We start from the raw sequence: 57671 nt of genomic DNA on the forward strand, positions 1-57671 counted from the left end.
TTAAGTAAGTGTTTGTTTTTAAATTAATTTCTTTCGTTTTCCAAATCCGCGTGTTGGGAGTTCGAATCTCTCCACCCCTGCCATATTTAAGGCTCTAGTCGAAAGACTAGAGCCTTTTTGCGTTCTGGATTTTGATAAGTTACAGAAGGTAGCTTGGCATAAACAGCCATTACGCTTCATCATTCATCAATAGCGACATTTTTCTGTTTTCCCCTTTCCTGTTTTAAAGCGTTAACCCATTTAATTCACTGGCTACCACCAAAAATTTAAATACGATATGCACCTAATCCTAAATGGCGACTAATATAATGAGTAAGCGTCAGTAATTTAGGATTATTATGAGGTTCTTTTTTGCACTGGTTGTATTCTTTTGTTCATTTTCTCTATCAGCAACTTCGTGGGAAAAAGAGAGTCACCCTACTAAAAATTCACCCTCATCAATTGGAAGCTATGCCAATGGCTGTCTAGACGGCGCGCAGGCTTTGCCGATTAATGGTTTGGGGTATCAGATCATTCGCCCTCAAAGAGAGCGCTACTATGGCCATACAGAAGCTATTAAGTTTATTGAGAGGTTAGGTGTCACGACCAGCGAGAAACTCAATACTAATTTATTGGTCGGTGATATTTCTCTTCCTAGAGGAGGGCGCTTTTCTTCGGGTCATTCAAGTCATCAAACAGGGTTAGATATCGATATATGGTTAAGGCTAACCAGTAAGAGGTTGTCAGAGAAAGAGTTAGCGGTGCCTAAACCTGTGAGCGTTGTGGATCTTACCAACTACAAATTGCGTCAATCGAATTGGACCGATGCTCACTTTCAAGTTATTCGTTATGCGGCGAAAGACGAAAAAGTGGTGCGTATTTTTGTTCATCCAGTGATCAAGCAAACCCTTTGTGAACAAGAAGACTCTGACGCTAATGATAGAGCTTGGTTAGGCAAAATAAGACCTTGGTGGGGACACCATTCCCATTTCCACGTTCGTTTAAAGTGTCCTGAAGGCAGTTCAAACTGCATAGCTCAAGCGAGCCCTCCTAAAGGTGATGGTTGTGGGGATGAACTTGCAAGTTGGGCTCCAAAGACTGTTCCAGTTCCACCTCCTAAAAAAGTAGCGAAAACTAAGAAAAAGAAAAAAGTTAAAGTGATGCCAAGTCAGTGTTTGGCCTTGATATCGAATAAGTAATCCTGTTCATCGAGGCTTTTTACAGTGGTACTGCCACTGGTTTTCTCGACTCTAAAACTGGAGAAACATCACACTTTTGTCTAGAGTTTATAAACACGAGATTAAGAACATCGTTTGATATTGATAAAACCAATAACGATATCAGCAAAGGCGATGACGAATTTGACAAGGTTTGGTCAGGGATTGAGTGTTTTTGGGGTGAAAGATGCGGCTTATATGCAGTATACGAAATCAGAGTCTGATACCCGTCGATAGATAATTCAAGGATAAGACTATGACTATGATTTGTGCAAAGGAATTTTCAGAATGGTTAAGACATAGGTTCAACGCTGAAAGCTCGGGTATTTCTATTTCGAGAGATGACATTACCCAACTGACAGGCAGACAACGTTTAGACCCTAGCTTCGTAAATGATGTTCATTACGAATTGATGCAGTATGGAATGGCATTTGTGACCGATACCGGCAGGGAAAACTTTTATCTTGTTCCGATAGCTCAATCAATAAACTGGCGAGAACGACTCGAATATCAATTTGAAAAAGAGCTCTTCTGCAATATTTATCCAATCGAGAAATCAGGATAAAAAAAAGGTTCAACTTATGGTTAAGTTGAACCTTTCTTTTTTAGGTCAAGCCTTGAATGATAACAAACTTCTCGAGTAGCTCGTCATCAGTTTCAATATGGTTTGGGTCAGTGATTATGCATTTTGTAATCGGGCACACTGACTGACATGTTGGCTTTTCGTAGTGACCTTTACACTCTGTACATAAATCTGGATCGATCTCGAAGATACTGTCACCCATAGTGATTGCACCATTTGGGCATTCAGGATCACACATATCGCAGTTTATGCACTTGTCAGTAATTAACAGAGCCATTGTTTTCTTCTCAAGTAAGTCGCTTAAGTGAAAATTATTTGCCTGAAGCGTTACGTGTATCTTGGCCTTCGCTCAAGTTACGCATCAGTAAGCCGTACTCTAGATCTAGATCTGCTGGTACAGGAATAAATACAAAGTGACCGTTACCTTTCGCATCGTCGACCGCTTCAGATTTACGGTTTTCCATAACTTCCAGTTTGAAAACAACGTTACCTTTCGGTGTCATCATTTCTAAGCTGTCGCCTACTAGAAACTTGTTCTTCACTTCGACTTCCGCTAGGTCGCCACGGCGTTTGCCTGTGAACTCACCAACAAACTGTTGAGTATCAGAGATAGAGTAACCGTACTCGTAGTTTTGGTATGTATCGTGTGTATGGCGACGTAAGAAGCCTTCAGTGTAACCACGGTGAGCTAGGCTCTCTAAGGTACCCATTAGGCTTTCATCGAATGGCTTGCCTGCCACTGCATCGTCAATAGCTTTACGGTAAACCTGAGCAGTACGTGCACAGTAGTAGAAAGACTTAGTACGACCTTCAATTTTGAGAGAGTGAACCCCCATCTTAGTTAGGCGCTCAACGTGTTGGATTGCACGAAGGTCTTTTGAGTTCATGATGTAAGTACCATGCTCATCTTCAAACGCTGCCATTTTCTCTTCTGGCTTGTGTGATTCAGAAAGCAGAACCACTTCGTCTGTTGGTTTACCAAGACCTAGTGTGTTGTCTGGACGTTCATCTTGAACTTCAACTTCTTGAATAGCGACACCAGTTGGATTAGCTTCAACGATCTGACCGTTTTCGTCTTCTTTCGCTGCTTCTGTTTTGTACTCCCAGCGGCAAGCGTTCGTGCAAGTACCTTGGTTTGGATCGCGTTTGTTCATGTAACCAGAAAGCAGGCAACGGCCTGAGTAAGCCATGCAAAGTGCACCGTGAACAAAGATCTCTAGCTCTGTTTCTGGGCAGTGTTCGCGAATCTCTTCGATCTCTTCAAGCGATAGCTCACGAGATAGGATTACACGCTCAACGCCTTGGGTTGACCAGAACTTAACGGTCGCCCAGTTTACTGCGTTTGCTTGAACCGAAAGGTGGATTGGCATTTCAGGGAATGCTTCACGAACCATCATGATAAGACCAGGATCTGACATGATAAGCGCGTCAGGGCCCATGTCTACAACTGGCTTAAGGTCGCGAATGAATGTTTTTAACTTAGAGTTGTGCGGCTGAATGTTACATACAACATATAACTTTTTGCCTTGAGCATGAGCTTCATCGATACCGATTTGTAGGTTTTCGTGATTGAACTCGTTGTTACGAACACGAAGGCTGTAACGTGGCTGGCCTGCGTAAACTGCATCTGCGCCGTAGGCGAATGCGTAACGCATGTTCTTAAGGCTTCCTGCCGGTGATAATAGTTCAGGTACAAATGGTTTTTGTGTAGTCATTACTTCGTTCTCTAATCTGATCTCAAGTCAGGTTGATACCACCAAGTGATATCAAAGGGGCGCAAATTTTACGCTAAAATGAGTTTGGTTGATAGCCCTAAAGATAGCAATGACATTAACAAGAGGGCAGAGAGGCAGATATAAGCGAGAACTTAGTGAAAAATAAGCTCAGATACCGTTAGCACCTGAGCTTATAGTTTGACTGATTAAGCGTTAGGTTGAGTTAACCCGCCTAATGATTCAAATAGGTTTGGAAGGAAAACACTGAACTCACCACAAAGTAGAGAGAAGTCTGCATCAAAACGCGCAGCTTGATCTTCACGAGGAATATCGTCGTTTTCGTCTTTGAGCTCATCACTGAATTTTAGGCGTTTGATGCTGCCATCTTCTGCAAGAATGAACTCAATACGGTCTTGCCAGTTGATAAGAAGTTTCGTCACCATCTTGTTGGCTTCGATGTGATTTTTAATCTCATCAGCTTCTAGTTCTTGTTTCTTAACTCGAACAATACCGCCGTCTTCTTGAATAGATTTTAGCTCTGCTTCATCAAGCATAGTGATACCTTGAGGCGTATCACCTGATTTCACCCATTCTGTAAGAGTCGTTTCGATCGCTTGCTCTGGAATAGCTGGCACTACTGGCAGGCTACCCATTGTCTTACGTAGCAATGCTAATACATCTTCTGCTTTTTTGTAGCTGCTCGCATCAACCACAATGAAACCTTCTTTTGGCATGATCAGCGCGTAAGTGAAGTTGCTGCGGCTGAATGCTCGAGGAAGTAGATCAATGATGATGTCTTCTTTTAGGCTGTCTTTCTCTTTCTTTTTCAGAGGGGTACCAGACTCTGCCTCAAGCGTTTCTACTTTTGCGTTCAATGATTCTTTGATCACAGATGCGGGTAGCATTTTCTCTTCTTTCTTTGCACAAATAAGAATGCGGTTTTCTGATACGTGCGTCATCATATCGCCATGTCTACCCATTGCGTGTACCCAACCAAACTTCTGTTTGTCTTGGCTACCACAAGGAGTAAAGCGGAATTCTTCAAGTTGTTTCTCTAGCTGATCTGCGTTGAAATCAATATCACGGTTGAAGCGATAGACTAGGCAATTTTTAAACCACATAAATTTTTCTCATACCTTTTTAGAAGTGCTTCATGATATGAGATCTAATCCGATTTGTCCCTAGCTCTGTATCAAAAGTTATAAAGTGAAATGTTTGAGACAGTTATATGAAAATTTGTTTTCAAAGGTCACAAAAGTGTCATAATTAACTCAGATAATGCAATGCGTTGATTAAATACAAAGGCTATTCAATTATGTCGAGAAGGATTCTGGTCGTTGAAGATGAAGCACCTATTCGTGAGATGCTGTGTTTCGTGCTTGAACAAAAAGGCTACCAAGCAGTAGAGGCTGAAGATTACGATACAGCGGTAAACAAGCTATGTGAACCTTTCCCAGATCTAGTATTACTAGATTGGATGCTACCTGGTGGTAGCGGGATAAACTTTATCAAGCACATGAAGCGTGAAGAGTTAACTCGCAACATCCCAGTGGTGATGCTAACGGCTCGTGGCGAAGAAGAAGATAAGGTTCGTGGTTTAGAAGTGGGCGCTGATGACTACATCACCAAGCCATTTTCACCAAAAGAGCTTGTCGCTCGCCTGAAAGCGGTTATTCGCCGTGTAACGCCTACCGCACTGGAAGACGTGATTGATGTACAAGGCCTTAAGTTAGACCCTGTATCTCACCGCGTTACCGCAAGCGAAGGTCCGGTTGATATGGGACCAACAGAGTTCAAAATGTTGCACTTCTTTATGACGCACCAAGAGCGTGTGTACAGCCGAGAGCAACTGCTGAATAACGTTTGGGGCACCAACGTTTACGTTGAAGACCGTACCGTTGACGTACATATTCGACGCCTGCGTAAAGCACTTGAATCTGCAGGTCACGACAAGCTAATCCAAACGGTTCGCGGCGCGGGCTACCGTTTTTCTACAAAGGCTTAGTGTGGCTTCGCTACCCAGTTTACGGAGTCCTGAATGGTTGAAAAGTTAACCTGGAAAAAGCTGGCTTGGGAGCTGGCTTTTTTTTACGCACCTTGGGTTTTAGTTGGATGGATATTCGGCTACCTACCTTGGTTACTGCTGGCTGCTACGGTATTGCAGCTCGGCTGGCATTTACACAATCAAATGCGCTTGTCCGCATGGTTGTGGGATGAGAAGCGTCTAACGCCACCATCAGGTTCTGGGAACTGGGAATCTCTGTTCAACGGCATTTATCGTATGCAGCAGAGACAGCGTCGCAAACGTAAAGAGCTGACCAACCTAATTCGCCGTTTCAGAAACGGTGCAGAATCCCTTCCCGATGCCGTTGTGGTATTTCGTGGAGAAGGGAATATTGTTTGGTGTAACAAGCTAGCTCAGTACTTACTTGGGTTTCGCTGGCCAGACGATTCAGGGCAACCGATTTCTAACTTGATCCGCACGCCGGACTTCATCAAGTATCTTAATAAACAAGATTTTTCAGAACCGTTAGAGATGCCTTCGCCACTTAACGTGGAACGGATGCTTGAGCTTCGTATCGTGCCGTATACCGAGGGTGAACACCTGATGGTGGTACGTGATGTTACTCAGCTAAAACAGCTAGAAGGCATGCGTCGTAACTTCTTTGCTAACGTTTCTCACGAGCTACGTACTCCAATGACCGTACTTCAGGGTTACCTTGAAATGACGGAAGATCCAGACATGGTCGTTGGCCCTATGTGGCCTAAGGCTCACGGTGTGATGACCGAGCAATTGAATCGCATGAACAGTCTGGTCAATCAGCTATTAACACTTTCAAAAATCGAAGCTGCGCCGATGCACGAACTGGATGAAGTGGTGAACGTTCCGGCGATGCTTGAGGTTCTTGAGAAAGAAGCGGCAAGCCTAAGTGGTGAGCGAGAGCATAAGCTTGAGTTTGATATCGATAAGAGCCTACGCGTTCTTGCTGATGAAGATCAGCTGAGAAGTGCGATATCGAATCTGGTTTACAACGCAGTGAAATATACACCACCGGGCGCGACGGTTAAGGTACGTTGGTACCAGACCAGTCAAGGTGCTTGTTTGGATGTATCAGACACCGGAGACGGTATCGAGCCACAACACTTACATCGACTCACAGAGCGTTTCTATCGTGTAGATAAAGCACGCTCACGTGATACAGGTGGTAGTGGTCTTGGATTGGCGATTGTGAAACATGCGCTTAGTCACCATGACTCACATTTAGAAATTCAAAGTGAGGTGGGTGTCGGTAGTCGATTCCATTTCACATTGCCAAATCGACTGACAGTGTCATGAGTTGTTTGACACGCAGGATGCGTTTGCCAGTCAGCTCATTATTAGCGTTTGCTTTGGTTAACCCTGTTCATGCCGAACAGAGTGTCGACTCACTTCCTGATTATTCTAAGGTTCCGGGCATTTCTGGGAGCTTATTATCGGTAGGTTCGGATACCTTAGCGGGCATGACGACGTTATGGGTGGAAGAGTTTAAATCTTACTATCCAAATGTTAACGCTCAGGTTCAAGCATCTGGTTCTTCTACTGCGCCTCCAGCCTTAACAGAAGGCACTGCTCATCTAGGGCCCATGAGTCGTCCGATGCGCTTGCGAGAAATTGAAGCGTTTGAAAGAGAGCATGGTTATAAGCCGACAGCACTGCGAGTCGCGATCGATGCGATTGGACTTTTTGTGCACCGCGATAACCCTATTGAGGGGCTCAACTTTCGTCAGATTGATGGCATCTTTTCAGAGACATTACGCTGTGGTGCGACGAAGCCGCTCAACGATTGGCAAGATCTAGGCGTCGACCAACCTTGGGCGAAACATCGATTCCAGCTGTTTGGGCGCAATTCCGTTTCGGGAACCTATGGCTATTTCAAACAAAACGCATTATGCGGTGGTGACTTTAAGAACCGAGTCAATGAGCAGCCAGGTTCTGCATCGGTTGTACAGTCGGTCGCATCATCAATCAGTGGGATAGGTTACTCAGGCATTGGTTATCGTGTCGCTGGCGTTAAGCTAATTCCTATTGCTGAGTATGGTTCTGATTTTGTAGAGCCGACTCGAGCGAACATCTTGAGTGGTGATTACCCTCTATCGCGCTTTCTTTATGTTTACGTGAATAAACACCCAGATAAACCGCTTTCTCCCGTTGAGAGAGAGTTCCTCACTTTTGTGTTCTCAAAGCAAGGACAAGAACTTGTAGAGAAAGATGGCTATTTAGCAATACCGTCTGAGTTCGCAGAGCAAGAGTTGGCAAAAGTCGGGCTCTAATTCAGGCTACGACAAACTTAGAAGAAAACGTATGAACAGCTTGCGATGTCGCAGGCTGTTTTATTTTGACGGTTCGTTATTTTAGCTTTAACGACCATCCGGCATTTTTCCAACGTTGTTGCTCTTCTTTAAGTTCACAATCAAGCAGTTGGTTTTGGGTCAACCAATCGCTGTTAGATCCTTTCAATTCCCAGTTATCTTGTTGTTCAATCGTTAGAGTTACGTCTGGAGCTAGTGCTTGATTTCGCTGACGGTTGAGTAAGATAGCAAGTCTCAATATACGAATCAGCAGGGTGATTTGTTGTTGGGTAAACAGAGAAAGTTCCGGCAAATCTTGTAGCTTGAGCGCTTTTCTTTGATAGCGAACCAATGTTGATATAAAACGCTGCTGCTCAGTATTGAAGCCTGGCATTGTCGTGTGCTTAAGCAGATAAGCTGAATGACGGTGATAGCCTTGGAATGCAATGCTTTGTCCTACTTCATGAAGCAACGTAGCCCAACTAAGCAGATCATACAGCTCATTAGTGACCGCAGTTGTTACTTGAGGCTGCACTTGTTTCAGCAATGCAAGGGCGAGTACTTTGACTTTCTCGCCATGAGTTACGTCTACATGGTATCGAGAGACGAGCGTTTCGGCAGTTCTTGTTCGAACATCAATATCTTTAAATCGATCCTCCATGTCATAAAGAACGCCTTCTCTCAGGGCTCCATCAGAAAAATGTAACTCCTTGATGTCTAGCGTATCCATGGTTGCTGAAAGAATGGTGACGCCAGCAGCAAACACAGGCTTTCTCTCATCACTTAAGCCTGAAAGGTTTAAGGTGTTGGATGATGAAAATTCACATAAGTGATTCTTCAAATAAGACAGGCGTTGGGGCGTAATGAGACCGTCGGTGAACCCTAAGCCAATGAGTACCTCTTTTATTGATTTCGCGGTACCAGATGAGCCAAAAGCGATTTCCCAAGGGGCTTTTGTGTATTCTTCAATCAATGGCATCAATAGACGAGTAGCTGCAGTATAAGCATCTGATAAGTGCTGTGAAGTTAGCCCTTCGTCAGCAAAATAGCGTTGAGTGAAGTTGACGCATCCCATCGGTAAACTGCGCATAATTAGAGGAGTAAAGCCTTGTCCGGCGACGAGTTCGGTACTGCCACCACCGATATCAATAACCAACTTAGATTCAGAAGCGGTTTGAGTGTGCTCTACACCGTTATAGATTATTCGAGCTTCTTCTTGACCTGAGATGATCTCTATTGGAAAAGGGAACAGTGGCTTGGCTTGCTCTAAGAAGTCTTTAGCGTTTTTGGCTTTTCTTAGGGTATGAGTCGCAACAACTCTGACATCATCAAGCTCAAAATCCGCCAGTCGTTCTGCGAACACCTTGAGGCATTCTAGGCCTCGCTCGATAGCGCTTTCGGATAGGACGTTACGTTCATCCAATCCATCACCTAATCTCACTTTCTGTTTGTGTCTGCTGACTAATTGCAGGTGTTGATCGAATACCCGGGCAACCACCATGTGGAAGCTGTTCGAACCCAAGTCGATAGCGGCAATACATCGAGAATGTTTGTTATCAATTAGCGGCATGATTTCTTCTCTTGTTTGTACTTCTTGCGAGCAACTTTCTCCATACGTTTAATATAGTGGTAAGTGGAGAGTTGTGACGTCGGGTAATCAAGTGGGTTTGCTGGTGGTTGTATGTAAGGGTTGCTCATCGATTGGTTTAGTACTCGAGCTTTATTGCTGTCATCGAAATGAAACTCGGTGATATCGATAATGGCTTGCTTGATCTTTGGATCTAAAATTGGGGCTGCAACTTCGATGCGGTGATCAAAGTTCCGTGTCATCCAGTCAGCGGAAGATATATAGACCTTCGGCTTTCCAGCGTTACCAAATATCATCACTCTAGGGTGTTCGAGGAAACGATCGACCACACTGACTATCTCAATATAATCACTGATGTTGGGTATGCCAGGGACAAGAGAGCACATGCCGCGAATGACCATTCTCACTTTTACATTGGCTTGGCTAGCCTGATAGAGCTTTTCAATGATCTCTCGATCGACCAAGTTGTTGAGTTTTAGAGTGATGCTTGCAGGTTTACCTTCTATCGCGTTTTGTATTTCATTATCTATCAACTGATAGAGGCGTTTTCTTGTATTCTTCGGTGACACAATCAGTTGTTTGAACTGGGACTTTTGATAAGGGTTTTCAATATACTTAAAGACTTGTCTCACCTCTTGAGTCAAATCTTCATTCGCAGTGAGCAGAGAAAAATCGGTATACACCCGCGCTGTAACTTCATGGAAGTTGCCAGTGCCAATATGGGCATAATGCTCTGTATACTTGCCTTCTTTTCGTTTGATGAGCAGCAGCTTGGAATGGATCTTCAAACTAGGGATGCCATGGATGACTTTTACACCCGCTTCTTGAAGTTTCTTGGTCCATTGAATGTTGGCTTGCTCATCAAAGCGGGCTTGCAGCTCGACAACCACAGTGACCTTTTTGCCATTGTGCGCCGCATCGATGATCGAGCTGAGGAGTTTTGAGCCTTCCGCAACACGGTAAACGTTTATTTTGATAGAGGTTACCTTGGGATCAAAGGAAGCCTGCCTAACAAGTTCAGTGATGTGACTAAAGGTGTGATAAGGATAATGAAGTAAGATGTCACGAGCTTTAATCGCTTCGAAATAGTTTGGGTAATGGCTGAAATGCGCGCACTTAATCGCGGGTAGTGGGCGATTAATTAAATCACGTCGATTAAGGCTTGGGAACTCAGAGAAATGTTTGAAGTTATGATAGCGACCACCTGCGATGACACTGTCATAGTCAGATAGCTTAAGTCTGACTTGTAAGAAGTTGAGCATTTCAGCGGGCATTTCTGACTCATAGATCAGACGTATCGGCAGTGCCGTTAAGCGCTGTTCTAAACCTAAAGACATCGATTCTAATAGGTTATTTTCATTGTCTTCTTGAAGATCATAATCGGCATCACGTGTCATTTTTATCGCAAAACTACGCAATGAGTCATACTCAAAGAATCCTTTAAGTAAGTCATCCAAACAAAATCGAACTATATTATCTAACAAGATCAAAGTCGTACGTTGCGAACCCGAAGGTTCTGGTAGCTTAACAAATCGAGGGAGTGTCTCTGATGGGATTTCGAGTAACACATATTGAGAAGATGCCTCATGCTCGATGTCGATGGCTAAGTAACTTTGTTCATCTTTGAGAATATTGAGTAGCTGGCTATCTTCGTTCAAGAGCAGCGGAGTTAAGTGTGGCAGCACTTTTTTCTTAAAGTACTTTTTTATCCAGCCACTTTGTTCTTCGCTGATTTGTTGTTCGTTGACCAGAAAAATACGATTGCGTACCAATTCCAATAGCAAGTCGTTATACAGTTCATGGAATTGAGCATCGAGCTTTCTCGCTTTGCTCTGCATTTTAGTCAGTAAGGTTTTCGGTGAGTTGGAGATTAGCTGTGGATCTTGAAGTAAGATCTTTCGCTTCACATCAGCAAATCGGACTTTGTAAAACTCATCGAGGTTTTTCGAGTAAATACCTAAAAAACGAACTCTTTCGATTAAGGGGACTGACTTGTCTGCCGCTTCTTGGAGCACTCTTTCGTTGAAGGATAACCAGCTAAGTTCTTTTGTGACATAGTCTTTTTCCATCGAGATGAGAATCCTTGAGTACTGGCTATAGAGCTGATTACTTTAAAGTAGAATGGCAAAATGCACAAAATCTATGATCTTACTTTAAGAAATATGGCTAACAAACTTGTTATTAGTTTCAGTTGTTTAACGTAACTTGTAATATAATTGTCATCTAACGTACATATTATGTCAGTAGCTAAAAAAAGGTAGATAAACAGATGGCTTCAGCCCAATTTTCATTGAAAGAGCGCGACAAAAAAAGATGGTTGAAAGATCGTCTCGTCCGTTTTTCGGTGACATGTGGCGCGGTCAGTGTTCTAGCTGCCCTAGTATTGATCTTTGTTTACTTGGCAATGGTCATTTTACCGGTATTTTCAGATACTGGTTTAGAGACAGACCAAGCCGTAAAGACCGTTGCCGTAGAAGAGCCTATCGTCTTATCGGTTGATGAATATGGTCAACATGCATTTACTATCGAAAAATCCGGTTTGGTACAGTTTTGGGATTTAGAGTCTCAAAATACATACTCTTACTTTGAGCGTGATGTTGTAGCCAACCCCATCGCCTTTTCTCGAAATACCCCATCTGAAAATTGGTTTGCCTTTGCCGACAGCGCAAGCAATCTTACTTTTTTCTATCCTGAGTATAGTGCGCCTATGCTGAAAAAGGGCAGTGAAGCCGAACCTAAAATTGAGCAAATTACTCTCCCTGAACCGTTTTTAAATGATGAATCATCAAATGGGGCGACGATCGACAAATTCGCGTTCTCTAAAAATGGGCGTGGGATTACGGTTGCCGCTCAGTTAAGTGACCAACGAGTCTTGGTTAAGTGGTATCAGAGTGACCTTACTGGTCAGTATGTTTTTCAGAAGAGCCAATGGCTATCGGATAAGCTGGGCTTGCAACAGCAACTGCTTGTCACACCTGATGGGCAAACTTTATATCTCCGAGCACAATCGGATTTGGTTGTTTTGAAACTATCAGATAACGGTTTTGATGTTCGTGAAGTGATTGATCTTAGCTTAAATGATGCGAAGCATTCCGTAAAAAGCATCGATTTATTGTCTGGTGCATACTCGTTGTTGGTTACGCATGAGGATGGACAGGTTTCTCAGTGGTTCGATGTACTCAAAGATGAAAAACGTAGCCTGACCCATATTCGAGACTTCCAACTTGCTGAACAAGTGCAATTTATTCTTCCTGATACTTATAGAAAGGGTTTTTATAGCTTCTATAAGAACGGCACATTACAAAGCCACTATACGACCAGTGAAAAGCTGTCGTTGTTCGAGCGAGCATTTGATAAATCACCACAATTAGCGGCTATGTCTGCTAATGAACTGCATCTGGCGACCTTGATTGATGGCACCATCAGTGTCGCTAAAGTCGACAATGAATACCCACAAATCTCATTCTCATCACTTTGGCAAAAGGTCTGGTATGAAAGTTACCCTGAGCCGCAATACGTTTGGCAATCAACGTCGGCTAACGATGACTTTGAAGAGAAATTCAGTTTAGTACCTATCACATTCGGTACTATTAAAGCCGCTCTGTTTGCGATGATGTTTGCCGTGCCTGTTGCTGTGCTCGGAGCTATTTACACCGCATATTTCATGTCTCCGCGCATGCGAAGAGTGGTGAAGCCTTCGATAGAACTGATGGAAGCACTTCCGACCGTGATCATCGGATTCTTGGCCGGGCTTTGGTTTGCTCCAATCGTTGAGACACATTTAACAGCTGTCTTCTCATTAATGGTGTTATTACCACTGAGCACACTGTTGACTGGACTTGTTTGGTTCTGTTTACCGAAGATGGTAACGGGTCGCTTCTCTAATGGTTGGCATGCTCTGATATTGATTCCAGTATTGGTGATTACAGTGGTTGCGGTGTTTGCTGGTGGAAACAACATTGAAGCCTTGTTATTTGGTGGTGATATTCGAACCTTCTTGGCCAGCTATGGTATCGACTTTGACCAACGCAATGCGCTAGTGGTTGGTTTTGCTATGGGCTTTGCGGTCATCCCAACGATTTTCACTATTGCTGAAGATGCTATTTTCTCTGTACCTAAACATTTATCTGATGGCTCATTAGCGTTGGGTGCTACGGCGTGGCAGACGCTTATTTATGTGGTGCTATTGACGGCGAGTCCAGGTATCTTTTCTGCGGTTATGATGGGCCTAGGGCGAGCGGTTGGTGAAACCATGATCGTCTTGATGGCGACAGGTAATACTCCAATTCTTGACTGGAATATTTTGGAAGGGATGAGAACCTTATCGGCAACGATTGCTGTTGAATTGCCAGAATCTGAAGTGGGCGGTTCTCATTTCCGCTTGTTGTTCTTGGCTGCACTTTTGCTGTTTATCTTCACATTCGCGGTGAACTCAGTTGCTGAGTGGGTTAGACAAAGACTGAGAGATAAATATCGTGCGCTGTAGTTTTAAAGGTTTGCCTCAATGTGTATCAATGGCTTTTAGTGGTTTGGCTAGCGCACCTCACGATCTTTGCAGCTCTTTGATTTCAGTACGTCACGAGCAAGGTCGATCATGATGAATAAACTTAAGTCATTATTATCTTGGGTTAAATCTGGCTCTCCGTGGATCTGGTTAACGGGTGGGGCGGTGAGCATCAGTATGCTTTCTGTTCTTGGCCTAATGCTGCTGATTGGTTGGAAGGGCTTAACCTATTTTTGGCCCGCACCTTTGTACCAATGGCAAGTTGATTCCAAAGACTTATCGCTCGTGGTCGATCTTGACGAAACCGTATCAAAACAAGATGTATTGGTTGGTCAGTTATATGAACGAAAATACATCCCGATAGAGCAAGTTCCACAAGTCCATGATCTTTTGTCACCGCAAAATTTGTCGACAGGGCTAATACAGCGCTTAAGCATCAAAGTTGCCAACAGAGAGCTGTACCCTGCGGACTTTGTTTCCATTCTGGATGTTAACTTACGTGAACCAACTACCCCGCTAGATTGGGTTGTGATTGAACGAAGTCGAGGTGGTTATTTCTTTGGTAAGCCAGTGGGATTTAAAACCGCTTCTGGCACCTTTGATTCGAACATAGACCAAAAGCTCGAACAAGGCTTGGCGTTCGCTGATACGTTACGTAAAGAAACGTCGCGTGTCGTGAACCAAGAAATTCGTAATATCAGCTGGCAATTGGAAAACCTGCGCTTAGAAAAGCGTAAGCTTGAACTCAATGAGTCAGTGAGCGATGAATACCTTAAAACCTATACTCAAACTAAACTGGAATTAAACCGCCAGTTAGGTGAAGCCGAAGTTAAGCTTGAGCACCTTAGAACGCAGCTTAATGTTGAAAGCTTGCTGGTTGAGGATATGACCGGAGAGTTGGTCGAGATCTCGCTCAGTCACATTCTGGATTATTGGTACCCGAATAATATGTCTTACCTAGAAAAGGTTGGGCACTGGGGCAAACAAGTTTGGAAGTTCTTATCAGAGAACCCACGAGACTCAAACTCTGAAGGCGGTGTATTTCCTGCCATTTTCGGCACGGTACTGTTAGTTATTCTTATGTCGATCGTCGTGATGCCGCTTGGCGTGGTCGCTGCGATATATCTTCATGAATACGCAAAAAACAACGCACTGACACGTTTGATTCGTATCGCCGTGATTAACTTGGCGGGTGTACCGTCAATCGTGTATGGCGTTTTTGGTTTAGGCTTCTTCGTCTATACCATTGGTGGCTCGATTGATACGTTGTTTTATGCAGAGCGATTACCCGCTCCGACATTTGGCACACCGGGTCTACTTTGGTCAGCACTAACCTTAGCGGTATTGACGCTTCCAGTGGTTATCGTAACTACTGAAGAGGGCTTAACGCGCATTCCTAGTGCAGTGAGGCACGGTTCATTAGCGCTTGGTGCGACTCAATTTGAGACGCTTTGGCGCATTGTTTTACCGATGGCAAGCCCAGCGATTATCACTGGTTTGATTTTGGCAATCGCGAGAGCTGCGGGGGAAGTTGCACCACTCATGCTGGTGGGGGTTGTGAAGTTAGCATCCAGCTTGCCAGTCGATGGTCAGTTCCCTTATCTACACTTAGACAGAAAGTTCATGCATTTAGGCTTTCATATCTATGATGTTGGTTTTCAAACCTCTAATATCGAAGCGGCACGACCTTTAGTGTATGCGACTTCATTTTTATTGGTTACGGTGATTGTTGGGTTGAACTTAACAGCCATCAATATCCGTAATAACTTGCGTGAAAAATACCGAACCTTAGGACAAGATTAGATGTTCTCGATTAATGAAACCTTGGGTTACCAAGCACCACTTGATGTTCACAACCTGAAGGATGAGCAAATTGCTATCTCGATTGAAGGGCTAAATCTTTACTATAAAGAGAGCCAAGCACTTGATGATATCTCGATGCAGATCCCGAAGGGGCAGGTGACGGCTTTTATCGGCCCTTCTGGCTGTGGTAAGTCGACTCTGCTGCGCTGTATTAATCGCATGAACGATCTTGTTGAAGGCTGTAAGGTTTCCGGGAAAGTGAAGCTTCATGGTAAGAACGTGTATCACCCTAAGGTTGATGTCGCGACCTTACGACGTCGTGTTGGTATGGTATTCCAGCGTCCAAACCCTTTTCCTAAATCTATCTATGAGAATGTGGTTTATGGCTTGAGGCTACAAGGCGTTAGCAACAGCCGAGACCTTGATGATGCGGTTGAGCGCTCTCTGCGCGCTGCTGCATTATGGGATGAAGTGAAAGACCGATTGCATGAGAATGCTTTTGGTTTATCTGGTGGCCAACAGCAGCGTTTGGTTATCGCTCGTGCGGTTGCGATTGAGCCTGAAGTGCTGTTGTTAGATGAGCCAACATCGGCACTGGACCCTATTTCTACTTTGACGATTGAAGAGTTGATCAACGATCTCAAAACCCAATACACAGTGGTGATTGTTACTCATAACATGCAGCAGGCAGCTCGCGTGAGTGACCATACTGCATTTATTCATATGGGAAAATTGATCGAGTACTCAGATACGGACTCAATTTTTACGTCTCCATTGAAAAACCAGACGGAAGACTACATTACTGGTAGATATGGCTAACCTCTACAAAGATGTCATCTAGAGCTAAGTCACTCTACAAAAATGGCTTTCTTCATTTCTTTCAAGGAGCAAGTATGCATTTCGGTCGCCACATTTCAGGGCAATTCAATGTCGAGTTAGAATCGATCCGTACTCATGTATTGACCATGGGCGGGTTAGTGGAGCAGCAACTCTCGTTTGCAATGCAGGCGCTTCATAAAGACGATGTTGAATTGGCCAAAAAAGTGATTCGTGATGACCACAAAGTGAATGCGATGGAAGTGTCGATTGATGAGGCGTGTACTCGAATCATTGCAAAGCGTCAGCCAACAGCGAAAGATCTGCGTTTGATTATGGCGATCATCAAAACGATCACCGATCTGGAACGTATTGGCGATGTTGCCTCTAAAATTGCTCAAGGTGCTATCGAGATCCCTTCAACCAAAGAGCAGAAATTCCATGTTTCGTTAGAGCCCCTTTGCCGTCAGGCAATCACCATGCTTCACCAAGTATTAGATGCTTTTGCTCGTATGGATGTTGATGCAGCAGCAGAAGTTCACAAGCTTGATGATAAGTTGGATGCGGAGTACGAGGCCGTTATTCGTCAGTTAATGACCTATATGATGGAAGATCCTAAGAACATTCCCAATATTTTGCAGGTGATGTGGTCAGCTCGTGCGATCGAGCGAGTGGGAGACCGCTGCCAAAATATCTGCGAATACATTATTTACTTTGTGAAGGGTAAAGATGTACGTCACTTAGGCGATCAAAGCCTTGATGACGCACTAAAATAGAGCTTATCTTTAGAAGCTAATAATGGCACCAAGATTGAAATTGACCGTTGTGTCGTAAGGCACAAAGGTTTTGTTGTGATCAAAAATATTCATATCAACACCAGCACGTAATCCAAGCATTGGTGTCGCTTGGTAAACGTAGGCACCACCTAGGCTTATACCATGTGTTGTTTTCTCTTCTACTTCGCCTGAGCGCGTTTTTGTACCGTCATAACTTGCCACACCAATCTCAGCCTGAAAGCCGTGGGTTTGGTTTCTTCCAAACATGTTTTGGATACCAACACGATACGCATCAACCGTTTCGTCATATCGATCGCTGTCATACCAAAGGTGAGAATAGCTAAGATAAACGGCACCTAAATTTGCCACATCAGTGATGCCAGCTTGAACTCCGAAACCATGATAAGAGCCAATTTTTAGTTCTGGGGATAGATGAAGAGCACTTGCTGAAACGGAAGTAGAAAGGGTAGAAAGTAAAAGCAGGGAAGTTTTTATCTTCATAAAAATACCTAAAGCAATTAGCCGTCCGTGGCTGCAATGAATTTTGATTCGAATTGTTCGAAAGTGGGTCAACTTTGATGAGGTCTTAGAACCCAGCAATTGACTGATCGCAAAAAGCCAGTTTAGACACTGGCTTTTTCATTCAATTAGAAGCGGTAACCGACAGTCCATGAGAATGTGTTGTAATCTACGTCATCGTAGCTCGCAAATTCAAAGCGCATGTCAGTGTATAGGTGTGGTCCGAATTCAGCTCGACCACCTAGGCCAACAACTAAGCTGGTATCGTTGTATGATTCAGTCCACTTCTTGTCTAGGATGCTAATTGAATTATCTTCACTTTGACGAGCTAGGCCCAGAACACCATAAGGTTTTAAAGAGAAGCCATCCAATTCAAATTTATAACCGATGTCAGCATCAACTTGGAACTTGTAACCATCGATCTCAGCTTTTATGCCTTCAACGTTTTCGTCGTCACTATTCGTTGCGTAAGAAACGTTGATACCTACGATACGGTTAAATTCATAACCATACTCAAGTTTGATACCGTTACCCCAATCAACTGTGTCATCCGCTAGCCAATCGTCGACCTGAGTTTGGTTGTAACCGATACCCACACGGTGTTGGCTGTCAAAGTTGTTTGCAAAAACTGGAACAGAAAGTAGTGAAGCTGAAATTAGGGTAGTAAGTGCAATTTTCATATTAGTCTCTATCTAGGGTTAACTTAACTGCACGATCCTTCGTAGTTCAGTATCCGTTTTGATAGGGCTAATATTAAACAGTGTTTTATTTTTCGGCTAAGTAGATATTGGTATCTCTATAATAAGTATTACTTATTAATCTGAGTTGACAGTGCTTTTTGTATTAACTCAAATAACCAATTGGTAGTAGGGGAGTTTCTGTTTTTAGTATGTAAGTGGCAGTAAACAGGAGTTTTGGGAGGCTCGCCATCTATCACAACATCGATTCCGCGTAGGGTTGGGTAATTATCAACGAGGAAAAGATTCGAATGTGGCATGTACATATCTGTATGTTGAATGACATCAATGACCGCCATAATTAGCTCACTACGGAAACCAACATTATGCTCAATAGAAAGCTCAGTTAGGATATTCGATGCCAAACTATGGTTGTCGTTCCAACCGGGTGTGACTAGTGAAGCGATATCGTACCCTACCACGTCATAAGGTGTAACGATTTCTTGCTTTAAAGGATGGTCTTTTCTTACAAAAATACGCCCTGTTAGTTCAATTAATTTCTTCGTATAAACTTCTTTACTCGTTTTGCTACCAAGGTAACTGATCCCCATCAACACCTCACCTTTTTGAATGTCAGAAACAGAAGCATTGGTCCAAGAGAGTAATTCTAGATTCGCATTCGGAGCTTGCTCTCTTATCATCTTAAATAAAGAACCAGATAAACAAGATAGCACGATAGGTGATAGAGCTATTTTAAGTGTGTAGTCGATATCTTTCGGGTCGAAAGTGTTTGATGTATTAATAGCGAAAGATAGACCGTCCATAAACGGCTTGATTTCATTGGTGAGCTGTTCTGAGAAAGCGGTCGGTTGTAAGCCACCATGTACCTTTACAAAAAGGTCATCGTTGAAGTGGTGGCGCAGCTTCTGTAAGGCCTGACTAACAGCAGGCTGTGAAACAAAGAGTCGTTCCGCAGCCTTTCTGGTGTTTTTTTCTTGATAAACAATCAAAAATGTTCGTAACAGGTTTAAATCAAGAGAGCTGAATAAGTCTTTAGCCATATCTATCCATGAAAGTTTTCTGCGCTATTAAATCTAATATACGTCAGTCAGTTAGATTAGTCAGCGAGGTTCTCTGGATTTATGCTGGCGATTATTGCCCTAAGCGGTGAGGGCGGCTCTCACATCAGATATCTTACTCGCATCTGTCACTGGGATCTGATAATCATCAATATTATCACTGCCCATTTGAGCACTTGAGTTGTTTTCCATTAGGCTCGGTCTTGTTGATTTACCTGAAAGGTGAAGAGCAGGTACTTGGGTAGCGATTTGAATCATTTTGGCATTCGCAGCGTTAACGCCAGCCCCAGCCATGATATCAATTCGTCCATCGGTTTGTTTGACCATTGCTGCCAATACATCGATGCCTTGCTCAGCATTAACAGCAAGCCCTGATGTCAGGACTCTTTCGCATCCAAGTGTAATCACCTGCTCTAATGCTGCTTGGTAATCAGAGCTTTGATCGATGGCTCTATGAAAGGTAATTCCAAGCTTTAACGAGTGCGCTTTTTCAGACAGTTGCTGCATTTTTGGCATATCGATACTTCCGTTCGGCGCTAACACACCAAGTACGACCCCATCCAATCCTGCATTTGCACAAGCTTCAATATCTTCAAGCATACAGAGCATATCGTCGTTATCGAAAATGAAGTCGCCTTGTCTTGGGCGTATCATAGCGTAGACCGGAACCGACGAAACTATTGCCGCTTGTTTCATCATTCCGAAGCTTGGAGTTAATCCGCCAAGTGCCAATGAAGAGCAAAGCTCAATTCGATTCGCGCCACCAGATAGTGCGTTATGAAGAGATTCTAAGTTATCGATACAGACTTCAATTTCGGTGTTCATCGTGTTTATCCGTTCAAAAAGATACTGATGAAATCATAGCAATCTAGATACGGACATGAATAGGTTATAGCAGAGGAAAATAGGGGTAAAGTTTGGGTTTAGAGCTACCTCAATTATGTATCACAAGAGGCAGTTTAGGGTGGCGGTGAGGAGGGGAAAACAAAAAGCCCGAAGCGTTAACTTCGGGCTTTTAATAGGACTTTACTTCTTAACTGATTGGCGGTGCGCTTTGCGCTATTAGCTTATGCTTTATGTCTCTTTATAGAGAGTCTTCCAACCATTAACCCGCGTTGAGTTCGGGCTTAAGAGGTAATTACTTGCTTAGGTCGTCAGCGTGCTCAGATAGGAATGCTGCAACACCTTTTGGAGATGCGTCCATACCTGATTTACCTTCTTCCCATTGTGCAGGACAAACTTCACCGTTCTTCTCGTGGAAGTTTAGTGCGTCTACCATGCGTAGCATTTCGTCGATGTTACGACCTAGTGGAAGATCGTTAACTACTTGGTGACGTACAAGACCGTCAGCGTCGATTAGGAAAGAACCACGGAAAGCAACGCCTGCTTCTGGGTGCTCAACATCGTATGCTTTGCAGATCTCGTGCTTAACGTCAGCAACTAGAGGGTATTTAACTTGACCGATACCGCCATCAGCGATAGCAGTGTTACGCCATGCGTTGTGAGAGAATTGAGAATCGATAGAAACACCGATTACTTCAACGCCTTTAGCTTGGAAATCTTCAAGACGGTTGTCGAAAGCGATTAGCTCTGAAGGACAAACGAAAGTGAAGTCTAGTGGGTAGAAGAAAACTACAGCTTTCTTACCTTTAGTGAATTCTGCGAAGTTGAAGTTATCAACGATCTCACCGTTACCTAGAACAGCTGCTGCAGTAAAGTCAGGGGCTTGACGACCTACTAGTACCATTTTGGAATCTCCTAAAAAATTAGTTGGCCCAACACATCTTTGTTTGGGCTCCGTTTCTACGGGACAAACTATAGTACAATCGGTACTATAGAAAAAAGCGAATTAAATAGATTAAGTTAATCGAAAAAAGCGATAAGCTTATTCTTTGTCCTGTCCTTAGGTCGAATGACCTTTACGTAACTTATCCTACTCATATTACAAAGTAATTTCATGAATAAATGGCCAAGTCTTAAGCAACTTCACTATCTTGTTACTCTTCACGAAACTCGTCATTTCAGTGATGCCGCTGATCGCTGTTTCGTCAGTCAATCTACGCTAAGTAAAGGCATTCAAAACCTAGAAGAACTCATCGGTTGCCCGCTTTATGAGAAGAAAGATAAAAAGAGCCCGCTGGTTTTCACGCAAGCAGGTGAGCTGGTGGTAAAGCACGGTCGAGAGCTACTAGCGAAAGGACAAGATCTCGTAGAGCTTGGAAATCTATGTAACGGGGATGCGATGCAAGGGCAGTTGCGAGTTGGGTGTATCCCTACTATTGCTCCTTTTCTTTTGTGCGATTTGGTACAAGAAGCGAACCAGCGCTTTCCACAACTAAATCTGCTGTTACGTGAAGATACAACAACCAACCTATTGGCTGCGCTCCGTCATGGAGACCTAGATGTACTGATTCTGGCTTTGCCTGTCGATATAGACAATATGGAAAGCCAAGTTGTTGGGCAAGACCCTTTCCGGATGGTGATCAGTCGCAATCAAGCTGATGGTATTCGCGTTCCGATTAAATACGATGACCTGCCAGACGAATCTGTATTCTTGTTGGAGAACGAGCATTGCTTAACCGAGCATGCCGTGTCAGCGTGTAAGTTAACCGACAAAGAGAAGATAAACCCGTTCACAGCAACTAGCTTACACACATTGGTGCAAATGGTAGCTAATGGGTTAGGTACTACCTTTATTCCTCAGATGGCGATCGACCACGGTTTATTGGAAAACCAGAATCTTGTTGTGATCGATCCTCCTGGTCAACAGGCCTACCGAGATATTGGCCTTGTGTGGCGACCAAGCTCTTCGCGTCGTGAGACATTCCATCAGTTAGCAGATGTGGTATCTGAGCTTCTATAATAATCCGCTGCGACAACAATCCCTCTGAGCGGCTGAATTGGCCGCTCTTCTTTATATCACTTCCGAGCGTTACTCTACTTCCGCTTCTTCTGGCTCTACTTCTTCTTGCAGCTCCAGCAAATTGATCGCTATCGTGACGAAATCGCTGTCTGTAATTATGCCTACTAGTTCGTGGTTTTCTACGACAGGTAAACAGCCCACTTTGTGCTTCTGCATATAAATAGCCGATTCTTTTAATCCTGCACGCGGCTCTACCGACATAACACTTTTGTGCATGATGTCGTTGAGCGGAGTAGCAAGAGTAAAAGATTGAGCTTGTGGGATGTTTTGTAGGCTGGATTCTTGAGCGGCTAGAACGTCTCGTTGTGTGACGACACCTAGTAGATGCCTATCGGAATCAACGACCGGTATATGGCGGATATCAAGCGCTTCCATCATGTGCTTAGCATCGGCCAGTGAGTGTGAGCGCAATAGGGTATGAGGGTTGCGAGTCATCATATCTTCAACCTTGATCATACGAACCTCCTTCTTTTTTATTTGTTGCTATTACTATAGTTTTTTATCCAAAAAATAACTGAGATCTGACGCATTCTTGGGTGAGTTTTATGCAACTAATTCTTTCGTTTGAGGAGGTGAATCAGTAGCATTATTTTACGCCTCTTTACAATAATCCAGTGCTGTAAACCTTGCTATTGCGGCTCGTGTGCCTATACTAGCCCACTGCGAAATTTTTAGTCGTGTTTGCGATGTGTTTCTGGTAACGATTGACTTACCGTAACGATTATCCAGCAACTACGATTTATGATTCGTCAACGGCACAAATCTCATCAACTAAGACAAGACTAGACACATGCAAGTTTCAGATTTTCACTTTGACCTACCAGATGAACTCATTGCTCGCTACCCTCAAGAGGAGCGTACAGCAAGCCGCCTGCTTAAATTAGATGGCAACAGCGGTAACCTAGCTGATGGTTCGTTTAAAGACGTTTTAGACTTGGTTGAGCCAGGCGATCTTGTTGTTTTCAATAACACTCGAGTGATTCCAGCTCGTGTATTTGGTCGCAAGGCTTCAGGCGGCAAGCTTGAAGTGCTGGTTGAACGTATGCTTGATGAGAAAAGCATTCTTGCGCATGTTCGTTGTTCTAAATCACCGAAACCGGGTACCAAGTTGTTCCTTGGTGAGAACGATGAGTATGAAGCTGAAATGGTGGCGCGTCATGATGCGTTATTCGAAATCCATTTCACATCCGATCAAAGCGTTTTAGAGATTCTTAACAGTGTTGGTCACATGCCACTGCCTCCTTACATCGATCGTCCTGATGAAGATGCAGATAAAGAGCGCTACCAGACTGTCTATAATGAAAAGCCGGGGGCGGTTGCAGCGCCAACAGCAGGCCTTCACTTTGATGACAAGCTAATGGCTGACATGAAAGAAAAAGGTGTTGAGTTTGCTTACGTGACGCTTCACGTTGGTGCTGGTACGTTCCAGCCAGTAAAAGTTGATAATATTAACGATCACCACATGCATGCAGAGTACGTTGAAGTACCGCAAGAAGTGGTTGACGCCGTAGCTGCAGCAAAAGCTCGTGGCGGTCGTATTATTGCTGTTGGTACAACATCAGTACGTTCACTAGAAAGTGCAGCTCAAGATGCAGTAAAGAAAGGCACCGAACTCGTTCCTTTCTTTGGTGATACAGAAATCTTCATCTTCCCTGGCTATGAATACCAGTTGGTGGATTGCTTGATTACCAACTTCCACTTGCCAGAATCAACACTGATTATGTTGGTGAGTGCATTTGCTGGCTACGACAATGTGATGGGCGCATACGATCACGCCGTGAAGAGCGAATATCGTTTCTTCAGCTACGGCGATGCTATGTTCATCAATAAGAAAACGAGCTAATTTAAGCTGGTTTAAGCGATACAAAAATTTACGGGTGCTAGCAGTAAGCTAGGAGTCGGGCAGGGTGTCTGTCTAATCTCTCGCAAGGAATACGCGACCGCTCCTCATAGAACCCACTAGACTGAACTTTTGTTTGGCCTAAGGTTCTGAATTAACAGTCAGATTGTTTCTCTGGCATATTGGAGGCTTCGTGAAATTAAAATACGAACTTAAAAAAACTAATAGCGGCGCACGTCGTGGTCAACTTCAGTTTGAACGCGGTACCGTTGAAACCCCAGCATTCATGCCTGTAGGTACTTACGGTACTGTTAAAGGTATGACACCTGAAGAAGTAAAAGATACAGGTGCTGAAATCCTATTAGGTAACACATTCCACCTATGGCTACGTCCTGGTCAAGAAATCATGAAAATGCACGGTGACCTGCACGATTTTATGAACTGGCACGGTCCTATCCTGACTGATTCAGGCGGTTTCCAAGTATTCAGCCTAGGTGCAATGCGTAAAATCACTGAAGAGGGTGTTCATTTCCGTAACCCTGTAAACGGTGACAAGATCTTTATGGACGCTGAGAAGTCTATGGAAATCCAAAAAGATTTAGGTTCAGACATCGTAATGATCTTCGATGAGTGTACGCCTTACCCTGCGACACACAAAGAAGCAAAAGACTCAATGGAGATGTCTCTTCGTTGGGCTGAGCGTTCACGTAACCACTTCGACAAACTTGAAAACCCGAACTCACTGTTCGGCATCGTTCAAGGTGGCGTGTACGAAGACCTTCGTGATGTATCCGTTAAAGGCCTAACTGAAATTGGTTTTGACGGTTACGCAGTAGGTGGCCTAGCAGTAGGCGAACCAAAAGAAGATATGCACCGTATTCTTGAGCACACATGTCCTCAACTGCCAGAAGATAAGCCACGTTACCTAATGGGCGTAGGCAAACCTGAAGACTTGGTTGAAGGTGTTCGTCGCGGTATCGACATGTTTGACTGTGTAATGCCAACGCGAAATGCACGTAACGGCCACCTGTTTGTGACTGAAGGTGTGATCAAGATCCGTAATGCGAAGCATAAAACCGATACAACACCACTAGATTCAGAGTGTGACTGTTACACTTGTAAGAACTACAGCAAGTCGTACTTACACCATCTGGATCGTTGTAACGAAATCCTAGGTGCTCGACTGAACACGATTCATAACTTGCGTTTCTACCAACGAGTAATGTCAGACATTCGTCAGTCTATCGATGAAGACCGCTTTGAAGAGTTCGTTGCAGAGTTCTACGCAAGAATGGGGCGTGAAGTGCCACCACTAGGTAAAGAATCTTAGTATTTCTTTTTTGCGAGCCCTATCTCTCTTCCGAGTGATGGGGCTTGAAAATAAAGGGATGCGACCCAATTAGACAAACAATTACGAAAATATAATAGAGGATGTTTTAAATGTTTATTTCTCAAGCTCACGCAGCAGCAGAAGGTGCACCAGCAGGCGGCGGTTTCGAAATGCTTATCATGCTAGGTATGTTCGCTGTGATCTTCTACTTCATGATCTACCGTCCACAAGCTAAGCGTGTTAAAGAGCACAAGAACCTTATGTCTTCTATGGGCAAAGGCGATGAAGTTCTTACAAGCGGCGGCCTAATTGGCAAGATCACTAAGATTGCTGAAGACAGCGACTACGTTGCTATCGAACTGAACGCAAACAACGAAGTAGTTATCAAGAAAGACTTCGTTACAGCAGTGCTACCAAAAGGTACTCTGAAATCTCTATAAACAGCTAGAGGATCCTCGCTGTGCTAAACCGTTACCCGTTATGGAAGTATTTGATGGTGGTGTTTGCCATCGCTATCGCTGCGTTGTACGCACTTCCAAATATATACGGTGAAGATCCGGCAGTTCAAGTTACAGGGGCGCGCGGCGCCTCTGTAGATATGTCTACGCTGGATGCTGTCACCAATGCTCTTGAAGCAGAAAACCTTTCTACTAAATCCGTTGCTCTCGAAGACGGTTCCATTCTTGTTCGCTTTAACGACACAGATACGCAAATTAGTGCCCGTGATATCATCACAGAAGCACTAGGCGATGACGTTATCGTTGCTTTAAACCTAGCGGCTTCAACTCCTAATTGGCTTGAATCTATTGGTGCTGCACCAATGAAACTTGGTCTTGACCTACGTGGTGGTGTTCACTTCTTAATGGAAGTGGATATGGACGCTGCGATGCAAAAGCTGGTTGGCCAACAAGAAGAAGCATTCCGTAGTGAACTTCGTGAAGAGAAAATCCGTTACCGTGCGATTCGCCCATCTGGTAAAGATGCGGTTGAAGTGATTCTACGTAACGAAGAGCAGCTTGCTGAAGCGAAATCGCTACTGCAATCTAAGCACCAAGATATGACGTTTGTAGATTCTGAATCTAACGGCCGTTTCTCTTTGGTTGCAAGCTTTACAGAGGCTCGCCTTCAAGAAATCCGTAACTACGCGGTTGAGCAAAACATTACCATTCTACGTAACCGTGTAAACGAACTTGGTGTTGCTGAACCTTTGGTTCAACGTCAAGGTTCTAGCCGTATCGTAGTTGAGTTGCCTGGTGTTCAAGACACGGCTCGCGCTAAAGAAATCCTTGGTGCTACCGCGACGCTTGAGTTCCGTGAAGTGGATAGCAGTGCTGATTTAGCCGCTGCCGCTTCTGGTCGTGCCCCTGCGGGTAGCGAAATCAAGCAAGATCGTGATGGTCGTCCTGTGGTACTTAAGAAGCGCGTTATTCTAGGCGGTTCAAGTATTACTGATGCAAGCTCAAGTGTTGATGAATATGGTCGTCCTCAAGTTAACATCTCGCTAGACAGCGAAGGTGGTAGCAAGATGTCTGCATTCTCTCGTCAGAATATCGGTAAGCTAATGGCAACGGTATTTGCAGAGTACAAAGACAGCGGTCGTAAAACACCGGAAGGTCGAGTTATCTTAAGTAAGCACGAAGAAGTGATTAACCAAGCGACGATTCAATCTGCGCTAGGCCGTAACTTCCGTATTACTGGTATTGACTCAACGGCTGAAGCTCATAACTTGGCACTTCTACTGCGTGCTGGTGCGTTGATTGCGCCTATCTCGATTGTAGAAGAACGTACCATTGGTCCATCTATGGGTCAGCAAAACATCGATATGGGTATCATGGCGATGGTTTGGGGTATGGCTGCTGTAATGCTGTTTACGCTGCTTTACTACCGTAGCTTTGGTCTGATTGCGAACGTTGCGCTAATGGCTAACTTGGTGTTGATTATCGGTGTTATGTCGATGATTCCGGGGGCTACCATGACCCTACCAGGTATTGCCGGTATCGTATTAACGGTCGGTATGGCGGTTGATGCGAACGTTCTGATCTTTGAGCGGATACGTGAAGAGCTTCGAGATGGACGTAGTCCACAACAAGCTATTCACCAAGGTTACGCGAACGCATTCAGCACAATCGCCGATGCCAACATCACCACACTACTAACAGCAATCATTCTATTTGCTGTGGGTACTGGTGCTATCAAAGGCTTCGCGGTAACGCTGTCTATCGGTATCTTGACTTCAATGTTTACAGCTATTGTCGGAACACGTTGTATCGTGAACCTGATGTATGGCGGCAAACGCGTTAAAAAACTGTCGATCTAAGGCTAGGAATTAATATGTTTCAGATTCTAAAAGCAGACAAAATGATCGACTTTATGCGTTGGTCAAAGGTTGCCTTTGTTTTTTCTATCTTGATGATTGGTACTGCTATCTTCACCCTAACAACGAAATCGTTGAACTGGGGTCTAGATTTTACTGGCGGTACTCTGATTGAAGTTGGTTTTGAACAACCGGCACACCTTCCTGATATTCGTAGTGCACTAGAAGCCGAAGGCTTTGGTGATGCAACGGTACAGAACTTCGGTTCAGCTCGTGATGTGATGGTTCGTTTACGTCCACGTGATGGCGTAGCGGGCGAAACGCTTGGTAACCAAATCCTTTCTGCAATTGAGAATGGTACTGGTGAGCAAGTTGAAATGCGTCGTATCGAGTTCGTTGGTCCTAACGTGGGTGACGAATTAACAGAAGCGGGTGGCCTTGCTATCCTTGTTTCTCTTATCTGTATCTTGATCTACGTATCAGTGCGATTCGAGTGGCGTTTGGCTGCGGGTGCGGTATTAGCACTGGCGCACGATGTTATCATCACACTTGGTGTGTTCTCTCTAATGCAAATTGAGGTCGACCTTACCATCGTAGCAGCCTTGCTAACGGTCGTCGGTTACTCCCTCAACGATACCATCGTTGTATTCGACCGTATTCGTGAGAACTTCCGTAAGATGCGTAAGGGTGAAGCGCCTGAAGTACTGAACAGCTCAATCACACAAACATTGAGCCGTACATTGATCACTTCTGGTACAACGTTATTCGTAGTTATCGCACTGTTCGTTCAGGGCGGCGCTATGATCCACGGCTTCGCGACTGCACTTCTACTGGGTATTACGGTTGGTACTTACTCTTCTATCTACGTTGCATCTGCACTAGCGATGAAGTTGGGTATTACGCGTGAACACCTAATGCCACCACAAGTGGACAAAGAAGGTGAAGAGTTTGACGAGATGCCTTAGGCCTTGGCTTAATAAATTTCGCTAAACCAAAAAAACCGCTAGGCAACTAGCGGTTTTTTTACGTCTGTATTCTGTCGATAAACTCAACGTAATTTATCGGCGAAGTGCGCTGTGCTCATCGCTACTAACCGCCATCTTGCTCGTATCTCGTATCTCAAATCGCAGATACAAAAAAGCCTCGCTATATAGCGAGGCTTTGGAATTTCTATGCGCCCTTGAAACAGGGAGCGTTAACGTAAGGTCTGAATTACTTCAGCATACCTTCATTAGCGTTCTCGCGAACGTGCTTAAGAATAGACTTAACACCACGTGCGCTTGAAGCAACAACATTACCAGAAGTCATGTAATCAGTACCGCCAGCAAAGTCAGTCATGATAGCACCAGCTTCACGAGCGATTAGATCGCCAGCTGCTAGATCCCATGGCTTAAGGCCAAGTTCTAGGTAACCATCAACACGGCCAGCTGCTAGGTAACATAGGTCAAGAGCAGGAGAACCAGTACGACGGAAGTCAGCACAGTCGATGAATAGACCAGAGATGATCTTCATGAAAGATTCAGAGTGTTGTTTTTGCTTGAATGGGAAACCAGTCGCTAGAACAGTACCTTGAAGGTCTTTTAGTTGAGTAACACGCATACGAGCGTTGTTAAGTTGAGCGCCAGCGCCACGTTGAGCTGTGAATAGCTCGTTTAGCATTGGGTCATAAACACAAGCAACTTCTGTACGACCGTTCATGCGAACAGCGATAGATACAGAGAAGTGAGGGAAACCTTTTACAAAGTTGTTGGTGCCATCTAGTGGGTCAACGATCCATTGTACATCAGAGTCTTTACCTTCAGTCAGGCCTTTCTCTTCAGAAATAATGCTGTGCTCTGGGTAAGATGCTTTGATTGTCTCAATGATCATGTACTCAGCTTCTTGAGCAATGTTAGTAACGTAATCGTTGTTACCTTTTAGAGACGATTCGATCTTATCAGTTGTTTCTAGAGATTTAGCAATATGGTTGCCAGCTTTACGCGCAGCGCGTATCGCAATGTTTAGCATTGGATGCATATGGTTTTTCCCACAAGATGTTAAAGAACAATTTAAAGCGGCGGCGAGTATACCAAAGTTTTACCAAAAGGGAAGTGGTTATTTTTTGAACTCTTGGTTTCACATTACGCGAAGGGTCTGACCATTTTACTTTGCTATGTGTTAATATCTCGCGATTATTTTTAAAGTGGTGTCATATAGCATGTTAGACAATGTAAAAGTCGTTCTGGTTGGTACGTCTCATTCGGGAAATATCGGATCAGCAGCTCGCGCAATGAAAGTGATGGGTTTGAGTCAATTGGTTCTTGTAGACCCTCAATGTGAAGTTGACGAGCAGACCTTAGCACTGGCTGCGGGTGCAGGTGACATCGCAGAAAACGCGACCATCGTTTCTACACTGGACGAAGCTGTAAAAGACTGTGGTTTAGTGGTTGGTTCGAGTGCACGTTCACGTACGCTGGAATGGCCAATGCTTGAGCCTCGTGAGTGTGGACAAAAGTTTGCGATTGAAGGTCAAAAGCACCCTGTCGCATTAGTGTTCGGCCGCGAGCGTACTGGCTTAACTAACGATGAGCTTCAGAAGTGCCACTTCCATGTATGTATCCCAGCTAACCCTGAATACAGCTCGCTAAATCTAGCAATGGCAGTGCAGACTCTGAGCTACGAAGTGCGTGTAGCCCACCTTGATATGGTCGCTAGTCAATATCAGCCACAGCAACAAGATGAGTACCCTCGTCACGAAGAACTAGAAATGTTCTACGAGCACCTTGAAAAAGTGATCATTGATACCCAATTTATCTCTAAGGATAAGCCGGGTCAGGTGATGAATAAGCTACGTCGTCTGTTCAGTCGAGCTCGTCCAGAGCTGCAAGAGATCAACACTCTACGCGGCATTTTGACTTCAATTGAGAAGAGCAAAAACGACAAATAAAGCCCGTACAAACCCTAAGGGTGAATACCTGACTAAAATAGTCAACTAAATACTTGACCAGTTTAGTCGGGTATGGGAAGATTCCAACCACATAAACAATGTGGATACGGTGTGATATGAAACTTACATCTAAAGGAAGATATGCGGTAACAGCTATGCTAGATGTAGCACTGCATTCGCAAAAAAGCCCAGTTCCTCTGGCTGATATTTCAGAGCGACAAGGCATCTCGCTATCTTACTTAGAACAGCTATTTTCTAAGTTACGTAAAGCTGGCTTAGTTGCTAGTGTTCGTGGCCCTGGCGGTGGTTACCGTTTAGGTGCTGAAGCGAGCGACATTGCTGTCGGAACTGTAATTGCTGCAGTAGACGAATCAGTTGATGCAACTAAGTGTCACGGTCGAGCAGATTGCCAAGGTGGCAGTCGTTGTTTAACTCACACTTTATGGCGTGATTTAAGCTCCCGAATCAGCAGCTTCTTAAACGACATTACGCTCGGTGAGCTAATGAAAGATAACGAAGTTTTAGAGATTTCTGATCGTCAAGATATCGATCTTGCGGTTAATAATGGTTTTGCACATAAAAATACGAGCACTACAACGATTAGTGCAGCACCTCACGGTGTTAATGCCCGCTCTTAGCGGTCAGTTTTTACATTGGAGTAGAAAATGAAACTGCCTATTTACTTTGACTATTCAGCTACATGCCCAGTCGATCCACGTGTTGCTGAGAAAATGGTTCAGTGCATGACGATGGACGGTAACTTCGGTAACCCTGCATCTCGTTCACACCGTTACGGCTGGCAGGCAGAAGAATCAGTAGATAATGCTCGTGAGCAAATTGCCGATCTACTAAATGCAGACCCACGTGAGATTGTTTTCACGTCAGGTGCTACAGAGTCAGATAACCTTGCTATCAAAGGTGCAGCGCACTTTTACGAGAAGAAAGGTAAGCATGTAATCACGTGCAAAACAGAACACAAAGCGGTTCTTGATCCATGTCGCCAACTAGAGCGTGAAGGTTTTGAGGTGACATACCTTGAGCCAGAAGCTAACGGCATCATCGATCTAGACAAGCTACAAGCTGCAATGCGTGAAGATACTGTTCTAGTTTCTATCATGCACGTAAACAACGAGATTGGTGTAATCCAAGATATCTCTGCAATCGGCGAATTATGTCGTGCACGCAAGATCATCTTCCACGTTGATGCGGCGCAGTCTGCGGGTAAAATCCCACTAGACGTAAAAGAGATGAAGGTAGACCTTATCTCTATGTCTGCACACAAAGCATACGGCCCTAAAGGCATCGGTGCTTTGTACGTTCGTCGTAAGCCACGTATTCGCCTAGAAGCGCAAATGCACGGTGGCGGTCATGAGCGTGGTTTCCGTTCTGGTACTCTTGCTACTCACCAAATCGTGGGTATGGGCGAAGCTTTTGCCATCGCTAAACAAGACATGCAGAAAGATTACGATCACGCACTAGCACTTCGTGAGCGCCTATTGAAAGGTGTTCAAGATCTAGAAGCGGTAACGGTAAACGGCGACCTAGACCAACGTGTACCACACAACCTAAACGTGAGCTTCGCTTTCGTTGAAGGTGAGTCTCTGCTTATGTCTCTAAAAGACCTAGCGGTATCATCAGGTTCTGCATGTACATCAGCAAGCCTAGAGCCTTCATACGTTCTACGTGCTCTTGGTCTGAACGATGAACTGGCGCACAGCTCAGTACGTTTCTCATTCGGCCGTTTCACAACGGAAGAAGAAATCGACTACGCGATTGCACAAATTCGTGTAGCGGTAAACAAATTACGCGACATGTCTCCTCTATGGGATATGTATAAAGAAGGGATTGATTTGAACACTGTTGAGTGGGCTCATCACTAATCTCACGGAAATAGAGGATTCGAGGTAACTATCATGGCATATAGCGAAAAAGTAATTGATCACTACGAAAACCCACGTAACGTAGGTTCGTTTGATAAAGAAGACCCAAGTGTAGGTAGCGGCATGGTTGGCGCACCAGCTTGTGGTGACGTAATGAAACTGCAAATCAAGGTAACGCCAGAAGGCATTATCGAAGATGCAAAATTCAAAACTTACGGCTGCGGTAGCGCAATCGCTTCTAGCTCACTAGTAACTGAGTGGGTTAAAGGTAAAAGTATTGATGAAGCAGCGGCTATCAAAAACTCTGAAATCGCAGAAGAGTTAGAGTTGCCACCAGTGAAAGTTCACTGTTCAATTCTTGCTGAAGATGCAATCAAAGCAGCAGTTGCGGATTACAAAAAGAAGCGTTAATCGTTTCACTAAGTAATCACAAAAAATAAGCAATATTTGGGAGCATCCTTTGTGCTCCCCCTGAGTTCTCAATTTATATAAAACACAAGGTTGTAGTATGGCCATCACCATGACAGATACGGCAGCAAGCCGAGTTCAAGCTTTCCTAGATAACCGAGGTAAAGGTATCGGGTTGCGCTTAGCGGTAAAAACTACTGGCTGTTCGGGTATGGCGTATGTACTAGAATTCGTTGACGAGCTTAACGAAGAAGACGAAGTGTTCGAGCATTCAGGTGTTAAGGTCATCATTGATCCAAAGAGCCTAGTTTACCTAGACGGTACTGAGCTTGATTACGTAAAAGAAGGCCTAAACGAAGGTTTTGAATTCAACAACCCTAACGCGAAAGGCGAATGTGGTTGTGGTGAGAGCTTCAACGTATAAACGCTTCAATCGTTAAGCGTTTATAGTGAGCGAAGAATAAAATTAGGCTCTGATTGAAGAGCCTAAACTTAGGACCACCGTTACATGAATCATTTCGAATTATTTGGGCTACCACTTCAGTTTCAACTGGATGGTAGCCTTCTTTCTTCTCAGTTTAGAGATCTGCAACGCCAATTCCACCCTGATAAATTTGCCACAGCTTCTGAGCGTGATCGCCTGTTAGCCGTGCAAAAAGCTGCGCAAATTAATGATGCGTATCAGGTGTTGAAGAATCCAATCAGCCGAGCTGAATACCTGTTAGTGCAACATGGTGAGGATATTCGTGGTGAGCAGCAGACTCTGCAAGATCCTATGTTCTTGATGGAGCAAATGGAATTGCGCGAAGAGCTTGAAGACATCGCCGACAGTTCTGATCCTGAAGATGCTTTGTTTGCATTTGAAGGAAAGGTTAGCAAAATGTATAAACAACAATTAAGCGCTATCCAACAAGAACTAGACAGTGAGGCTTGGTTAGAAGCTGCAGACCGAGTAAGAAAGCTTAAGTTTATTGCAAAATTAAAGAATGAAATCGAGTTAGTTGAAGATCGTCTGATCGGCTAGTTCGTATAACAAGGACACATCCATGGCACTACTTCAGATTGCAGAACCAGGGCAAAGCGCCGCTCCTCACCAGCACAAGCTTGCTGTAGGTATTGATTTAGGTACAACAAACTCATTGGTTGCGGCAGTGCGCAGTGGTGAGGCGGGCACACTGGTTGATCAACAAGGTCGCAGTATTCTTCCTTCCGTTGTTCACTATACGTCAGAGTCGTACACGACTGGTGATGAAGCTCGTGCAAATGCACAGACTGATCCTAAAAATACCATTATCTCAGTTAAGCGACTAATCGGTCGTTCACTGTCAGATATTCAACAGCGATACCCATCTCTGCCATATCAATTTGAAGAAAGTGATAATGGTTTGCCTGTGATTCGCACAGAGCAAGGTAACAAGAACCCAATTCAAGTATCTGCAGACATCCTGCGAGCGCTAGGTCAACGTGCTGAGTCAACACTCGGTGGTGAGCTATCTGGTGCTGTTATTACCGTTCCTGCTTACTTTGATGATGCACAGCGTGCTGGTACGAAAGACGCGGCGCAACTTGCTGGTCTTCACGTGTTACGTCTTCTTAATGAACCGACTGCAGCTGCGATTGCTTACGGCCTGGATTCAGGTAAAGAAGGGGTAATTGCTGTTTATGACTTAGGTGGTGGTACGTTTGATATCTCTATCCTACGCCTATCTAAAGGTGTCTTCGAAGTTTTAGCAACAGGTGGTGACTCTGCATTAGGCGGCGACGACTTTGACCATTTAGTTGCGGATCATTTCCAAGAACAAATGGGCTTATCAGAGCTAACAGCAGAACAGAATCGTATTCTTCTAGACGCCGCAACAGAAGCGAAGATTGGCTTATCTGAAGCGGAAAGCGTTGATGTTGACGTACTCGATTGGTCTGGTTCATTAACTCGTGAAGAGTTTGAAGAGATCATCAAACCGCTCGTTAAGAAAACACTGCTTTCATGCCGTCGTGCACTAAAAGATGCGGAAGTAGACGCGGATGAAGTTATAGAAGTCGTGATGGTCGGCGGTTCAACTCGCACATTACTTGTGCGTGAAATGGTCGGTGACTTCTTTGGTCGTACGCCACTAACCAGCATTAACCCTGATGAAGTGGTTGCGATTGGTGCATCGATTCAAGCGGATATCTTAGTCGGTAATAAGCCTGACTCTGAAATGCTACTACTGGACGTTATCCCTCTGTCTCTTGGTATCGAAACTATGGGCGGCTTGGTAGAAAAGATCATCCCTCGTAATACCACGATCCCAGTTGCTCGCGCACAAGAATTTACCACGTTCAAAGACGGTCAAACTGCAATGACAGTACACACCGTTCAAGGTGAACGTGAGATGGTCGATGACTGTCGTTCACTGGCTCGATTTGCTCTGAAAGGCATCCCGCCGATGACTGCAGGTGCTGCTCATATTCGTGTTACTTACCAAGTGGATGCTGATGGCCTGCTATCGGTTACCGCAATGGAGAAGAGCACTGGCGTTCAAGCTGAAATCCAAGTTAAGCCATCTTACGGTCTGAGCGACAACGAAGTGGCTAGCATGCTGAAAGACTCGATGACGTTTGCAAAAGAAGACATGCAAGCGCGTGCTCTGGCTGAGCAACGAGTAGAAGCGGATCGCGTTATCGAAGGCCTTATTGCTGCAATGCAAGCCGATGGTGACGAGCTGCTTGATGAACAAGGAAAACAACAACTTGTTCAAGCGATTGAAGCATTGATTGAAGTGCGCAATGGCGACAATGCAGATGCCATTGAACTAGAAATTAAGAATACCGACAAAGCGAGCCAAGACTTTGCTTCTCGTCGTATGGATAAATCAATTCGTGCTGCACTGTCAGGTCAGTCAGTCGATAATATTTAATAGTTAGAGAATAGATAAACATGCCAAAGATTATTGTTTTACCTCACGAAGATCTATGTCCAGAAGGCGCTGTTTTAGAAGCAAAAACTGGTGAGACGGTTCTTGATGTTGCACTGAAGGCCGGTATTGGTATTGAACACGCATGTGAAAAATCGTGTGCATGTACAACATGTCACGTTGTGATTCGTGAAGGTTTTGATTCTTTAGAAGAGAGTGATGATCTAGAAGACGACATGCTAGATAAAGCATGGGGCTTAGAGATGGAATCTCGCCTGGGTTGCCAAGCTAAAGTGGCTGATACGGATCTTGTTGTAGAGATTCCAAAGTACACGTTGAACCTGGCTTCTGAAGACCATTAAGAACCAGTTCTCAGTCATGGCTAATACAGCGATGACTGAGAGAGTTATTGCTTAGACAAACATACTAAGAAAACTGGCCTAGAATATAGATCATAAAGGTGACAGAGCGTCGCTGATAAATATAAGGAAGTGTTATGAGCTTGAAGTGGATTGATTCGCGAGATATCGCAATTGAGCTATGTGATTTGTACCCTGATACTGATCCTAAAACGGTACGTTTTACCGATCTGCATCAATGGGTGCTAGACCTTGAAGAGTTCGACGACGAGCCTAACCACTCGAATGAGAAAATCTTAGAGGCTATTATTTTGTGCTGGATGGATGAGATGGATTAATCCTCTTGTCTGATGATTTGGTTGCGAGTTGGTATCAGTCCAATATAAAACGCAGCCAAGTTAACAATTCTTACTAAAAAAAGCGGACCTTATGGTCCGTTTTTTTATCAAAATGACATTTTCCTCCTACATAATGCTAACATCAGTGCGCTAATAAAAAATAATCAGAATCACACACCCAAAGTGGTTCATGACAAGGAGAAATCATGTCTACACAGATGTCAGTATTTTTAAGTCAAGAAGCTGCCCAGCCTCAGTGGGGAGCAAGAGCTATTTTATCGTTCTCAGAAGCGGGAGCGACAATTCACATTGGTGAAGGCCATGATCTAGGCGCAGTTCAGCGTGCGGGTCGTACGCTTGACGGACAAGGTATCGCATTCGTTTCACTTCGTGGTGAAGGTTGGGATCTAGAAAGCGTTTGGGCTTTCTACCAAGGCTACCGTGGACCAAAGAAAAAGAATGCATTGGAATGGGATGCACTTTCAGAAGCCGATCAAACTGAGCTTGAAGCTCGTATTCGCGCGACTGACTGGACGCGTGACATTATCAATAAAACCGCTGAAGAAGTGGCACCTCGCCAACTTGCGACCATGGCTGCTGAATATATCAAGTCAGTGGCGCCAGCGGGCACTGTTAAAGCGAAGATCGTTAAAGACAAGGATCTACTAACTGAGGGTTGGGAAGGCATCTACGCGGTCGGCCGTGGCTCTGAGCGCACATCAGCAATGTTGCAACTGGACTTCAACCCAACTGGCGACGAAAACGCACCTGTATTTGCTTGTTTAGTCGGTAAAGGTATTACGTTCGATTCGGGCGGTTACAGCATCAAACCAGGCCAATTCATGACAGCAATGAAAGCTGACATGGGTGGCGCAGCAACGATTACGGGTGGTTTAGGTCTTGCGATTGAACGTGGCCTGAACAAGCGCATCAAGCTTATTCTATGTTGCGCTGAGAACATGATCTCTGGTCGCGCATTGAAGCTTGGCGATATCATTACCTACAAAAATGGTAAGACAGTTGAGATCATGAACACCGATGCGGAAGGTCGCTTGGTGCTGGCTGATGGCCTAATGTACGCAAGTGCACAAAGCCCTGAGCTGATCATCGACTGTGCAACGCTAACAGGCGCGGCTAAAAACGCACTAGGTAACGACTACCACGCACTATTAAGCTTCGATGATGAGTTATCTCACCAAGCGCTAACGGCGGCAAACCAAGAGAAAGAAGGCCTATGGCCATTGCCTCTTGCTGATTTCCACCGTGGTATGTTGCCTTCAAACTTTGCTGATCTTTCAAATATCAGCACAGGCGATTACACACCGGGTGCAAGTACAGCAGCGGCATTCCTTTCTTACTTTGTAGATGACTACAAGAAAGGTTGGATTCATATGGATTGCGCGGGTACTTACCGTAAGTCAGCAAGTGACAAGTGGGCGGCAGGCGCAACGGGTATGGGTGTTCGCACATTGGCTCGTCTTCTTATCGACCAAGCAAAATAATAATAAGGATGAGCGGTATTTTGTGCCGCTCATTCATAAAGCTCAGATCGAAAGATCTCAGTAATTTCAGTATTTAATAACAAAAAAATGAAGTGAAGGAATCCCTATGGCTCTAGAAAGAACGTTCTCAATTGTTAAGCCGGATGCAGTTAAGCGTAACCTTGTTGGTGAAATCTACCACCGTATCGAAAAAGCAGGCCTAGAAATTATTGCTGCTAAGATGGTTCGTCTTACTGAAGAGCAAGCGAGTGGCTTCTACGCTGAACACGAAGGCAAAGAGTTCTTCCCAGCTCTTAAAGAGTTTATGACTTCTGGTCCTATCATGGTTCAAGTGCTTGAAGGCGAAAACGCTATCGCTCGTTACCGTGAGCTTATGGGCAAAACAAACCCAGAAGAAGCGGCTTGCGGCACTATCCGTGCTGACTACGCAATTAGCATGCGTTACAACTCAGTACACGGCAGCGACAGCCCTGAGTCTGCAGCTCGCGAAATCGAATTCTTCTTCCCAGAATCTGAAATTTGCCCACGCCCAGCTCAATAATCGGCACAGCAAATGATTCTAAAGGCTTCACTTCGGTGAGGCCTTTTTTGTAAGTGGATTTTACGCTCTCGATAATCAATTTAGTCGTCATTCTCGAAAGCGACGAAGGAGCGTAATCGGGAATCTCTGTTAGCTGTTGGAGATTCCAGATACCTCGTCCCTCGGTTCTGGAATGACGGGGAGTTTTGGAGCTATAATCTCGTGGTAAATATTACCGAGCAATTGGTGAGTATTTACGTCATTCCCGAAAGCGACGGAGGAGTGTAATCGGGAATCTTTTGTTTAAATTGGGTAATCTCAGGCCCATAAATACAATTGTTCAAATTTTAATCGCTTAAGTTTGAATGTCTTAATAAACACAGGGTTTTACAATGCTTGTTGAAGTTGCGTAAAGCCTGTACAATTCGCGCCCTTAATTATTGTTCCGTCATTGAGAGGCATCATGACCACAGCTAAAGTCAATCTACTCGATTTTGATCGTAAAGGTCTTCGTAAATTTTTCACAGAAGAACTGAATGAGAAAGCGTTTCGAGCAGAGCAAGTGATGAAGTGGATTTATCACTTCGGTGTCGATGACTTCGAACAAATGAACAACATCAACAAAAAGTTACGTGAGAAACTTCAACGTCGCTGTGAGATTGTTGCACCTGTTGTTTCTGAAGCTCAACACTCTTCAGATGGCACAATTAAATGGGCGATGAGCGTTGGCGACCAAGACGTTGAAACGGTATACATCCCAGATGGTGACCGTGCGACGTTATGTGTATCTTCACAGGTTGGTTGTGCACTTGAATGTAAGTTCTGCTCTACAGCTCAACAAGGCTTTAACCGTAACCTAAAAGTTTCAGAGATTGTTGGCCAAATCTGGCGTGCATCTCGCGAAATCGGCCTAGAAAAAGAAACCGGTCGCCGTCCAATTACTAACGTTGTAATGATGGGGATGGGCGAGCCTCTATTGAACATGAAGAACCTAATGCCATCATTAGAAATCATGCTTGATGATCTAGGTTTCGCACTGTCTAAGCGTCGTGTAACTGTATCAACTTCTGGTGTTGTTTCTGGCCTTGACCAAATGACAGACAACATCGATGTCGCATTGGCTATTTCTCTACATGCGCCAAACGATGCACTACGTAGCCAAATCATGCCGATCAACGATCGTTGGGATATCCAAGACTTCCTAGCATCTGTTCGTCGTTACATTGCGTCTTCAAATGCTAACCGCGGTAAAGTAACGGTTGAGTACGTGCTATTGGATCATGTGAATGATGATATGGACCACGCACGTGAACTTGCAGAGCTAATGAAAGAGACGCCTTGTAAGATCAACTTGATTCCATTTAACCCTTACCCGGGTTCGCCTTATAAGAAGCCAAGCAACTCTCGTATTGATCGCTTCCAAAAAACGCTGATGGAATACAACTACACAGTAACGGTTCGTAAAACTCGTGGTGATGATATTGATGCCGCGTGTGGCCAATTAGTCGGTGATGTGATTGACAGAACCAAGCGTACTAAAATGCTTAAAGCCGCCTCTGAAGCGAACTTGATTGCCGGTGGTGTGATTGAAGTAAAAGCGGTATAAAACGCGATTAGAACCTAAACAAGCCAGAAGTCTTACTTCTGGCTTGTTGCTTTTCTGGGGTACAGTTTTTGATTTTTTGGACTTCTTGCCCACGCTTTCTTACATTTTTCGTCAAATTTTGGACAAAACCATGAGCTGACGGTAAATTTTGTTTAAAGTGTTTTTGCCTTGTAATGGCATTAGCTTATGATTAACTAATCTTAAATTAATTTAAGTGCTCGCTTGCTACTGATCATCAATATGTCTATTTAGGTTGGCTACTTGATAAACTAGCTTCCTGAGAAGGTCATCCATAACAAATGAATGATGTTCGCCTTTAAGGGTTGATGATTTAGATAGCAGGAAAAATTCCACATAACGTGGGTTGTTAGATTGAGCTTAAACGACAATAAGAAAACGCTCTCCTCAACCTGCGATAATACTTTAGAAGTTCACTCTCTATGAACACAGAACAAGATACACAAGCGCAAGAAAACGTAGCTCCAGCTTTGGAAGCGGGAACGCTGCTTAAGAACAAACGAGAATCTCTTGGTTTAACGCAAAAGCAGATTTCTGATCGCTTGAAACTTCGCGTTACGCTGATCCAACAAATTGAAGAAAACCAATTCGAGTCAGATCAAGTGGCGACGTTTATGCGTGGCTATATTCGTTCATACGCGAAATACGTCAATCTTGACGAAAAAGTCGTATTGAGTGCGCTGCATCATGCCGGTGATGCTCAGCATCAAGAGCAAGAAATGCTGAGTTTTTCTCGTAAGACCAAAACCGAGAAGCACAACAGCCGTATTATGATCCTGACTTGGAGCATTTTTGCGGTCATTGCGGGTATCTCCTCACTTTGGTGGTGGCAGAACCAACAGCAAGACACCCTATCTCAATCTTTAGCGAATACTGAAAGCTCAGAAGAACTAGCGGTAGAAGAATCACTTGCCCCTGAATTCACATCTTTAGAAGTGATTGAAGCTGAACAAAATGAATCGGGTGCTTCTGTTGTTGAAGGTACTGAAGGCCTTGCTGCGATAAGCGATGCGGAAGATACTTCAGATGCTGTTACTCCAGCTGACGAAACTCCGGCACAGCAAGCAACAGAGACAGAACCAACTGCTGAAGTCGCTGCTAATACAGAAGCGGTTGAAGCAAGTACTGCTCCTGAAGCTGTGGCTAACGAGCTAGTGATGCAGTTCACTGCTGATTGCTGGATTCAAGTAAAAGATGCGACGGGTAAAACCCTGTCGACTGGCATCAAAAAAGCAGGTCAGTCGTTAAATCTATCAGGAACTGCGCCATATAAAGTGATTCTAGGTGCGCCAGAAGGCGTATCAATGACATTTGCAAGTGAACCTGTCGACCTTTCTGGGTATACTTCAGGCAAAGTAGCTAGAATAACCTTACCTTAGAGTTAATATGCAACACGAATCTCCTATTATTCGTCGCAAATCAACCCGTATTTATGTGGGTGATGTGCCGATCGGTGATGGTGCACCAATTGCTGTGCAATCCATGACCAACACAAGAACAACAGATGTAGCCGCGACCGTTGCTCAAATTAGAGCTCTGGAAAAAGTTGGCGCTGATATCGTTCGCGTATCTGTACCGACTATGGATGCCGCTGAAGCCTTTAAGCTAATCAAGCAGCAGGTCTCTGTTCCTTTGGTTGCTGATATTCACTTCGACTACCGTATCGCACTTAAAGTGGCGGAATACGGCGTTGACTGTCTGCGTATCAACCCAGGTAACATCGGTAACGAAAGCCGTATCCGCTCAGTTGTTGATTGTGCACGTGATATGAATATTCCGATTCGTATTGGTGTTAACGGCGGTTCTCTTGAGAAAGAGATCCAAGAGAAATACACAGAACCTACAGCTGAAGCGCTTGTTGAATCAGCAATGCGTCACGTCGATATCCTAGACCGTCTGAACTTTGATCAATTCAAAGTCAGCGTTAAGGCGTCTGATGTATTCCTTGCTGTCGGTTCTTACCGTTTACTTGCTCAGCAGATTGACCAACCTCTTCACCTTGGCATTACCGAAGCGGGTGGTGCGCGTGCTGGCTCTGTGAAGTCAGCGGTAGGTTTAGGTATGCTTCTTTCTGAAGGTATCGGCGATACGCTGCGTATCTCGCTAGCGGCTGATCCTGTTGAAGAGATCAAAGTTGGCTTTGATATTCTTAAATCTTTGCGCATTCGTTCGCGTGGTATCAACTTCATTGCGTGTCCAAGCTGTTCTCGTCAAGAGTTCGATGTTATTAACACCGTTAATGCCCTTGAAGAACGCCTAGAAGACGTGATTACTCCAATGGATGTGTCAATCATCGGTTGTGTGGTTAACGGCCCTGGTGAAGCTGAAGTGTCTCACTTAGGTTTAGCCGGTAGTGCTCGTAAGAGTGCCTTCTACGAAGACGGTAAGCGTCAGAAAGAGCGCTTCGACAACGATGACCTTGTCGACAAACTTGAAGCTAAGATTCGTGCAAAAGCGTCAGTGCTTGATAAAGCAAATCGCATTGATGTAGAAAACTTAGAAGATTAATACAACGCGATGGGGTGTGATTGTCTATTCGCACTAACACCTGGTCGTGAGAAATTACGGAATAAATACTGTGGCTAAAAATATCCAAGCAATTCGAGGCATGAACGACTGCCTTCCAACTCAATCACCACTGTGGCAGAAAGTAGAAAGCGCAGTTAAAAACGTGGTGAGTGCATACGGTTACAACGAAGTACGTATGCCTATCGTTGAAGAAACAAACCTATTTAGCCGTGCAGTTGGTGAAGAGACAGACGTTGTTTCTAAAGAGATGTACACCTTTGAAGACCGCAATGGCGATAGCCTAACGCTGCGTCCAGAAGGCACAGCTGGTTGTGTACGTTCATGTATTCAAAACAGCCTTATCAACCGTGATGAACAGCGCCTATGGTACATGGGTCCAATGTTCCGTCACGAGCGTCCTCAAAAAGGTCGTTACCGTCAATTCCACCAATGTGGTGTTGAAGTGTTTGGCCTAGACGGTCCAGACGTTGACGCAGAACTTATCATGATGACAGCGCGTCTATGGCGTGAGCTAGGCATCGATAAGCACGTTCGCCTAGAGCTGAACTCAATCGGTTCTCAAGAAGATCGCGTAAGCTACCGCACTGCGTTAGTGGCTTTCCTTGAGCAACACATTGATGTGCTTGACGAAGACTGCAAACGTCGCATGCACACTAACCCTCTACGTGTACTTGATACTAAGAACCCTGATGTTCAAGCTATCTTAGGTGACGCACCTCGACTATCTGAATATCTAGGTGAAGAATCGAAGCAACATTTTGCTGGTTTGTGTGAACTTCTTGACGCTGTTGGTATCGAATACCAAGTTAATGAGCGTCTAGTACGTGGCCTAGATTACTACAACCGCACCGTATTTGAGTGGATCACTGACAGCCTTGGTGCTCAAGGTACCGTATGTGGCGGCGGTCGTTACGATGGTCTTGTTGAGCAACTAGGCGGCAAAGCAACCAATGCAGTTGGCTTCGCAATGGGTCTAGAGCGTCTGGTTCTGATGATGGAAACGCTAGAGCTAACAGAAGTTCGTCGTAGCGTTGATGTATACGTAGTTGCTGCTGGCGAAGGTACTATGATCGCGGGCATGCAGTTAGCGAATCAATTACGCGACACCGTTGAAGGCGTGCGTGTAATGAACCACTTCGGTGGTGGTAACTTCAAGAAGCAATTCAAACGTGCTGACAAAGTAGGTGCTGTTGTGGCGCTGGTACTTGGTGAGAACGAAGTTGCTGACAATACAGTTGTGCTAAAAGATCTGGTTGGCGGCGAGCAAGAAACCGTGTCTCAAACGGAAGTTGCAGAGAAAGTTGCTGCGCTAATCTAATTAGCCATTGAGCAAACGCTCATAATGAATACTAACGTCAGCACTATGCTGGCGTTTAAAGAATTAAAGAGGACAGGAAGTGGAACTTTACGATAGCGAAGAGCAACAAGTTGAAGCCATTAAAGATTGGTGGAAAGAGAACGGTAAAGCCGTAATCTTTGGTGCGGTTATTGGTTTAGGTGGTCTATTTGGCTGGCGCTATTACCAAGATTCAGTAGTTGAAGCGCGTGAAGCAGCTTCAGAAGGCTACACCTCTGTAATTTCAGCTCTTGATACTAAGGGCGTTGATGCTCAATCTGATATTCAAGCTTTCATCGACGCAAACAAAGACGCTGAGTACTCAGTACTTGCTGCTATGCAATTAGCAAAAGTACAAGTACAAGCGGGTGAGCTAGCAGCAGCACTTGAACAGCTAGAGTGGGCAAAATCGGCAACTAAGGACGCGGCACTTGCGCCACTACTTACTTACCGTGTTGCACGCATCAAAGCTGAGCAAGGTGAATTTGACGCAGCACTGACTGATCTTGCAGCTATGACAGATGAATCTTGGAAAGGCCGTGTTGCTGAACTGCGTGGTGATATCTCACTTCGTAAAGGCGACACTGACGCAGCATACAGTGCTTACACAGAAGCACAGCAAGCTGTTGACGCTAGCCAAACGCTTCAAATCAAACTTGACGACCTAGCTAAATAAGGCGCTTTGAATGAAGAAGATGTTTCCAAAAGCGGCGTTGTGTGCGATTGCTCTTGGCCTACTAGCTGGCTGTGCGGGTGAAGAAGACACCGTAATCATGGCGCCAGTACCAACGGTAAACAGCGAGTTCACTCCTAGTCAGGAGTGGTCTACGTCGGTTGGTGATGGTGTTGGTCACTACTTTTCAAAACTAACGCCAGAATTGGCTTACGACAAAGTGTTTGTTGCAAGCCGTGAAGGTATGGTTAAAGCGCTTGATCCTGATACAGGTAAAGCGCTGTGGAAAGTCGATCTTGAGAAAGACGTACTGGCTCGTTTATCGGGTGGCTTAACGGCGGCTTACGGCAAAGTATTTGTTGGCTCTGAAAATGGCGAAGTGATCGCACTGGAAGAATCGACCGGTGAAGAGCTGTGGCGTGTATCAGTAAATGGCGAGGTGCTTGCATCCCCAGCAACTGATAGCAACATGGTTATTGTTCATACCAGTCGCGGCATGTTGATCGCGTTAGATCAAGCAAGCGGCGAGCAAAAATGGACCATCAGTACTGAAGTACCAAGCCTAACACTCCGTGGCGATAGCTCGCCTGTTGCAGTTTCTGGTGGTGTATTCTGGGGTACTGCAAATGGTCGTCTAGCTGCGGCTATCGTTGACCGTGGTCAGCTTATTTGGCAACAGCCAGTAGGTACGCCAAAAGGCGCAACGGAAATTGATCGTTTGGTTGATGTTGATGCATCTCCAATTGTTCTTGGTGGCACCCTATATACCGTAGGTATCAATGGTCAGCTGATTGCTATCGATCTTCGTTCTGGTAAGCCAGTTTGGAAACGTAACTACTCATCAGCGATTGATTTAGCAAGTGATGGCAGCCGTTTGTTCGTTGTTACCGACAAAGACCATGTGGTTGCGGTTGATGCGCGTAGTGGTACTGAACTTTGGAGCACTCCATTGTTAGAAAACCGCTTACTGACAGCACCTGCTATTATTAATGGTTATGTAGTCGTGGGTGACACAGAAGGTTATCTGCACTGGTTAGATCGTTCATCGGGTGAGTTTGTTGCTCAACAGCTTGTCGATGATAGCGGCTTTGCGGTTGCACCAATTGAACTGCCTGAAGGCTACTTAGTGACGACTCGCAATGGCGATGTAAAGAAACTAACGATTAGCCAATAAAAGCGTGATATAATTCACAGTCGGCTCCTGGTTGGTAACAGCCAGGAGCCGTTTTGTTGTTAAAAATTAATAAACCGTGTGGTTATAGGTAAGAGTTTAAACTTGCGAACAAGTGCTTACCTATAACTACATTTAGAGAAGAAATTGTAGAGGTTGTTATGGTACCTGTTGTTGCTCTAGTAGGGCGTCCGAACGTAGGTAAATCTACGTTATTTAACCGATTGACTCGAACTCGTGATGCATTGGTTGCGGATTTCCCTGGCTTAACGCGTGACCGTAAATACGGTCATGCTCATTTTAGCGAGCATGACTTTATTGTTATTGACACTGGCGGTATCGACGGTACTGAAGAAGGTGTTGAAACTAAAATGGCTGAACAGTCGCTAGCGGCGATTGATGAAGCTGATGTCGTTCTATTTATGGTAGATGGCCGTGCGGGTCTAACACCTTCAGACGTGGCGATTGCTAAGCACCTACGTCAACTAGAAAAGCCTTCAATGCTAGTAGTAAACAAGGTTGACGGTATCGACCCTGATGCTGCAAGTGCTGACTTCTGGCAACTAGGTGTAGAAGACATGTACCAAATCGCTGCGGCGCACGGTCGTGGTGTTACTGCACTTATTGACCTTGCTCTTAACCCATTCGCAGAAGCGCTAAAAGCTGAGAATGGCGAAGTAAGCGATTTGACTGAGTTTGAAGACGAAGAAGAAGAGCAGGTTGAATTTACAGAAGAAGAAGCTGAAGCAGAATTCAAGCGTCTTCAAGATCAACCGATCAAGCTAGCGATCATTGGCCGTCCTAACGTAGGTAAATCAACGCTAACTAACCGTATTCTTGGTGAAGAGCGTGTGGTTGTTTACGATATGCCAGGTACGACTCGTGACTCTATCTACATCCCAATGCAGCGTGATGAGCGTGAATACGTTCTAATCGATACTGCGGGTGTTCGTCGTCGTAAAAACATCAACGAAACAGTAGAGAAGTTCTCAGTGGTTAAAACACTGAAAGCGATTGAAGATGCTAACGTTGTACTGCTGCTTATCGATGCTCGCGAAAACATCTCTGATCAAGATCTAAGCTTGCTAGGCTTTGCGTTGAACGCTGGTCGTTCAATTGTTATTGCCGTAAACAAGTGGGATGGCCTAGATAACGACGTTAAAGAACGCGTTAAGAAAGAGCTAGACCGTCGCTTAGGTTTCGTTGATTTCGCACGTATTCACTTTATCTCTGCACTTCATGGTACAGGTGTTGGTCACTTGTTTGAGTCTGTACAAGAAGCTTACAAGTCAGCGACGACTCGTGTTGGTACTTCTGTTCTAACTCGTATCATGAAGATGGCGACTGATGATCACCAACCGCCTATGGTTCGTGGCCGTCGTGTGAAACTGAAATACGCGCACGCTGGTGGCTACAACCCACCGATTATCGTTATCCACGGTAACCAAGTTCGTAACTTGCCAGATTCATACAAACGATTCTTGATGAACTACTACCGTCGTTCACTAGAAATTATGGGTACACCTATTCGCATTCAATTCCAGAACAGCGAGAACCCATTTGAAGCTAAGACAAACAAGCTGACAATTTCTCAAGAGCGTAAACGTAAACGTATGATGAGCATGGTTAAAGGTCGTAAGTAAACCTTTCCAATAGATTTGATACCCGAGCCTGTCTCGGGTATTTTTTTAAGCAAAATTCACGTTAAGCCATAACAATACGTTTTTATCATCATGGCTCAACGAATCAGACTAGATTCCAAAAGAAGAACGATATGACTACTAGCGATTTGATTACACCTGCGTCAGCAATCACACCAACCATCACTCAATTTTGTCATCAGGCTTGGCAGCTCAATGCTAAAGCGCTGTACGTTGAAAGCGATGACAGCAAAACTTACCTGATCACCGACGTAACACCTTTTCACCCAGTGAGTCATATTTGGCCAGATCACCCAGCAGACCAAGGCTTTGTGAGTATTGGCGACGTGCAATATCCCGTTGAAGACTGTCTTGTTGGTACAATAGAACAATCTACTGGCAAGCTTCATATCGCAGCAGATATCCCTGTTAAGCGTGATACAGAAGGGTGGGCGTTTGTGGTTGTCCACCAGCTACCCACATCTGCTTCTATGATTAAGGTTAGCGACGAAGTCGCGTTGTCGGTTGATAAAGAGTATCAAGCCAGTTTGAGCCGTGGTCACAGCGCTGGCCACATCGCTTTCCTAGCCCTGAATAAAGTATTGGCTGAGAGCTACTGGCGTAAAGATGCGGACAGAAAAGATCCGCTTGGCAGTTACGACTTCAATAGCTATGCACAAGTGACGAGCTTTGTGACTCCAGAGTTGTGCACCGATAAGTATCGTTTAGGCAAAACCCTCAAGAAGCGCGGTTTGAACGTTGCAGACATGCTAGCAAACCTGGATGGCATTGAATCCGATATCAACCAGATGATTGCGGGCTGGCTTGCAGAGCCGACGCCAGTTGCGATGCGACTGGAAGGCGAGGCATTAACAGACTCTCGCTATTGGGAATGGCAGTTGGATGCCGACACTTTAGTGTCTATTCCGTGTGGTGGTACTCACATTGAAAACACCTCAGAGCTTAAGGCATTGTCCGTTAAGTTAACCCAGTTAGATGACCAGCATATTGAAATGCTGACGCATGTAATTCGATGATTTAGACTACAGATCGAAATGGCTTGTGCTGTTTATTTTGCTTTTATATGTCACTTTTAATATAAATGACTATTTAAAATTGAAATGCAGCACATGTAACTTATGCTTTCGGTGTGTGGTGATATAAATATTCTTTTTGGGGTAGATCGCTGATCAAAATAGATAAAGCGAAAGATCAACCTATGATCTTCGATTGTGTGTCGTACTAATTTAGTGTGTTATTATTAACCAATAACAAGCTTGCATAAGAACAAGCTGTACCCGATTACACAATTGAAAGCCTTAGTGAATGAAACAACAATTTTTATTAGAAGGCCATCGAGCCGTCAATAGCTTGCTACGGAAGCTTGCGCTTGGGATGGATCGCAAAGATTTAAATCACAAGATTATTCAGCTTACCGAGCAGCTTTTTGGGCAGCGCATGGCTTCAATTTTACTGCTCAACTCAGAGTCTAAAACGTTACACCTTGAATATGCCCCAAACCTGCCTGATTTTTACAATCAACAGATTGAAGGGGTAGGAATTGGTGCGGGGATAGGCTCTTGTGGCGAGGCAGCTGCGCTTAAGAAAGCAGTGATGGTCTCCAACATAAATGCACACCCAAACTGGGCACCTTTTCTGGCCCTCACCAATCAAGCAAATTTGCATGCCTGTTGGTCGGTACCCATTATCTCGTCGCGCGGTAATGTGTTGGGTACCTTCGCTATTTATAGTCAGTACATCTCTGAACCGCATGAATTTGAGCTCGAGATCTTAGAACTACTGGCTTCCCTGTATTCGGTAGCACTAGAGAAGTTCGAGTTGGAGAATCAGCTTAACTTTTTCGCCAATCGCGATTCTCTAACCCATTGCTTGAATCGTCGTGCACTGTTCAATGAAGCCGAAAAAGTGTTGGCTAAGCGATGTTTTTCAGAAAAGGTGATGGCGTGTCTGTTTGTGGATGTCGATAAGTTCAAATCAATAAATGATACCTATGGCCACAGTTTCGGTGACGATGTGCTGTTGGCGGTTGCCGAAGTTCTTGATGAGGCAACCACAGCATGTGCCAAGATAGGACGTTATGGTGGCGATGAGTTTGTGGTGTTCTCATGTTTTGATGATCAAGAAAGCGTTGTTAGCTTCTACCACAGCTTAGAGAAAGCACTGCAACAAGCGCTTTATATCAATGATGTGCAGTTTTCAGTGAGTGTCGGGCTTTCTTGTAACAAAGATCCTCAAGGATTAGACCAGTTGATCGCACAAGCTGATAAGAACATGTATCAAATCAAGCAAGCTAAGTCTCAGCAGTAGTAGATTGTAAAAATAGTCGTAAATTAGGGAATGCTAATGAGTGAAAATATCTGCCCTAAGTGCCAGTCTGAGCTAGCTTGGGATGGCAAGTATCACTGTGAAAGTTGTCAGGCTCACTTTACTAAAGTTGGGTTTTGCCCTGAGTGCAGCAGCCAACTTGAGAAGCTTCAAGCCTGTGGTGCGGCGAGCTATTTTTGCAACGGCGATTGCAACGAGCTGAAATCTAAATCGAGAGTAAAATTCGAATTTCAACCAGCGGAATAGCCTTAAACTCATGGTTTGAACGACCATCGGTGATGTTATACCAGAGACTCAATACTAGGGCGTGTTGACCTTTCGCGGTTAAATTTTGTTCGAGATAAAAGCGTTTTAATCGCGGCGAGGGAGAAGTAGCCTAGTCATTCTAAGCAAATCTCCCTCAACAAAGAGTAAAACGCTTTTAGCCGAACCCTTCGGGCAGCGTTTGCTGGTCATTTCTACTACGTTATCGGCTTCTCATGTAGGCTAGCTACACATCAAAGCCTCTGCCTTGTATAAATACCCAGCAACTCGCTGCAAAAATCAGCTCGAAAGATCAACATGCCCTAAAGTGTTGGGTCTTTTTTGTATCTGAAGAACAGGAATGTGTCATCTTGGTTCATTCCCACTGTCACTGCACCAGTATGAAACATAGTTACATGATTGCTATGCACTCTATTGGTGTGAGTTTCTTTTAAATTCTATTAATACAATCACTTATAAATAATTTCGCTGGTTTATAAGTTTGGCACTCTTCTTGTAACTCTGTAATTGAATAACAAAAATACAATTATGGAGTAATATCATGAACAAGGTGTTCAATTTATCGCTAGCTGCACTGTGTACAACACTTTCATTTTCTTCTGCAACAGTGTTTGCTGCTGATGAGACCATCAAGGTCGGTGTTCTACACTCACTCTCTGGCACTATGGCGATTAGTGAGACCACGCTAAAAGATACCGTGCTAATGCTTATCGAAGAGCAGAACAAAAAGGGCGGTTTGCTTGGTAAGAAGCTAGAGCCTGTTGTGGTTGACCCTGCGTCAAACTGGCCGCTATTTGCTGAGAAAGCGCGTGAGCTTATCGAAAAAGAGAAAGTGGATGTGGTGTTCGGTGGTTGGACATCGGTATCACGTAAATCCATGCTGCCTGTTTTTGAAGAACTCAACAGCATCCTTTTCTACCCAGTACAGTATGAAGGTGAAGAGTCTTCTAAAAACGTTTTCTACACCGGTGCCGCGCCAAACCAACAAGCGATCCCAGCAGTGGATTACTTGATGGAAGAGCTTGAAGTTGAGCGTTGGGTACTTGCAGGTACCGATTACGTTTACCCACGTACTACCAATAAGATCTTAGAAGCCTACTTAAAAGATAAAGGTGTCGCAGAAGAAGACATCATGATCAACTACACGCCATTTGGTCACTCTGATTGGCAATCTATCGTTTCAGACATCAAAAGGTTCGGCGAAGCAGGCAAGAAAACCGCTGTGGTTTCTACTGTGAACGGCGATGCGAACGTACCTTTCTATAAAGAACTTGGCGCTCAAGGCATTTCATCTGAAGACATCCCAGTTATTGCATTCTCTGTTGGTGAAGAAGAACTGTCAGGTATGGACACGGAACCACTGGTAGGTCACCTAGCGGCATGGAACTACTTCATGAGTGTTGATACCGAAGCCAATGAAGAGTTCGTTGAAACGTGGCAGTCGTTCATCAAGAGTGAAAAGCGCGTCACCAATGACCCAATGGAAGCGCACTATGTTGGCTTCAACATGTGGGCTCAAGCGGTCACTAATGCAGGCACAACCGATCCTGAATCTGTGCAAGATGCCTTGATTGGTGTGTCTGTTCCTAACCTTTCTGGTGGCTACTCAACCATGCTGCCAAACCACCACATTACTAAACCAGTCCTGATCGGTGAAATCCAAGACGATGGTCAATTCGATATTGTTTGGGAAACCACAGGTCTCGTTGCGGGTGATGCTTGGTCGAGCTACTTACCTGAATCGGCAAAACTGTTCTCTAGCTGGTCGAAGCCATTCTCATGTGGTGCGTTTAACGTCGAAACGAAGAAGTGTTCTGGCGGTAACTAGAGTCATGAATGTTGAGCCTTGTCTTTAGTAAATATAGCTAAGGAAAGGCTCACTACTTCTCAGGTAACAATAAATATCCACGTATCCATCAAGCAAAAATAACAATATCTAGCTCGATGGACTAAGGAAGCAGGGATGAAAAACGCATTAAATGTATTTAAGGTGCTGTTGCTCATGGCAGTCAGTGCTCAGTTGGCTTTTGCGGGAATAACGGATGAAGCTAGCTTTACCAAGGCGCTAGTTGGTAAGAAAACATCGGATAAAGAATTAGCTATTGATTGGGTGATTGAGACGCAAACGGAAGATGTGTCGAAACCTATTCTGGATGGTTGGTTAAACGGAAACCTTTATTATTTTGGTGATAAAAAGAGCGAGCAGTATAAACAGCTCTACCTCATTCAAAGCATCAAAACAGCGACGTCAGCTCAGTCGGTATGGGATGATTCAACGCTGAATATCGAGAATGCGAGACAGTTTAAAAAGGTTCGCGTGAATAACAAACTTCGTGGGATCTTGCGCGGCGAAATTGCTTCTATTGGACTGAACAGCAGTAATCCTGATGTGCGTTATAAAGCTGTTTTGGATCTGTTAGGGACCAAAGACTCTGACATCATTGAACGTATAGCTGAACTCAGAGCCAACGAATCAGAGGGCAAAGTGGCAGAGCTTATGGATCTCTCCTTGGCTATTTATAGCTCCCTTGATAAAAGCGCAACCATTGAAGAGCGAGTCACGTCGATTGAGCGAGTCGGTGACTTCAAACACTCAGTCGTTCTGCAAACACTGAATCAACTGTTAAACACTGAGCAAGATCCAAGCATTACCGCTGCAGCAGAACGTGCGATGGATAGCTATCAACAAAGCCAAGCACTCTATTCGGGTGTAGAAACCGTATTCTTCGGTTTGAGCTTAGGCTCGGTATTGGTGCTGGCAGGCATTGGCTTAGCGATTACCTTTGGTGTGATGGGCGTTATCAACATGGCTCATGGCGAGCTGATCATGATTGGCGCTTACACCACCTACGTATTGCAGTTGTTGATGCCGAATCATATTGGCCTAGCGCTGATACTTTCCATTCCAGCGGCATTCATTGTGTCTGGCTTAGTGGGCATTGCGATTGAGCGAAGTGTGATTCGTCATCTTTACGGTCGCCCATTGGAAACCTTACTCGCCACCTTTGGTATTAGCTTGATCTTGCAGCAAGCCGTTCGCTCTATTTTCTCTCCTTTGAACCGCTCAGTGAGCACACCTGAATGGATGTCTGGCGCACTTCAACTGAACCCAATGTTGTCTCTGACCTACAACCGACTTTATATCATCTTGTTCTGTGGTTTGGTGTTTATGGGCTTATTGATGGTTCTGAAAAAGACACCATTAGGCTTGCAGGTTCGTGCGGTTTCTCAAAACCGTGGCATGGCTCGTGCGATGGGTATTCGTTCTGAGCGAGTTGATGCGATGACCTTCGGTTTAGGCTCTGGCGTTGCGGGCGTCGCGGGTGTGGCACTTTCTCAACTGACTAACGTGGGTCCAAATATGGGGCAGGCGTACATTATCGATTCATTCATGGTGGTGGTATTCGGCGGTGTTGGCAACCTATGGGGCACGCTAGTCGCAGGTTTAAGCCTTGGTCTGTTCAATAAGATTTTAGAACCATGGGCTGGTGCGGTTCTCGCCAAGATTCTGGTACTGGTTTTCATCATTCTATTTATTCAAAAACGCCCACGCGGACTCTTCCCGCAACGTGGTCGTGCGGCTGAAGGTTAAGGACAACATCATGCAGTCAAAATCATTTGTACTTTCGGCAATGCGTGGTGACAAAGGTGGCCAACTGACCATCCTTGCCATTCTTGCGGCCGTCATTCTTATCCCACTGGCTAACACCATGTTACCAAGTGGACACCCGCTCCATGTTGAGACTTTCACTATCTCGCTGATGGGTAAATACCTGAGCTACGCAATGTTGGCATTGGCGCTCGACCTGGTGTGGGGCTATCTCGGAATCTTGAGCCTTGGCCACGGTGCTTTCTTTGCGCTTGGTGGTTATGCGATGGGCATGTACTTGATGCGCCAGATTGGTGACCGTGGGGTTTATGGTGATCCAATCCTACCTGACTTTATGGTGTTCCTTGATTGGTCGGCGTTGCCGTGGTTCTGGCAGGGCTTTGATCAGTTCTGGTTCGCCTGCTTGATGGTGGTGTTGGTGCCGGGCGCATTGGCTTACTTGTTCGGTTATTTAGCTTTCCGCTCTCGTGTGTCCGGGGTGTATCTTTCTATCATGACTCAGGCGTTAACTTACGCATTGATGCTGGCATTTTTCCGCAACGAGATGGGCTTTGGTGGCAACAACGGACTGACGGATTTCAAAGACATCATAGGTCTGAGCTTGCAAAGTGATGCGGTCAAGATAGGTCTATTTGTCGCGACTGGTATTGCGCTCATTCTCAGCTACATTGCGTGTCGCATGGTGGTGACCAGTCGATTAGGTCGTGTGGCATTAGCGATTCGTGATACGGAATCACGCACTCGCTTTATGGGCTACGACGTCGATGGCATCAAGCTGTGGGTCTTCGTTCTTTCTGCGGTTATCGCGGGTATTGCCGGGGCTTTATATGTTCCCCAAGTTGGCATCATTAACCCAGGAGAATTTGCTCCTCTTAACTCGATTGAGATTGTGGTTTGGGTTGCCTTAGGCGGCCGTGCCACTCTGTTTGGTGCCATTGTCGGTGCATTGATCATCAACTACGCCAAGAGCTGGTTTACGGTTGAGTTCCCAGAGGTGTGGTTATTTGCGCTGGGTGGGTTATTCGTACTCTCGACCATGTACTTCCCACAAGGTGTGATTGGCTTTGTCAGTGAAAAATGGCAGCAGCTGCGCAAGGCATCAAATGGGAAAAACCAAGATAAAGATAAGGATGATCAGCACAAAGCTAAGGAGGTGATCGCATGACCACATTTAATAGCGTAAAGGAATCGGTTCAGGCGTTCACTCGTCGAGACGAAGTCTTTGATTACCTCAAACCCGATATTCATCCTGCCATCGATACTCGACATAACGTGCTGTTGTATGTCGAAGGCGTCAACAAAAGCTTCGATGGTTTCCAAGCGATAAACGATCTGAACCTCTATATCAAAGAGGGAGAGCTACGCTGCATCATCGGCCCTAATGGGGCAGGTAAAACCACCATGATGGACATCATCACAGGTAAAACTAAGCCAGACACTGGTGAAGTATGGTTGGGTTCGAACATCAACTTATTGAAGATGAACGAAGCCGAAATCGCCAATGCTGGCGTTGGGCGTAAATTCCAAAAGCCGACTGTGATTGAATGCTTAACCGTGTGGCAAAACCTTGAGTTGGCCATGGCCGGTGACCGTTCAGTGTGGGCGACGTTCACTGCTGTGATGTCTGGCGAACAGAAAGACAAACTGACCTCTGTGCTTGAGCTGATTCATCTAAAAGACGAAGCGGCGAATTTGGCAGGTAACCTGTCTCACGGACAAAAGCAGTGGTTAGAGATCGGCATGCTATTGATGCAAAACCCTAAGCTGTTGCTGGTGGATGAGCCCGTGGCAGGTATGACTCACCAAGAAATGGATCGCACCTCTGAGCTACTCAACTCACTGGCAGGTAAGCATTCGGTTGTGGTCGTTGAACACGATATGGATTTCGTTCGTTCTATCGCCAGCCATGTCACCGTGCTTCATCAAGGTCATGTGTTGGCTGAAGGCACCATGGATCAAGTGCAGGCACACCCTGAAGTTAAACAAGTTTATCTCGGAGAATAGGATGCTAGAGGTTAAATCAGTTAATCAATATTACGGTGAGAGCCACACGCTGTGGGACTTGGATATGCAGATCCCAGAAGGTAAATGCACAGTGCTAATGGGGCGAAATGGCGTCGGTAAAACCACGTTGCTGCAATGCATCATGGGGTTGGTTAAGGTCGAAAGCGGTGACATCTCATTGTCGGGTGAGTCGCTTTTGAAAACCGATGCGGAAGATCGCGCTCGCCAAGGCATCGGTTACGTGCCGCAAGGTCGTCAGATCTTTCCGATGCTCACGGTTCAAGAAAACCTAGAAGTAGGCTTACCGATTCGCGAAAAGGGCGACCGTAAGATCCCAGAGTTCATCTTCGATATATTCCCAGTGTTAAAAGAGATGCTGCATCGTCGCGGTGGTGATTTATCGGGTGGTCAGCAGCAGCAACTGGCGATTGGGCGTGCGCTGGTGGTTAATCCAAAACTGTTGATCTTGGATGAACCGACAGAAGGTATTCAGCCCAATATCGTGCAAGAGATTGGTGACATCATTCGTATGCTCAACGAGAAGATGGGACTCACAGTCCTGCTTGTTGAACAGAAGCTGCCATTTGCGAGAAAGGTCGGTGACCGATTTTGCATTCTCGACCGCGGTCGTCAGGTAGCAGAAGGTGAAATGAAAGGGCTTAATGAGTCCTTGATTAAGGAGTACCTAACCGTATGAGCTCTCTATATTCTTCGAGTGAAGCAATAAACCCTTCTTTAGCGGGAGTGTTGTCTCTGAATGAGACCATCGAACAAGATATCCGAGACGGTTGGCAAGCGAGCTTAAACCTCACTTTTGTCGACCGCGGTGATAAAACCGTATTAAAGAATCGTCAGCAGTCTGGTCCGCTTGCGGTGCAGCGTCCCTTGTATCCTGATGGGGAAACGTGTCACACCTACTTACTTCATCCCCCCGGCGGAGTGGTAGGTGGTGATACTCTCAATATTGACGCGACCATCGAAAGCGGTGCGCATGCGTTGATCACTACACCCGGTGCGACCAAGTTTTATCGCTCAAACAACAAGTACGCCAAGCAGAAGCAGACCTTACGAGTGAAGAAAGATGCTCGCTTGGAATGGATGCCGCAAGAGAACATCTTTTTCCCGAATGCACACGTTCGTTTAGACACTGAAATTCGCCTAGAAAAGGGTGCACAATTTTGGGGTTGGGAGATGCACTGTTTTGGACGTCCTGCACAGAATGAGGGATTCGAGCATGGTCACCTCGTTGGGAAAATAGAAATCTATCTTGATAATCAAAGGCTTCTGACTGAAGGTTTTAATTTTCATGGTGGCGATAAGTTAATGATAAATATGGGGTTACTTGATTATTCAATGATGGGAACCTTTTATATCACCTCAAATGAGAAGCAAGATTTAGAGTTGGTACAGAGCTTGCTGTTATCTATTACACAGCAAGCTTCACAGCAATCAGTTAAATCAAAAACGTCGAGTGAACCCACATTAATATTGGGTGCGACTCAGATAGAAGGATTGATTGTGGTGCGAGCCTTGGGTAATTGGAGTGAAGATATCCTCCAGGCCTTTGGTCAGATATGGCAAGCAACTCGCTCTCATTTATGCGGTACGACTCCTGATTTACCAAGGATTTGGGCGACTTAGCGATTAGCCCTATT

54 protein-coding genes are annotated in these 57671 nt (G+C 44.8%); 42 read left to right on the forward strand and 12 right to left on the reverse strand.

Features of this window, described 5'->3' with window-relative positions; translation table 11 throughout:
• Positions 1 to 338: 338 nt before the first annotated feature.
• Together mepA and IQQ51_RS12210 are read left to right on the forward strand one after the other, a co-directional pair.
• Positions 339 to 1178, forward strand: a complete 840-nt coding sequence (gene mepA / locus IQQ51_RS12205) for a penicillin-insensitive murein endopeptidase (RefSeq protein WP_193841222.1) — start codon at positions 339 to 341, stop codon at positions 1176 to 1178.
• Between the two features lie 274 nt (positions 1179 to 1452).
• Entirely contained in the window at positions 1453 to 1761 is a 309-nt protein-coding gene (locus IQQ51_RS12210) for a hypothetical protein (protein ID WP_048615188.1), read from the forward strand.
• Between the two features lie 40 nt (positions 1762 to 1801).
• Here IQQ51_RS12210 and IQQ51_RS12215 read toward each other — a convergent pair whose 3' ends face one another.
• The 3 genes from IQQ51_RS12215 to rdgC all read right to left on the reverse strand — a co-directional run bounded on the left by IQQ51_RS12215 (position 1802) and on the right by rdgC (position 4615).
• On the reverse strand, positions 1802 to 2056 hold the full coding sequence (locus tag IQQ51_RS12215) for a YfhL family 4Fe-4S dicluster ferredoxin (RefSeq protein ID WP_004735061.1): 255 nt from the start codon (positions 2054 to 2056) through the stop codon (positions 1802 to 1804).
• Positions 2057 to 2090: 34 nt separating this feature from the next.
• On the reverse strand, positions 2091 to 3494 hold the full coding sequence (gene yegQ / locus IQQ51_RS12220; protein ID WP_019823039.1) for a tRNA 5-hydroxyuridine modification protein YegQ: 1404 nt from the start codon (positions 3492 to 3494) through the stop codon (positions 2091 to 2093).
• 206 nt (positions 3495 to 3700) lie between these two features.
• On the reverse strand, positions 3701 to 4615 hold the full coding sequence (gene rdgC, locus IQQ51_RS12225) for a recombination-associated protein RdgC (protein ID WP_017062534.1): 915 nt from the start codon (positions 4613 to 4615) through the stop codon (positions 3701 to 3703).
• A 194-nt stretch (positions 4616 to 4809) separates the two neighbouring features.
• Here rdgC and phoB point away from each other — a divergent pair, with 194 nt between their 5' ends.
• From phoB to IQQ51_RS12240, 3 genes are read left to right on the forward strand one after another with little or no spacing between them, the layout of a single operon-like run.
• Positions 4810 to 5499 carry a phosphate regulon transcriptional regulator PhoB gene (phoB, locus tag IQQ51_RS12230; RefSeq protein ID WP_004735064.1) on the forward strand — a complete coding sequence of 230 codons (690 nt, stop codon included), beginning with the start codon at positions 4810 to 4812 and terminating at the stop codon, positions 5497 to 5499.
• 33 nt (positions 5500 to 5532) lie between these two features.
• Positions 5533 to 6831, forward strand: coding sequence for a phosphate regulon sensor histidine kinase PhoR (gene phoR / locus IQQ51_RS12235; protein ID WP_048608171.1), 1299 nt, complete (start codon positions 5533 to 5535; stop codon positions 6829 to 6831).
• On the forward strand, positions 6828 to 7805 hold the full coding sequence (locus IQQ51_RS12240; RefSeq protein WP_193841223.1) for a PstS family phosphate ABC transporter substrate-binding protein: 978 nt from the start codon (positions 6828 to 6830) through the stop codon (positions 7803 to 7805). Before phoR ends, IQQ51_RS12240 begins: the two co-directional genes overlap by 4 nt.
• Before the next feature lie 76 nt (positions 7806 to 7881).
• Here the strand turns inward: IQQ51_RS12240 and ppx are convergent, their stop codons facing one another.
• Both ppx and ppk1 read right to left on the reverse strand, forming a co-directional pair.
• Positions 7882 to 9393, reverse strand: coding sequence for an exopolyphosphatase (gene ppx / locus IQQ51_RS12245; RefSeq protein ID WP_193841224.1), 1512 nt, complete (start codon positions 9391 to 9393; stop codon positions 7882 to 7884).
• Complete coding sequence (ppk1, locus tag IQQ51_RS12250) at positions 9384 to 11480, reverse strand: polyphosphate kinase 1 (protein WP_193841225.1); 2097 nt, start codon at positions 11478 to 11480, stop codon at positions 9384 to 9386. The genes ppx and ppk1 overlap by 10 nt, the downstream gene beginning before the upstream one ends.
• Before the next feature lie 200 nt (positions 11481 to 11680).
• On the opposite strand from ppk1, the gene IQQ51_RS12255 reads away from it, so the two are divergent.
• From IQQ51_RS12255 to phoU, 4 genes are all read left to right on the forward strand, one after another.
• On the forward strand, positions 11681 to 13897 hold the full coding sequence (locus tag IQQ51_RS12255) for an ABC transporter permease subunit (RefSeq protein ID WP_193841226.1): 2217 nt from the start codon (positions 11681 to 11683) through the stop codon (positions 13895 to 13897).
• Positions 13898 to 14008: 111 nt separating this feature from the next.
• A complete protein-coding gene (gene pstA / locus IQQ51_RS12260) occupies positions 14009 to 15718 on the forward strand; it encodes a phosphate ABC transporter permease PstA (RefSeq protein ID WP_017062529.1) in 1710 nt (569 codons plus the stop codon).
• The gene (gene pstB / locus IQQ51_RS12265) at positions 15719 to 16537 is read left to right on the forward strand and encodes a phosphate ABC transporter ATP-binding protein PstB (protein WP_009848269.1); all 819 of its coding nucleotides are present in this window, start codon (positions 15719 to 15721) and stop codon (positions 16535 to 16537) included.
• Between the two features lie 74 nt (positions 16538 to 16611).
• Positions 16612 to 17310: a phosphate signaling complex protein PhoU gene (phoU, locus tag IQQ51_RS12270; protein WP_009848270.1), complete on the forward strand. Its 699-nt coding sequence runs from the start codon at positions 16612 to 16614 to the stop codon at positions 17308 to 17310.
• 9 nt (positions 17311 to 17319) lie between these two features.
• Here phoU and IQQ51_RS12275 read toward each other — a convergent pair whose 3' ends face one another.
• The 5 genes from IQQ51_RS12275 to IQQ51_RS12295 all read right to left on the reverse strand — a co-directional run bounded on the left by IQQ51_RS12275 (position 17320) and on the right by IQQ51_RS12295 (position 21332).
• Positions 17320 to 17811: a hypothetical protein gene (locus IQQ51_RS12275; protein ID WP_048615195.1), complete on the reverse strand. Its 492-nt coding sequence runs from the start codon at positions 17809 to 17811 to the stop codon at positions 17320 to 17322.
• Positions 17812 to 17957: 146 nt separating this feature from the next.
• A complete protein-coding gene (locus tag IQQ51_RS12280; RefSeq protein ID WP_193841227.1) occupies positions 17958 to 18509 on the reverse strand; it encodes a porin family protein in 552 nt (183 codons plus the stop codon).
• Between the two features lie 128 nt (positions 18510 to 18637).
• A complete protein-coding gene (locus IQQ51_RS12285; protein WP_193841228.1) occupies positions 18638 to 19567 on the reverse strand; it encodes a LysR family transcriptional regulator in 930 nt (309 codons plus the stop codon).
• A gap of 99 nt (positions 19568 to 19666) precedes the next feature.
• Positions 19667 to 20410 carry a copper homeostasis protein CutC gene (locus IQQ51_RS12290; protein WP_193841229.1) on the reverse strand — a complete coding sequence of 248 codons (744 nt, stop codon included), beginning with the start codon at positions 20408 to 20410 and terminating at the stop codon, positions 19667 to 19669.
• 313 nt (positions 20411 to 20723) lie between these two features.
• Entirely contained in the window at positions 20724 to 21332 is a 609-nt protein-coding gene (locus IQQ51_RS12295; protein ID WP_004740353.1) for a peroxiredoxin C, read from the reverse strand.
• Positions 21333 to 21542: 210 nt separating this feature from the next.
• On the opposite strand from IQQ51_RS12295, the gene IQQ51_RS12300 reads away from it, so the two are divergent.
• Positions 21543 to 22448 carry a hydrogen peroxide-inducible genes activator gene (locus IQQ51_RS12300; protein WP_017062525.1) on the forward strand — a complete coding sequence of 302 codons (906 nt, stop codon included), beginning with the start codon at positions 21543 to 21545 and terminating at the stop codon, positions 22446 to 22448.
• A 69-nt stretch (positions 22449 to 22517) separates the two neighbouring features.
• On the opposite strand, the gene IQQ51_RS12305 is transcribed toward IQQ51_RS12300, so the two are convergent.
• Complete coding sequence (locus tag IQQ51_RS12305; protein ID WP_048615199.1) at positions 22518 to 22964, reverse strand: CBS domain-containing protein; 447 nt, start codon at positions 22962 to 22964, stop codon at positions 22518 to 22520.
• 334 nt (positions 22965 to 23298) lie between these two features.
• Between IQQ51_RS12305 and queA the strand changes: the two genes are divergently transcribed.
• From queA to secF, 5 genes are all read left to right on the forward strand, one after another.
• Positions 23299 to 24351 (forward strand): tRNA preQ1(34) S-adenosylmethionine ribosyltransferase-isomerase QueA, encoded by a 1053-nt coding sequence (gene queA, locus IQQ51_RS12310; protein ID WP_048613454.1) that lies wholly within the window; start codon positions 23299 to 23301, stop codon positions 24349 to 24351.
• Between the two features lie 190 nt (positions 24352 to 24541).
• Complete coding sequence (gene tgt / locus IQQ51_RS12315) at positions 24542 to 25678, forward strand: tRNA guanosine(34) transglycosylase Tgt (RefSeq protein ID WP_017056177.1); 1137 nt, start codon at positions 24542 to 24544, stop codon at positions 25676 to 25678.
• Positions 25679 to 25788: 110 nt separating this feature from the next.
• A complete protein-coding gene (gene yajC / locus IQQ51_RS12320) occupies positions 25789 to 26118 on the forward strand; it encodes a preprotein translocase subunit YajC (RefSeq protein WP_010440492.1) in 330 nt (109 codons plus the stop codon).
• Between the two features lie 20 nt (positions 26119 to 26138).
• The gene (gene secD, locus IQQ51_RS12325) at positions 26139 to 27995 is read left to right on the forward strand and encodes a protein translocase subunit SecD (protein ID WP_082154832.1); all 1857 of its coding nucleotides are present in this window, start codon (positions 26139 to 26141) and stop codon (positions 27993 to 27995) included.
• A gap of 14 nt (positions 27996 to 28009) precedes the next feature.
• Complete coding sequence (gene secF / locus IQQ51_RS12330) at positions 28010 to 28957, forward strand: protein translocase subunit SecF (protein WP_017062837.1); 948 nt, start codon at positions 28010 to 28012, stop codon at positions 28955 to 28957.
• A 247-nt stretch (positions 28958 to 29204) separates the two neighbouring features.
• On the opposite strand, the gene suhB is transcribed toward secF, so the two are convergent.
• The gene (gene suhB, locus IQQ51_RS12335; RefSeq protein ID WP_017062836.1) at positions 29205 to 30008 is read right to left on the reverse strand and encodes an inositol-1-monophosphatase; all 804 of its coding nucleotides are present in this window, start codon (positions 30006 to 30008) and stop codon (positions 29205 to 29207) included.
• Between the two features lie 181 nt (positions 30009 to 30189).
• Here suhB and trmJ point away from each other — a divergent pair, with 181 nt between their 5' ends.
• The 27 genes from trmJ (at position 30190) to IQQ51_RS12470 (ending at position 57657) form a co-directional block, all read left to right on the forward strand.
• Positions 30190 to 30918, forward strand: a complete 729-nt coding sequence (gene trmJ / locus IQQ51_RS12340; RefSeq protein WP_017062835.1) for a tRNA (cytosine(32)/uridine(32)-2'-O)-methyltransferase TrmJ — start codon at positions 30190 to 30192, stop codon at positions 30916 to 30918.
• 116 nt (positions 30919 to 31034) lie between these two features.
• Positions 31035 to 31556, forward strand: a complete 522-nt coding sequence (iscR, locus tag IQQ51_RS12345) for a Fe-S cluster assembly transcriptional regulator IscR (protein WP_010440512.1) — start codon at positions 31035 to 31037, stop codon at positions 31554 to 31556.
• A gap of 27 nt (positions 31557 to 31583) precedes the next feature.
• The gene (locus IQQ51_RS12350; protein WP_048613459.1) at positions 31584 to 32798 is read left to right on the forward strand and encodes an IscS subfamily cysteine desulfurase; all 1215 of its coding nucleotides are present in this window, start codon (positions 31584 to 31586) and stop codon (positions 32796 to 32798) included.
• A 33-nt stretch (positions 32799 to 32831) separates the two neighbouring features.
• On the forward strand, positions 32832 to 33209 hold the full coding sequence (gene iscU / locus IQQ51_RS12355; RefSeq protein ID WP_004740340.1) for a Fe-S cluster assembly scaffold IscU: 378 nt from the start codon (positions 32832 to 32834) through the stop codon (positions 33207 to 33209).
• Positions 33210 to 33306: 97 nt separating this feature from the next.
• Positions 33307 to 33630 carry an iron-sulfur cluster assembly protein IscA gene (gene iscA, locus IQQ51_RS12360; protein ID WP_010440519.1) on the forward strand — a complete coding sequence of 108 codons (324 nt, stop codon included), beginning with the start codon at positions 33307 to 33309 and terminating at the stop codon, positions 33628 to 33630.
• Positions 33631 to 33714: 84 nt separating this feature from the next.
• Entirely contained in the window at positions 33715 to 34230 is a 516-nt protein-coding gene (gene hscB / locus IQQ51_RS12365) for a co-chaperone HscB (RefSeq protein WP_048608145.1), read from the forward strand.
• Positions 34231 to 34252: 22 nt separating this feature from the next.
• A complete protein-coding gene (hscA, locus tag IQQ51_RS12370) occupies positions 34253 to 36103 on the forward strand; it encodes a Fe-S protein assembly chaperone HscA (RefSeq protein WP_193841230.1) in 1851 nt (616 codons plus the stop codon).
• Positions 36104 to 36123: 20 nt separating this feature from the next.
• Positions 36124 to 36462 (forward strand): ISC system 2Fe-2S type ferredoxin, encoded by a 339-nt coding sequence (gene fdx / locus IQQ51_RS12375; protein ID WP_010440525.1) that lies wholly within the window; start codon positions 36124 to 36126, stop codon positions 36460 to 36462.
• A gap of 134 nt (positions 36463 to 36596) precedes the next feature.
• The gene (gene iscX, locus IQQ51_RS12380; protein ID WP_004740335.1) at positions 36597 to 36797 is read left to right on the forward strand and encodes a Fe-S cluster assembly protein IscX; all 201 of its coding nucleotides are present in this window, start codon (positions 36597 to 36599) and stop codon (positions 36795 to 36797) included.
• 206 nt (positions 36798 to 37003) lie between these two features.
• On the forward strand, positions 37004 to 38299 hold the full coding sequence (gene pepB, locus IQQ51_RS12385; protein WP_017062517.1) for an aminopeptidase PepB: 1296 nt from the start codon (positions 37004 to 37006) through the stop codon (positions 38297 to 38299).
• 106 nt (positions 38300 to 38405) lie between these two features.
• The gene (ndk, locus tag IQQ51_RS12390; protein WP_016797173.1) at positions 38406 to 38840 is read left to right on the forward strand and encodes a nucleoside-diphosphate kinase; all 435 of its coding nucleotides are present in this window, start codon (positions 38406 to 38408) and stop codon (positions 38838 to 38840) included.
• A 442-nt stretch (positions 38841 to 39282) separates the two neighbouring features.
• Positions 39283 to 40425 carry a bifunctional tRNA (adenosine(37)-C2)-methyltransferase TrmG/ribosomal RNA large subunit methyltransferase RlmN gene (locus IQQ51_RS12395; RefSeq protein ID WP_017062516.1) on the forward strand — a complete coding sequence of 381 codons (1143 nt, stop codon included), beginning with the start codon at positions 39283 to 39285 and terminating at the stop codon, positions 40423 to 40425.
• 440 nt (positions 40426 to 40865) lie between these two features.
• On the forward strand, positions 40866 to 41822 hold the full coding sequence (rodZ, locus tag IQQ51_RS12400) for a cytoskeleton protein RodZ (RefSeq protein WP_193841231.1): 957 nt from the start codon (positions 40866 to 40868) through the stop codon (positions 41820 to 41822).
• Between the two features lie 7 nt (positions 41823 to 41829).
• Positions 41830 to 42951: a flavodoxin-dependent (E)-4-hydroxy-3-methylbut-2-enyl-diphosphate synthase gene (ispG, locus tag IQQ51_RS12405; RefSeq protein WP_050619863.1), complete on the forward strand. Its 1122-nt coding sequence runs from the start codon at positions 41830 to 41832 to the stop codon at positions 42949 to 42951.
• Positions 42952 to 43021: 70 nt separating this feature from the next.
• Positions 43022 to 44290, forward strand: a complete 1269-nt coding sequence (gene hisS, locus IQQ51_RS12410) for a histidine--tRNA ligase (protein WP_050712736.1) — start codon at positions 43022 to 43024, stop codon at positions 44288 to 44290.
• 79 nt (positions 44291 to 44369) lie between these two features.
• Positions 44370 to 44984 (forward strand): YfgM family protein, encoded by a 615-nt coding sequence (locus IQQ51_RS12415; RefSeq protein WP_019822120.1) that lies wholly within the window; start codon positions 44370 to 44372, stop codon positions 44982 to 44984.
• 10 nt (positions 44985 to 44994) lie between these two features.
• Complete coding sequence (gene bamB, locus IQQ51_RS12420; RefSeq protein ID WP_048608131.1) at positions 44995 to 46155, forward strand: outer membrane protein assembly factor BamB; 1161 nt, start codon at positions 44995 to 44997, stop codon at positions 46153 to 46155.
• Between the two features lie 158 nt (positions 46156 to 46313).
• The gene (gene der / locus IQQ51_RS12425; protein WP_017062511.1) at positions 46314 to 47795 is read left to right on the forward strand and encodes a ribosome biogenesis GTPase Der; all 1482 of its coding nucleotides are present in this window, start codon (positions 46314 to 46316) and stop codon (positions 47793 to 47795) included.
• A gap of 131 nt (positions 47796 to 47926) precedes the next feature.
• The gene (locus IQQ51_RS12430; RefSeq protein ID WP_193841232.1) at positions 47927 to 48829 is read left to right on the forward strand and encodes an alanyl-tRNA editing protein; all 903 of its coding nucleotides are present in this window, start codon (positions 47927 to 47929) and stop codon (positions 48827 to 48829) included.
• Between the two features lie 289 nt (positions 48830 to 49118).
• The gene (locus IQQ51_RS12435) at positions 49119 to 50120 is read left to right on the forward strand and encodes a sensor domain-containing diguanylate cyclase (RefSeq protein WP_193841233.1); all 1002 of its coding nucleotides are present in this window, start codon (positions 49119 to 49121) and stop codon (positions 50118 to 50120) included.
• A gap of 36 nt (positions 50121 to 50156) precedes the next feature.
• Positions 50157 to 50384, forward strand: a complete 228-nt coding sequence (locus IQQ51_RS12440; RefSeq protein ID WP_017056199.1) for a zinc ribbon domain-containing protein — start codon at positions 50157 to 50159, stop codon at positions 50382 to 50384.
• Positions 50385 to 50943: 559 nt separating this feature from the next.
• Positions 50944 to 52230 (forward strand): urea ABC transporter substrate-binding protein, encoded by a 1287-nt coding sequence (urtA, locus tag IQQ51_RS12445; RefSeq protein WP_048615208.1) that lies wholly within the window; start codon positions 50944 to 50946, stop codon positions 52228 to 52230.
• Positions 52231 to 52365: 135 nt separating this feature from the next.
• Positions 52366 to 53994, forward strand: coding sequence for an urea ABC transporter permease subunit UrtB (gene urtB / locus IQQ51_RS12450; protein ID WP_193841234.1), 1629 nt, complete (start codon positions 52366 to 52368; stop codon positions 53992 to 53994).
• Between the two features lie 10 nt (positions 53995 to 54004).
• Positions 54005 to 55177, forward strand: coding sequence for an urea ABC transporter permease subunit UrtC (urtC, locus tag IQQ51_RS12455; RefSeq protein ID WP_050052935.1), 1173 nt, complete (start codon positions 54005 to 54007; stop codon positions 55175 to 55177).
• Positions 55174 to 56016 carry an urea ABC transporter ATP-binding protein UrtD gene (gene urtD / locus IQQ51_RS12460; protein ID WP_017062506.1) on the forward strand — a complete coding sequence of 281 codons (843 nt, stop codon included), beginning with the start codon at positions 55174 to 55176 and terminating at the stop codon, positions 56014 to 56016. Before urtC ends, urtD begins: the two co-directional genes overlap by 4 nt.
• Before the next feature lies 1 nt (position 56017).
• Positions 56018 to 56713 carry an urea ABC transporter ATP-binding subunit UrtE gene (gene urtE / locus IQQ51_RS12465; RefSeq protein ID WP_017090946.1) on the forward strand — a complete coding sequence of 232 codons (696 nt, stop codon included), beginning with the start codon at positions 56018 to 56020 and terminating at the stop codon, positions 56711 to 56713.
• A complete protein-coding gene (locus tag IQQ51_RS12470; protein ID WP_193841235.1) occupies positions 56710 to 57657 on the forward strand; it encodes an urease accessory protein UreD in 948 nt (315 codons plus the stop codon). The genes urtE and IQQ51_RS12470 overlap by 4 nt, the downstream gene beginning before the upstream one ends.
• Positions 57658 to 57671 lie beyond the last annotated feature (14 nt).

The organism is Vibrio sp. OPT18, from assembly GCF_015163615.1.
GTDB classification, from domain to species: Bacteria; Pseudomonadota; Gammaproteobacteria; order Enterobacterales; family Vibrionaceae; genus Vibrio; species Vibrio coralliirubri.

What these genes read in the sequence shown, in the direction of transcription:
- mepA (WP_193841222.1), top strand. Translation starts at nt 339, where the DNA reads ATGAGGTTCTTTTTTGCACTGGTTGTATTCTTTTGTTCATTTTCTCTA.
- IQQ51_RS12210 (WP_048615188.1), top strand. Translation starts at nt 1,453, where the DNA reads ATGACTATGATTTGTGCAAAGGAATTTTCAGAATGGTTAAGACATAGG.
- IQQ51_RS12215 (WP_004735061.1), bottom strand. Translation starts at nt 2,056, where the DNA reads ATGGCTCTGTTAATTACTGACAAGTGCATAAACTGCGATATGTGTGAT.
- yegQ (WP_019823039.1), bottom strand. Translation starts at nt 3,494, where the DNA reads ATGACTACACAAAAACCATTTGTACCTGAACTATTATCACCGGCAGGA.
- rdgC (WP_017062534.1), bottom strand. Translation starts at nt 4,615, where the DNA reads ATGTGGTTTAAAAATTGCCTAGTCTATCGCTTCAACCGTGATATTGAT.
- phoB (WP_004735064.1), top strand. Translation starts at nt 4,810, where the DNA reads ATGTCGAGAAGGATTCTGGTCGTTGAAGATGAAGCACCTATTCGTGAG.
- phoR (WP_048608171.1), top strand. Translation starts at nt 5,533, where the DNA reads ATGGTTGAAAAGTTAACCTGGAAAAAGCTGGCTTGGGAGCTGGCTTTT.
- IQQ51_RS12240 (WP_193841223.1), top strand. Translation starts at nt 6,828, where the DNA reads ATGAGTTGTTTGACACGCAGGATGCGTTTGCCAGTCAGCTCATTATTA.
- ppx (WP_193841224.1), bottom strand. Translation starts at nt 9,393, where the DNA reads ATGCCGCTAATTGATAACAAACATTCTCGATGTATTGCCGCTATCGAC.
- ppk1 (WP_193841225.1), bottom strand. Translation starts at nt 11,480, where the DNA reads ATGGAAAAAGACTATGTCACAAAAGAACTTAGCTGGTTATCCTTCAAC.
- IQQ51_RS12255 (WP_193841226.1), top strand. Translation starts at nt 11,681, where the DNA reads ATGGCTTCAGCCCAATTTTCATTGAAAGAGCGCGACAAAAAAAGATGG.
- pstA (WP_017062529.1), top strand. Translation starts at nt 14,009, where the DNA reads ATGAATAAACTTAAGTCATTATTATCTTGGGTTAAATCTGGCTCTCCG.
- pstB (WP_009848269.1), top strand. Translation starts at nt 15,719, where the DNA reads ATGTTCTCGATTAATGAAACCTTGGGTTACCAAGCACCACTTGATGTT.
- phoU (WP_009848270.1), top strand. Translation starts at nt 16,612, where the DNA reads ATGCATTTCGGTCGCCACATTTCAGGGCAATTCAATGTCGAGTTAGAA.
- IQQ51_RS12275 (WP_048615195.1), bottom strand. Translation starts at nt 17,811, where the DNA reads ATGAAGATAAAAACTTCCCTGCTTTTACTTTCTACCCTTTCTACTTCC.
- IQQ51_RS12280 (WP_193841227.1), bottom strand. Translation starts at nt 18,509, where the DNA reads ATGAAAATTGCACTTACTACCCTAATTTCAGCTTCACTACTTTCTGTT.
- IQQ51_RS12285 (WP_193841228.1), bottom strand. Translation starts at nt 19,567, where the DNA reads ATGGCTAAAGACTTATTCAGCTCTCTTGATTTAAACCTGTTACGAACA.
- IQQ51_RS12290 (WP_193841229.1), bottom strand. Translation starts at nt 20,410, where the DNA reads ATGAACACCGAAATTGAAGTCTGTATCGATAACTTAGAATCTCTTCAT.
- IQQ51_RS12295 (WP_004740353.1), bottom strand. Translation starts at nt 21,332, where the DNA reads ATGGTACTAGTAGGTCGTCAAGCCCCTGACTTTACTGCAGCAGCTGTT.
- IQQ51_RS12300 (WP_017062525.1), top strand. Translation starts at nt 21,543, where the DNA reads ATGAATAAATGGCCAAGTCTTAAGCAACTTCACTATCTTGTTACTCTT.
- IQQ51_RS12305 (WP_048615199.1), bottom strand. Translation starts at nt 22,964, where the DNA reads ATGATCAAGGTTGAAGATATGATGACTCGCAACCCTCATACCCTATTG.
- queA (WP_048613454.1), top strand. Translation starts at nt 23,299, where the DNA reads ATGCAAGTTTCAGATTTTCACTTTGACCTACCAGATGAACTCATTGCT.
- yajC (WP_010440492.1), top strand. Translation starts at nt 25,789, where the DNA reads ATGTTTATTTCTCAAGCTCACGCAGCAGCAGAAGGTGCACCAGCAGGC.
- secF (WP_017062837.1), top strand. Translation starts at nt 28,010, where the DNA reads ATGTTTCAGATTCTAAAAGCAGACAAAATGATCGACTTTATGCGTTGG.
- suhB (WP_017062836.1), bottom strand. Translation starts at nt 30,008, where the DNA reads ATGCATCCAATGCTAAACATTGCGATACGCGCTGCGCGTAAAGCTGGC.
- trmJ (WP_017062835.1), top strand. Translation starts at nt 30,190, where the DNA reads ATGTTAGACAATGTAAAAGTCGTTCTGGTTGGTACGTCTCATTCGGGA.
- iscR (WP_010440512.1), top strand. Translation starts at nt 31,035, where the DNA reads ATGAAACTTACATCTAAAGGAAGATATGCGGTAACAGCTATGCTAGAT.
- IQQ51_RS12350 (WP_048613459.1), top strand. Translation starts at nt 31,584, where the DNA reads ATGAAACTGCCTATTTACTTTGACTATTCAGCTACATGCCCAGTCGAT.
- iscU (WP_004740340.1), top strand. Translation starts at nt 32,832, where the DNA reads ATGGCATATAGCGAAAAAGTAATTGATCACTACGAAAACCCACGTAAC.
- iscA (WP_010440519.1), top strand. Translation starts at nt 33,307, where the DNA reads ATGGCCATCACCATGACAGATACGGCAGCAAGCCGAGTTCAAGCTTTC.
- hscB (WP_048608145.1), top strand. Translation starts at nt 33,715, where the DNA reads ATGAATCATTTCGAATTATTTGGGCTACCACTTCAGTTTCAACTGGAT.
- hscA (WP_193841230.1), top strand. Translation starts at nt 34,253, where the DNA reads ATGGCACTACTTCAGATTGCAGAACCAGGGCAAAGCGCCGCTCCTCAC.
- fdx (WP_010440525.1), top strand. Translation starts at nt 36,124, where the DNA reads ATGCCAAAGATTATTGTTTTACCTCACGAAGATCTATGTCCAGAAGGC.
- iscX (WP_004740335.1), top strand. Translation starts at nt 36,597, where the DNA reads ATGAGCTTGAAGTGGATTGATTCGCGAGATATCGCAATTGAGCTATGT.
- pepB (WP_017062517.1), top strand. Translation starts at nt 37,004, where the DNA reads ATGTCTACACAGATGTCAGTATTTTTAAGTCAAGAAGCTGCCCAGCCT.
- ndk (WP_016797173.1), top strand. Translation starts at nt 38,406, where the DNA reads ATGGCTCTAGAAAGAACGTTCTCAATTGTTAAGCCGGATGCAGTTAAG.
- IQQ51_RS12395 (WP_017062516.1), top strand. Translation starts at nt 39,283, where the DNA reads ATGACCACAGCTAAAGTCAATCTACTCGATTTTGATCGTAAAGGTCTT.
- rodZ (WP_193841231.1), top strand. Translation starts at nt 40,866, where the DNA reads ATGAACACAGAACAAGATACACAAGCGCAAGAAAACGTAGCTCCAGCT.
- ispG (WP_050619863.1), top strand. Translation starts at nt 41,830, where the DNA reads ATGCAACACGAATCTCCTATTATTCGTCGCAAATCAACCCGTATTTAT.
- bamB (WP_048608131.1), top strand. Translation starts at nt 44,995, where the DNA reads ATGAAGAAGATGTTTCCAAAAGCGGCGTTGTGTGCGATTGCTCTTGGC.
- der (WP_017062511.1), top strand. Translation starts at nt 46,314, where the DNA reads ATGGTACCTGTTGTTGCTCTAGTAGGGCGTCCGAACGTAGGTAAATCT.
- IQQ51_RS12430 (WP_193841232.1), top strand. Translation starts at nt 47,927, where the DNA reads ATGACTACTAGCGATTTGATTACACCTGCGTCAGCAATCACACCAACC.
- IQQ51_RS12435 (WP_193841233.1), top strand. Translation starts at nt 49,119, where the DNA reads ATGAAACAACAATTTTTATTAGAAGGCCATCGAGCCGTCAATAGCTTG.
- IQQ51_RS12440 (WP_017056199.1), top strand. Translation starts at nt 50,157, where the DNA reads ATGAGTGAAAATATCTGCCCTAAGTGCCAGTCTGAGCTAGCTTGGGAT.
- urtA (WP_048615208.1), top strand. Translation starts at nt 50,944, where the DNA reads ATGAACAAGGTGTTCAATTTATCGCTAGCTGCACTGTGTACAACACTT.
- urtB (WP_193841234.1), top strand. Translation starts at nt 52,366, where the DNA reads ATGAAAAACGCATTAAATGTATTTAAGGTGCTGTTGCTCATGGCAGTC.
- urtC (WP_050052935.1), top strand. Translation starts at nt 54,005, where the DNA reads ATGCAGTCAAAATCATTTGTACTTTCGGCAATGCGTGGTGACAAAGGT.
- urtD (WP_017062506.1), top strand. Translation starts at nt 55,174, where the DNA reads ATGACCACATTTAATAGCGTAAAGGAATCGGTTCAGGCGTTCACTCGT.
- urtE (WP_017090946.1), top strand. Translation starts at nt 56,018, where the DNA reads ATGCTAGAGGTTAAATCAGTTAATCAATATTACGGTGAGAGCCACACG.
- IQQ51_RS12470 (WP_193841235.1), top strand. Translation starts at nt 56,710, where the DNA reads ATGAGCTCTCTATATTCTTCGAGTGAAGCAATAAACCCTTCTTTAGCG.